This window comes from Gilliamella sp. B3464 (assembly GCF_026536145.1).
Classification (GTDB): Bacteria; Pseudomonadota; Gammaproteobacteria; order Enterobacterales; family Orbaceae; genus Gilliamella.
The window spans coordinates 230,686-288,356 of the sequence record NZ_JAFNOQ010000003.1; the positions used below are offsets into that span (position 1 = coordinate 230,686).

Consider the following 57,671-nt stretch of genomic DNA (forward strand, 5'->3'; position numbering starts at 1 on the left):
ATATAATTGCCTTTAATATATTTTTCCATTTTTTTGAAATAAGGGGTTACAGATGGACAAGGAAAAAGCAAGCGCACCATCGTTTCAAGATGTTTTAGAGTACATTCGTCTATCACGTCGATTAAATAAATTAAAACGTGAAATAGCAGACAACGAGAAAAAGATTCGTGACAACCAAAAACGCGTTCTATTACTTGAAAACTTAAGTGAATATATTAAGCCTGATATGACTTACGAAGAGCTTCAAGCGATTATTGCTAACATGAAAAGTGACTATGATGATCGTGTTGATGATTATATTATTAAAAATGCTGAAATTTCTAAAGAACGCCGTGATATTAGCAAAAAAATGCGGACATATCGCTCAAATTAATTGCAATTAAATAACTCCCACAATGGGAGTTATTTTTTTAGCTAATAACGTTAACCACCTGCTAGTTTTACCTTAAAACCTTTTTCTTCTAACAATGTTTTCAGTAAATCTCGTTTATCACCTTGAATCTCGATGGTTTCATCTTTGATAGACCCGCCACAACCACAGCGTTTTTTAAGTTCTGCTGCTAACTTTGATAATTGGGCATCATCCAAATCAAAACCCGAAATCACACAAACACCCTTGCCTTTACGCCCCGAAGTTTGCCGTTGAATACGAATAATACCATCACCTTTATCACGAGATAATTGTGTCTCTTTCGGTTTTATTCGACCTTTATCGGTTGAATATACAACTAGATTATCAGACATGCTTTGCTTAGCTCTTAGTTAAATCAAGTGTAGTTAAAATAGACTGTAATGCCTTAGCAGGATCTTCAGCTTGAGTAATTGGTCGACCAATGACAAGATAATCAGCACCTGCAGCTTGAGCTCGTTGAGGCGTCATGATACGACGTTGATCATCTGGCGTCGAACCGGCTGGACGAATACCTGGAGTAACTAATTTAAAATCACTGCCAAGCCGAGTTCTAAAACTTTGAACTTCTTTCGCCGAACATACAACACCATCAAGGCCACAATTCTTAGCTAGTATAGCTAATTTTGTCGCCTGTTCTAAAGGTGAAACATGAATACCAATTTCTTGAAGATCAGAAGACTCCATACTCGTCAATACTGTCACTGCAATTAATATTGGTGCTTGTTTACCATAAGGATAAAGTGCATCTTTTGCTGCTTGCATCATGCGAGCACCACCACTTGCGTGTACATTAGTCATCCAAACCCCTAAATCGGCAGCGGCAGAGACGGCTTTAGCTACCGTATTTGGAATATCATGAAATTTAAGATCTAAAAAAATATCAAAGCCTTTATTCATAATTTGTTTAATAAATTCAGGCCCGGCATGGGTAAATAACTCTTTGCCAATTTTAAGACGGCAATCTTTTGGATCAACACGATCAATAAAATTCCATGCTGATTTAACATCAGCAAAATCAACAGCAACAATAATTGGAGATGACATAACTTAGTTATTCCTTTTTAGTCTTAAATTTTGTCTATTTTTTTTGTACAAAGTCATTCAAATCAGCATAAAACATTCGAGCACTCTCTTTATAACCTTGTAATGTTTGATGAACTAAATCTGCACGAGCCAGTCCCCGCTGTCGCCACTCTTTAACTGCAAATTTACCCCCCATTGCCAGTTGCCAATCCCAAAATAATGTCTTTTCGGATTTAGCGACTTGTCTTTGAATATTTTTAATTGTTGAAAAAGATTTCGGGGTATCTTTTTCATTCGCCATGGTATCTGGAGGTGACATTAATAAAATCGTTGCATCAGGCAAAGATTTACGAATTTGTCTTATACTATTCACTAAATTTTTGCGATAAGCAGTAGGATCTAACGTTTCATCAAAACTCTCATTTGTTCCATATTCAAGAATCACTAAATCAGTTTTTGATAAAGCTAATTCTTTAAACCAATTAGGGCTCCATTTTTGCCATATGGTTTGCTTAGCGCCATTAGTGGCTATAGCCGATACAACTACCCCAGGTTGTTGATAACGCGTTAACCATATTCCACCGAGTTCAACATCATTTTGCCCTTTTATCATTAAAGGCATTTTCGACACAATAGAAGCCGTTTGCCACACATTCGCTTGAGGCACATAATTAAAATTAATCTTTTTATTATTAACATCATAAATTCCAAATACATTAGGCGTATTTTTTGATGTTTTAAAAGTGAATTTTACTTGCCAATCTTTATTGGCTAATGATTTTGGTGAAATTTGTATTACAGCAGAATCCTTCAACGGTTTGGCAATAAACCCCCCCATAGGAAAATCTAAATTGCTTAGTGTTCTACTACTTAATACATCCCAATTTTTATTTTTCCAGGTAACCGCTGCATGGCTTTGTCCTTTAATTGCAACAGGCGTTATCCAGCCAATACCCGCATCACCATATTTTCCTTGCATTAACGTTCTAAATTCACCAGTGAAAAAATCTGCTGCGGTATGCGAATCACCAAATTGGGTTATATTAACAACATCATCGCTATTTCTGTTCGCTGCTAACGATTTTAACCTTGTTGCAAATTGTTTAGCGTTGGGATCGCCAAAATCAATAATCCCCGATACAGTTGTTGTGGTCGTACTTTCTGCTACACTACATCCAACAGTGAATGTCACCGCAATAATAGCTAGAATATACTTTAAAAACTTAATCACTATGGGTACCCTCTAATTCTTTAAAAATTATTTTTTCCATAATGGCCTTTGCCAGAATTTTTTGGCCAGTTGGTGTAAAATGAACCCCATCATCCACCCTTACTTTTATTTTTTCATTATTTGTTTCAATAAAACTATTGAATTTTTCGTATGTACAACCGAGTAACTCATTGGTTGTTAAAAAATGCTGTTGCGTTTTGTCAATCTCAGATTTATATAATGTATTAAGGTAAACCATGCCATCATTTAATTTAGGTTTACGCATACATGGTGCAGCTAGCCAAAGCACTTGTATATGATGTTCACGAGCATTACTCAAAATATTGGCTATACGTAAACGGTATTGTTCTTCCCATAATTCAGATTTGAATTTCGCGTATTTAGCGTATCCTTTAACGGGAAAATCCCAAGGGTCATTAGGCCCTAAAAAAACCACAAGCAGCTTTATTGTAGGATCGTCGGCTAGTGTATCACTAATAGTTTTTGGCCAATCAAAAGCATTGGGATAAGCAAGTCCGGTGCTTTGTTTACTCAAATCTATACTTTCTATTTTATACTGTTTGAATAACATTTTTTTAACATATGGTGCAACACCTTGCATTAATGAGTCACCCGCAAAAAAAACCTTATCATTTTCAGTTAAAACAATTGGCAACGGTTGATGAATCAACGGGACATCATGTATTTGAACTTTTGGTAATTCATCTTTTTCTTTTGCTGGTAATAACGTTGGCGCTTTGTTAGATTTTTCAAGTGGTTTTTTAATACTACTTTCAACCTGTTTATTTTTATCTGATAATGATTTATCTTTTGGTAAGATTTCATCTTTAATCTTATCTTTACTTAATCGTTTAATCGCATCAGGTTGAATAATTATAGGTTTAACAGTATGGCTTTGCTCTATTGGATTTACATTTTTATTAACTTGTGGTTCATGTTTACTATCTTTTGTTATAGTTGAATCTTGGGTTTGAGCTATAGCATCTTCACTCGATTCTTCACCTTGTTCTTCTGGAAAAGAGTCTTGTATTAAAGTATTAGAATGAAATAGATCAGAATGGTAAGTTTGCTGCCAATAAATCAGTATTGATTTATAATAAAGCACCATTAAAGCTATTCCAGTTACAAACAATAAAATAAAAATATATCTTGCTGATAAACAAGTATTGATATTTACCGCAACATCTCTCTTTTTATAAGACTTATTAGCTACTTCTTTTTTATTGATCGTATTATGACGTCGCCGTTTCACATTCGATCTGTTTTTTTTCTTATTTTTAGAAAACGATTTCTTATATAGCATAATGAATTAACATCATAATTAAAAGTTAGCATAAATAAAGTTTGGCACACCTGATGGTGCAATATATATAGTTACCCACAATATCAAAATAAAAATGAAAGGCAAATACCATGGTTTTATTTTACCTAATTGCAAAGTAAACCAATCAGGAATATTTTTAAACAATGGATAAGTAAAAAATATAATACATATAAATAAAAAAGCACCAATATAATTGGGTTCAATAAAGAAGTTATGTGTTAATGCAGTTAAATAATCGATGGCATCAGGCAAACTTTCACTATTAAAAAATAGCCATGTAAAGCAGACATAATGCCAAGTAATTAACCTTGCTATTATTGGTGAACGTGCAGTTATCCAATTTCGACCGAAATAACGATCACCAATATTAAGGACAATAATACCTATGCCATGACACGCACCCCAAATGATAAAGTTAATGCCTGCTCCATGCCATAACCCAGATAATAACATCGCTAACAAGACATTTATTTGTGTGCGAATAAATCCTTTTCGACTACCACCTAGTGGTATATAAATATAATCACGAATCCAATGTGATAAACTGATGTGCCAACGATCCCAAAATTCACGTAAATTCAGAGCTAAATAAGGAAAGTTGAAGTTGATTGGTAAACGAAAACCTAATAATAAAGCTATTGCTGTCACTAAATCGGTATAACCAGAAAAATTCAAATAGATTTGCATTGCATAACCATAAAGGCCCACTAACAAATCAATAACATTAAATTCCAATGGATTAGCAAAAATTGGTTTTACCCAGTTTTCACTAACTAAACCACCTAAACAATACACTTTAATCACGGCTAAAATTATTAAAGTAAAAGCTCGAAACGGTTGTAATATTTCACGAGGTTGACTCACCGCAATTTGAGGCAGGAAATCTTTAGCACGATTAATTGGACCGGCAATAATACTAGGAAAAAAAGACAAAAACAGAGCAAAATCCCAAAATTTAGCTACAGGTAACGCTTTTTTTTGCACCGATACTAAGTAACTTACAGAATGAAAAGTATAAAATGAAATTCCGATTGGAATCAGTACGGTGATAACGGGTAATAAAATAGGTAAATGGCAAAAATTCAGTAATGCTTGTAATTCATATCGGAAAAAATCAAAATATTTAAATAAAGCTAAATTAATTATCGATACACACAAAGCCAAAATTAGCCATCGCTTTGCATGACGTTGTGATGAGGCAATAGCAAGTGAAAATAGATAAATAATGCAGGTGTAAACAAGCAAAATTAGCGCGAACTGCCAACTATAACTAGCAACAATCAAATAGCTTGCTATTAATAGTAATTTATTTTGTAAATTAGGTGAAAAACAGCATCCCCAATACAAAGCAAAGAAAGCAATAAAAAGTAGGCCAAATTCAATAGATAAATAACTCACAGTTATCCTTTTTACTTAAACATACATCAAACTAAAATGTAGTTACAAAATATAATTAGCTTATCATTGACTAATTAATTCCGATTGAGCAAGCACATTATAAACCATTAATTCTTTATTCAAACCTGTAACCGATAATAATAATATTCTTGCCTGCAACCATAAATCATAAAGAGCTAGAATTTTTTCATTATCCATTCTCGCCAATAACCTTACCAATGGCACCTGATCGCGATTAATAATAAAACGTCCCGCTTTTTGCTGTGCTTTTAAAGCATCACTTAACAAACTTGAAAACCAGATTATATATTCAATCACTTGCTCATTATTAAGTGTTTTGGCCAATTGCCAATAATCATTTTGGGGTAAAACGTTTAATAACTGCTCACAAAAAAGTTTTCGTTGTTGCCATTTTTCAGGCGCTAATAACGCTTCAGCTGTTATTGGTGCATTTTCGCTCAATAACAATGCACAGGCAAGTTCATTATCATTATACGGCTGAATGTGTTGTTTTTTTAACCACAAAACAGATTGTTCTAATTCAGGAACAGGTAAAAAATAACGAAAACACCGACTATGTATAGTCGGTAATAAATGACTATTATGCTCACTACTTAAAATAAAATAAGTATTTTCAGGGGGTTCTTCTAGCGTTTTTAATAATGCATTTGCTGCGGCCTCTGTCATTAATGCCGCATTCTCAATCCAAATAACTTTATTACCACCCTGTTGCGATTTTTCATAAATTTTAGTGGTAAGCGTTCGTATTTGATCGATACCGATGGATTGCTTACCTTGCTCATTAGTGACTATATAAAAATCAGGATGATGCTGCGATAAAAATAATCGACAACTGTGACAGTTTAAACATGGTTCTAACTGATGTGACGATTGACACAACAAACGATTAGCAAGCAAACTAACAAACTTATCTTCGCCACTGCCTTGTACATAATTGATTAACCAAGCATGATGAGCTCGCTGATGTAAAATACTATCAGCTAATTGTTGATAAGGTAAAGAAAGCCAAGGATAATCATTAAAAATCATATATATATCAAACCTGTGTTGACAACCATTGAGTTAATACTGTTTCAATCTGTTTAGTCACTACTTCAATTGATTGTGAAGCATCAATTGTTACAATAGTATTATCTTGTGCCGCAAGTGTTAAATAACGCTCGCGTATTCTATCAAAAAAAGATAAAGACTGTTGTTCAATCCGATCGAGTTCACCTCTTGATCTTGCGCGTAATAAACCAATTTTAGGTTCAATATCCAAATATAGCGTCAAATCCGGTTTAAAATTGCCAAGCACCTGATCTTTTAATGTTTTAATAAAAACATCATCTAATTGACGACCACCACCTTGATAGGCTTGCGTCGACAAATCATGTCGATCACCTATCACCCAATTCCCCAATTTAAGTGCAGGCTTAATCACATTTTCAATAAGTTGAATGCGTGCAGCATATAACATCAATAATTCGGCTTTATCTGTCAAAGGTTCATTATCTAAACCATTTTTAATAATATTACGTAGTGCTTCTGCAATTGGCGTTCCACCAGGTTCACGAGTAAATTGAATATCGCCAACGTTATGCTGACTTAAAATATGAGCAACAGTATCAATTGCAGTGGTTTTACCTGCCCCTTCCAGCCCCTCGATGACAATAAATTTACCTGTCATATTCATTTCCTACTATATTAATGAACGTTTATTGAATAATGACTATTGTACGCTATTTTTTAATTTTCGTTGAATTCAATTATGATCGGTATCGGGTATGGCATCAGCAATATCCTGATCAGTTGTAATTCCCAACTGTGATTGCTCAATAAGTTGTTTTAACGTTTCACAGTCTGATTCATACTCGTTAGCAATCATTGGCACAAATTCAACTAATGTTAATGTTGGATCGATATCAAACATTTCAGCATCAGAGGTAAATTTCATTTTAATAAAAGAGTAAATAGCCAGCATTGGGCGATTGATAAAATTGACATCAACATTTCGTAATGTACGTTCAACAATAACGTATAAACTATCTCCTCGTTGATCTTTTATTGAAGGATAGCGTGATGACAAATTAACTAAATTTTGTTGCTCCATTCTAGTTGCAATTAATTGTACATATTGTTCAACGTGCATGTCGACTTTAAAACCAATATTTAAATCGATACGAAAAACTTTATATGGCACTAAAACTTCAACTTGATACTCAAATTTATAGGGTTCATCCATGCGATTAATTGAAACAAACCAATATGTATCAGCGCGTTTAGGTTTCCGTTCAAATAACGAGTAAGTGATTTTACTTTCAACTGCATGTAACCCTTGTGCTCGGGTTAAGTAAAAAAGATGGGTTGCGGTTTTATCAATAGTTTTATCATGGCTAATTGCTACAATTTTAGCTAAATATTCAGCATCTAATTTGACAAATGAATTATGCTCACGTTTCAAACGACGCCCGGTAAACCATGAGTACATAATAATAAATATAAAACCAGCAATTAAAATAGAGGCAAACCCACCATGGAAGAATTTTTGGATATTAGCGACAAAAAAACCAATTTCAATTACCATAAAAAATAATGTCAATGGGACACTATACCAAAGTGGCTTATTATTTTTCATAAAATAGAAGAATAACAATACAGTGGTCATCAACATGCTAAGAGTAATGGCTAATCCATAAGCCGCTTCTAAATTAATTGAGGATTGGAAGCTTATTACCATCAATGCAGAAAGGGTAAACAATATATAATTAATTGATCTTATATACATCTGGCCTTTAATCAAAGTTGGATATTTTACCCGCACATTTGGCCATAAATCCAATGAAATAGCTTCGCTAATTATGGTAAAGGCACCGCTGATTAAAGCTTGACACGCAATAAACGCAGCCAATGCCGACATAATAATTCCCGTTAATCTAAACCACTCTGGCATCATCATAAAAAATGGATTGACTTCAGGACCAATTATTTGCGGATGAGAAATCACCCACGCCGCTTGCCCCAAATAATTGATAATCAAGCAGCTCTTTACATATCCCCAAGAAATACGAATGTTTTTCAGTCCGCAATGCCCTAAATCAGAATAAAGTGCTTCAGCCCCTGTTGTGCACATAAAAATAGCACCTAAGATAACTAGTGCATCGGGCGCTTCAATAATAAATCTTACCGCATACATAGGATTAAAAGCGGCTAATACATTCAAATGCGGCAATAATCGATACAGTCCTAAAATACCCAATGTTGAAAACCAAATCAGCATGCCAACGCCAAAAAATCGTCCTAAGGAGCCCGTGCCAAAAGGTTGGATAAAAAATAGTACTGCAATTAAAAGTAAGGTGACTGGAATGATTGGAATACTAGAATAAATAACATTTAGTCCTTCAATTGCAGTGATAATGGTAATAGCAGGTGTGATAGCGCCATCGGCTAGTAACGCTGCTGCCCCAATAATTGCAATAATAAATGTCCACTGGTAACGCCGCCGAATTAAAGCATATAAGGATAAAATTCCTCCTTCACCTTTATTATCGGCTCGCAATGTGATAATCACATATTTTAAGGTAGTTTGAATAGTCAATGTCCAAATTACACAAGACACGGCGCCCAAAATATAGAAAGGGTTTGCCCATTGATTATTAGGTAAACCATGAATGATAGACTTTAGCACATATAGCGGCGATGTACCGATATCCCCATAGACAATACCAATGGCACTAATAATACCCACAATTCCGACCGGAATTTTATGACTTGAGTTGTTCATTTTCGTTTAAATCAAAACATCCTTGTTATAACTAGCATAATATCGAGGATGCAAATAATATCGCGTTAGTAAGTTTTGTTGCTATATTATTCAATTATCCAAAAAATACAAATAATAATTAACCGTTGCATAAAATTTGTGACAGTTAATACTAAATTACATCTTTCCTTAAAATAATTAACTATATCTTTATGAAAATAATGGATATTTTCTAAATTATTAATTCTAATAATCATCATTAATACAGATATTTTATTGGTGCAACTATATGAATAATAATGGTTGTTGTTTTTTTACTTCCATTATATCTTTTTAGGAAAAAATTAAGTAAATCGAAATAGTTTAGTATTCTGCTCTGTGTCATCTGACAAGATGTTTTCCATCTAGCTTTTATCAAATGAATAAAAGAATCTGTGTTTTTAATAACACAAGGTAAACGCACGATTCAATAACTTGTATTTGCGGCACGATATGCAAAGCCTAATCATAGTGAAAATCGCTATGATAAATAAGCTTAAATTAACGACATGAATTGGATTTACGATTATAATGAATAATCCAACTTCAAATTACACCAACATAATAAATTACCTAATTTAAAATAGGCAATGTAAAGAAATTTATGAATAAAAAAAATAACAATCAATATCCTATAGAAAATTATCTTAATAATCTATCACCAAAACCGAATTGGCTATTATCTATCATACAAAAATTGGTCCCCTTTTCTATGATTTGGGTAAGTCTTGTATTAATGTACGGGGTCATTTGTATGTACACCAATATGATGGGGCAAGATGAGTTTTATCGTTTTATCTTTTTTTTACAAAGTCCTTTTGTGATTGTACTTAATTGTATTGCCTTGCTAGGAGCAATTTACCATTCAATACACTGGTTTAATTTAGCCCCAAATGTAGTTTTTTCGGCTAATTCAACTAAAACAACCAAGTGTTACCTACTTACAGCAGGTTTATGGTTCGTTTCGATCATCATTTCAATTTGCTTACTGTTATTTATTTTAAGATAAACGGTCTTTACATAATGAAAAATCAACAAATCCAAACACAGCACTTAGAACAAAAAAAGCAAGGAAAAGTAGCAAAAGGATTGTTTGCTTTAGGAGGAATATGGGCAGCAATTTTTTCGCCAGTGATTATTATCATAATGGTTTATATTATTCCTTTTGGTGATGCAACAACGCGTTCTTATATCTTAAAAATAGCAAATACAGAAGTAGGGAAACTATTCTTATTTTTGATGATATCTCTACCTATTTGGTGTGGATTACAACAGATATTAACGATATTACATCAATTTAATATTTACCCAAAACGTGAAAAAATACTAACTTATGGGCTAGCTCTTGCCTGGACTTTACATGCAATTTATATTCTTTTTATACGAATATAAATCAAATAAAATTTTTATAATTAATAAAAAGGGTTATTTAATAAATAACCCTCAGTTAGAACGGTAAAGATCAGTAATAACTAATTTGCCTACTAATTTGAGTTTGTTTATCACTTTGATCGACTTTCACTTTACTGGCTGTAAGCCAATCGTTTTTATCATTAAACGTTAAAAAATGAGTCATATAATTTGCAACATTCTTACCACTTGACCAATAAGAAGTTTGTATTGAGCTTAAACGGTGATTATTATCAAACTGATATAAAAAATCATTTTCATTTTTCATATTGTTACTAAATTGATACAAAACTTTAGCCAATTGCTGTTGCTGGTAAGCAAAAGTATAAGATGAACCACCATTTTGATCTACACCAGTAAATTTTCCTTTTTCATCAACACCTTTAACTTTCCATTGTACATTTTTACTAATTAGACAATTATTCGCATCATACTGATAGCTGTCAGTTTCAATAAAGATAAAATCAACTGCTTTTTTGGCTTGTTGCGATTCAACAATTTTACCTTGGCTATCGGTTTTAAATTGAATGATACTATTTGTTCTATCTTCCACATCTTCAATAATATTTTCCCATCCAACATTGGTTTTTTGCAGATGTTCTGAATAAACGCGTTGATTTTCGTTTGAAAACAGCTCATATTGACTCTGTGTTATCAGTCCATTCGAGTCATAATCTAAGGTATGCTTAGCAGTAGAACTGATACTATTTCCCTTATCAAGTTTAGTTGCTATAGTGCGTATTTCTTGCTTAATACCTTTGGTTGGCAAATCAATATAATCTAAAATTTGAAAAATATAGTTATTGGCTGAAACCAAATTCTCAGCAGGATTATCGTTACAAGTCAAAGCGGTGGCATTTAACGAAATCAACGATAAGCATGGTGTGAATAAAAAAGGTAAAATATATTTATGCATGATTATCCTATAAAATGAATTAATTTATTAATCGTGTTATCAACTTGAAGTAATTTAATTATCGACATAGCGATGACTTTTTCCCATTAATAAAGCATCGGTCCAATCGACTTGTTCTTCTACTTTTGCCTCATTTTTATCTTTATTATTTACCATATCTGCATGAATAAATGTTTTATTTTTAGGTTTAAGTGGTTTATCTAAAAACGAAAGTAACGTTTTGGTATATTCATTTTGCGCAGAATAAAAGATCTTCTCTCGCGAGCCTTGCTCGACAATTTTACCCTCTTTCATCACAACCACTTGATGACACATTGAATAAACTAAGGCTAAATCATGACTAATAAATAGATAACTAAGCTGGTGCTTTTGCTGTAATGATTTGAGTAAATGAATTATTTGTTTTTGAATTGTATGATCTAAAGATGACGTAGGCTCATCTAGAATTAACAATTCAGGTTTTAAGATTAAAGCTCGCGCAATCGCTATTCGTTGACGTTGTCCCCCAGAAAACTCCGTTGGATAGCGGTATCGCATATTAGGATCAAGCCCGACTTCTTGCATTATATCGATTAATGCCTGCTCTTGTTCTGCTTTAGTCAATTTTTTATGAGTCGTTAAACCTTCACAAATAATCTGTTCTATATTAAAACGAGGATTGAGTGACGAAAATGGATCTTGGAATACCACTTGGATTCTGCTACGAAATGGCAGTAATTTTTTTCCCGTCAAATGTTGTATTGGATAACTATCAAATAAGATATCACCGTGTGATTTTATCAAACGCAACACCGCTAATGCGGTAGTTGTTTTACCCGAACCTGACTCCCCAACAATGCCAACTGTTTCACCTTGATGCACAGTAAAACCAACATTGTCGACAATTTTCTTTTTCTGGCTACTTAAAAGTCGTTTTTTAGTAGTCACTTCAACATCAAGATGATTAACATTCAATAATATTCCGGGTGTATCAGGTAATGGAACAGGATCGCCACTCGGTTCTGAATTAAGTAATGTTTGCGTATATGCATGTTCCGGCCGTAAAAAAATACGCTGCTTATTATTATATTCAACAATGTCACCTTGCTGCATAACAGCAACTTTATCGGCTAATTTTTTGACAATACCTAAATTATGAGAAATGAATAACATACTCATGTTTAACTCATTTTTTAGCTCTTTAAGTAACTGAATGATCTGTGCTTGTACTGATACATCTAATGCGGTTGTAGGTTCATCAGCAATCAATAATTTAGGATGAGTCAAAATTGCCATCGCAATCATCACTCGCTGCCGTTCGCCGCCAGACAATTGGTGGGGAAGAGCTGACAATTTATTTTTTGGATCTTTTATTCCAACTCGATCAAGGTATTGTAAAATTTCGCTTCGAGCAGCATTAGCGCGCATACCCCGGTGCAAAGATAACACTTCGTACAACTGTTTTTCTACCGTGTGTAGTGGGTTAAGCGATACCATGGGTTCTTGGAAAATCATACTGATTTGATTGCCGCGAATCTGACGAAGTACTTTATCAGGTGCATGTAGTAAAGATTGATCTTCAAACACAATATCACCGGTAGGGTAAGACACTAAGCTTTTAGGTAGCAAACGCAAAATAGACAAAGCGGTCACACTTTTACCCGAACCTGACTCACCGACTAATGCTAGCGTTTCTTGCTCGTGAATATCAAAACTTATATTATTTACCACTTGCAATAATGTGTTACTTTCATGTTTAAAAGCAATACTTAAATCCTCAACAGATAGTAAAGGAGAACTCATCGATACCCTCCTTTGTTAGGATCGAATGCATCTCTAACTGCTTCTCCAATAAAAATAAGCAGCGAAAGCAAAGTAGCAATAATCAAAAATGAACTAATACCAAGCCATGGAGCCTGCAAGTTATTTTTTCCTTGTAACAATAAACGCCCAAGTGAAGGGGAATCAATAGGCAAACCAAATCCCAAAAAATCAAGCGAGGTTAAAGTAGTAATTGAACCACATAAAATAAAAGGTAAAAATGTCAATGTTGCTACCATTGCATTCGGTAGAATATGACGAAACATAATTTTAACATCACCGACTCCCATGGCTTTAGCTGCACGTACATAGTCAAAATTACGTGTTCGTAAAAATTCAGTTCGTACAATACCCGATAAAGCCATCCAACCAAATAGTACCGTGATGGCCAATAACCACCAAAAATCAAGGGGCAAAATACTGGCAAGTAAAATAATGACAAACAACTCTGGTAATCCACACCAAATTTCAATAAAGCGTTGTCCGATTAAATCAATTTTACCACCGTAATAACCTTGTATAGCCCCAATAATTACCGCAATAATTGTGGTAAAAACGGTCAGTAAAATGGCAAAAAACATCGAAATACGAAAACCATATAAAATATTAGCAAGCACATCAAAACCTGCATCAGTTGTCCCTAACCAATGCGACGCTGAAGGTGGGGTTGGAAACGTCGTTGGCGTGTCATAAATTAACGTATTATAACTATAGCGAAAAGGTGCCCATAAAATCCAACCATTAGATTCTATTTTTTGTTGTACTTTTGGATCTAAATAATTTGTTTGAGTGCTAAATTGTCCACCAAATTCAGTTTCGGGATAAAAGTGAAAAATAGGCGAATAGTAGTTATCTTGGTATTTGATAAAAATCGGTCTATCATTGGCGATAAAATCAGAAAACAAGCTAATAACAAACAACAAAGAAAACAGCCAAAGCGAATAGTATCCACGTCGATTATGTTTAAATCGTTGCCAACGTTGCTGATTAATAGAATAATGGCTGTTCATCAGTTGCGTGCCTCAAAGTCAATACGTGGATCGATTATCATATAAGATAAATCAGATAACAGTTTGGCAATTAGCCCAATTAACGTAAATATATATAGTGATCCAAAAATGACTGGGTAATCACGTTGAATAATGGCTTCATAGCCTAATAGCCCAAGCCCATTGAGTGAAAAAATAATTTCGATCAATAACGAACCGGTAAATAAAATGCCAACAAAGGCAGCAGGAAAACCTGACACAATTAATAGTGTCGCATTACGAAACACATGTTTATATAAAATTTGTCGTTCACTTAAACCTTTTGCTCTTGCGGTAATCACATATTGTTTACGAATTTCATCTAAAAATGAATTCTTAGTTAGCATAGTCAGTGAAGCAAAACCACTAATAACCATCGCAATAGTCGGTAGGCAAATATGCCATGCGTAATCTTTTACTTTTCCCCAAAAATCGAGTTGCTCAAAATGCGTTGAAACTAACCCTCGCAATGGAAAAATATCCCAATAACTACCGCCCGCAAATAATATTATTAACAATACAGCGAGTAAAAAAGCAGGTATTGCATATCCTATAATGATTAATGTACTTGACCAAAAATCAAATGCCGAGCCATCTTTAACAGCTTTTTTAATACCTAAAGGAATTGAAATAAGGTAAACAATCAACGTGCTCCAAAGACCAAGCGAAATCGAAACCGGTAAACTTTTAGCAATTAAACCTAATACCGATTCACTTTTAAAAAAGCTGTCACCAAAATCAAACAACACGTATTTTTTTAAAGTATCAAAATAACGTTCAATAATGGGTTTATCAAAGCCATACTGTTTTTCAATCATTGCAACAATTTGTGGATCAAGCCCGCGTGCCCCGCGATAATTAGACTCATTTTTATGCTGTGATAATTTTACCGCTGCATTATCCCCCCCCGGTAATAATGCTTGACCAGAATCTGGACCATTTTCAATCATCGCTAGTGCTTGATCGACCGGACCACCAGGCGCAATTTGTACAATGAAAAAGTTGATCGTTAAAATCACAAACAATGTTGGAATAATCAATAATAAACGACGAATAAGATAATTGAGCATATTAATGTTTCCGATTCTTTGTCAGGTTAGCTGCTTTGTCAGCATCGTACCACCAACTATCGACACCAATAGCGTAAGTTGGCTGAATCGCTGGCTGCCCAAATTTGTTCCAATAAGCATAATAGGTTTTACTGTTATACCACATTGGAATCATAGGATACTCTTGCGTTAAGATGCGATCTAGCGCTCGACCAAGCGAAATTAACTCAGCTTGATTACCAACATTCTTAGTTATTTCATCAATAATACTATCGATTGCTTGGTTATGTAGTCCTGAACCATTCCATGATGAATTGAGATACTCACTACCCCATAAAATCATCAAATCTGATGTTGGATAATTAAACGCATTATAAGTCCGTGGCATCATATCGTAATCGCGTTCACGTAAGCGACGAGTCACTTGAGTGTAATCAAGTGAAACAATCTTCATGGTAATACCTAAACGGGCTAAATTTTGCTGAAAAGGAATAGCATATTTAATATCATCGCCAAGATAGGTAACCAATTCAAACTCAAAAGGCTGATTGGTTGTTGTATTCACTAGTTGACCATTTTTGATAATCCATCCCGCTTGTTTTAATAATTCAGCTGCAGTTAATAAATTATTGCGATTAAAACCCTGACCATCACTTTTAGGCACATAATAAGCATCACCAAACACAGCATCGGGAATAATGTTTTTATACGGCATTAACCACTTTAATTCTTGTTCGCTTGGCTTACCAATCGCTGCATAAATGGTATTTTCGAAAAAACTATAAGGCCTTTTATAACTATCGTAATAAAAAGCGTGATTTAACCATTCAAAATCAAATGCCAGCGTAATGGCTTTACGTACATTAATGTCTTTAAACAGATCTTTTTGTAAGTTAAACGCTAACCATTTGCTATCGGTTGCTGTTTGTACAGATTTTTCTTGTTTGATAATATCCTTGGCATCAAAATACTGCCCCTGATATTGGGTAAACCAATTTTTGGGTTGGCCTTCTCCACGAAAATCATACTCACCGGCTTTAAATGCTTCTAACGAAACACTGCTATCCATATAATACTCAATACGTTTTTCATCAAAATTATTCATTCCCCTATTTACCGGTAAATCCACAGCCCAATAATTAGGGTTACGTTTATACACAACAAATTGCCCCATTTTATAATCGCTAATAAAATAAGGACCACTGCCAACTGGAGGAATAGTTAATGGTTCTGAAAAATTACGATCTTGCCAAAAATGTTTTGGAATAACCGGCAGATTACCAACGAAGGATAGCAATTTTTCACGATCGCTTGCTGGTAGCTCAACGCGCAAATGATAATTATCAATAGCGTTAACACTAATGCCCTGATTATATACTCGATACTGTGGAACACCTTCTGTCATAAATTTATGAAAGGTAAATTCAACATCTTGTGCGGTGATAGGTTTTCCATCTTGAAAACGTGCCTTGGGGTTAATTGAAACTTCAGCCCAACGATATTTGTCGGAATAAGTAATCGAGGTAGCAATAAGCGGATAAAAACTTGTAATATCATCAGCTAAATTTGTGAACAAAGTATCATATAATGATCCTGAGTTTTTTTCGGGGGCTCCTCGACTAGCATAACGATTAAAATTATCAAAAGTACCAATTTCTGCTAATTTAATTATGCCACCTTTTGGCGCATAAGGATTAACGTAATTAACATATTGAAAACCATCGTGATATTTAGGTTCACCTAATAGCGAAAAAACAGTTTGGTGATAAATTTTTTCAGTTACTGGCTTTGGACCAACAAAATCTATTAAGTTATTGTCATTAGATTCATTTATTGAAAGTACATTCGGTGCAGCGTTGCTTTGGGGTATATTTTGTTGATTTTCTTGAGCATTAACCGCTAACGAACACATGACCAACCCACTCATACAACTTGATACAAGTATTGTAGATAATTTTTGTTTGATTTGGTTGATCATCCTAATGCTATTCCTATTCAATTAGCTTAATAAATAGTTTTAAGCTTAACACTTTTATCAAAATTATAGAGTTAATAGACTATTGATAATAATGTTATCTATTTTGCCAAACTTCCATTAAATGAGCAAAATTAAATTATTCAATTTAATCATAAATGCCGACAATAACATCAATCAATTTTCGTTATCATGATAACGTCGCTATATTAAGTTTATTTAGTAAACACTAAAATTAAATAGGGTGTTATATCTTGTGCTATAGCAGTATTTAAATCTCATTATCCATGATCAACCGTAATAATTGATAAAGTTAGCCATAGTACATAATAATTAAAATAACATTTGAAATTAAATAATATTATGGATACAGGTGAAAAGAGTATGTATTTGCCGGAGTCTATGTAGATTGTTAACAATATCAATTGAAATATGTTAATAAGAATAGACGAATCTTTAGTGCGCAAATAACAATAACATTTTGTGCAGTTATTTAACACTAATTTAGTGAGCAACCACAACAATGATAAAAATGATAAGATATTCTATGTAGCTAAATGCGTTATACAATTTAACAATATGATCAAATACTCAATATAAAAAATTTCGCGTAAGTTAATATAATTAAAGATTAAAAAATTAGATTTATTAAATTTTATCTACATTATATTAACTTAGCGACCAACCAATAAAATGAACCGGTAATATTATTAATAAAGACTTAAATCAGATTGCCAAAGAATATAAGGATCATAATCATCATCACCATTCGGTAAAGCACCTGTCAGTGGCGTTTGTAAAAAGTCAGTTTCATTTAATTGATTATTATCAATATATTCAATCTTCCATATCAGTAAATCTTTTCTATTTTCGGGTTTATCTAAATTACTTGTGATATGAGATAAAGCGTTGTGATAAATGATTTGCCGCCAACACTCATCAGTATTTTTAATACAATATTTAATACTAATTGGTTGGTATTTTTTACCCTCTTTGATTAAAACAGGAACCGCTTTTTGTTCTTGATCATCAACAAAAAAAGACAAAAATAAATCATTAGCTAATTGAGCTTTATATTCAGTAAACTTAGGATTACTGGAAGATGAAGGCTGTTTTTTAAAACTTTCTTGTAGTGAATCAGCATAACTATAACTAATACATGTCATAAACAAGAAAAATACTGATATGAATTTTTTCATAAGATATTCCTTTTGTTAGATTAGTAAAATAATTGAATATTAATAGACGGAGTATCTGACAAAATTACAATATAGTTGCCGTTAAGCTATATAAAAATAGTAATTGAAATGGTAACTCACGAACTAAAATAATAATCAAAGAAAAGCAGTTATAAGCTTTGTAAGCTTTATATACCCAAAATCAATATTAAAATTTTATTAAATATTGAATTGGTGGAGCCAAGGGGGATCGAACCCCTGACCTCAACGCTGCCAGCGTTGCGCTCTCCCAGCTGAGCTATGGCCCCAAATAGAAAGGGATAAAAACTGGTGGTAATAATATGCAACTAGACCATAGGTGTCAATCTATTTGATGTTAATTGTTAAAAAAACAATCAAATAAAGCCCTTTCACTATGTGAAAGAGCTTTATATAACTAACGTAAAATCGATGGTTGATCTGCGCCTTCAACTTCCACTTTTGGTGGCATAAAATGTTCGCGTTTTATACCTAATTTAAGTGACATATAAGCAGCAACATAAATTGATGAAATTGTCCCTAAAATAATACCAACGCCTAATGTTTCAGAAAAACCTTTTAACATTGAACCGCCAAAAATATACAAGATAATCACAACTGCAAGCGTTGTTCCTGAAGTCATCAGAGTGCGGTGTAAAGTCTGGGTTAACGAAATATTAATGACATCATAAGGAGAAGCTCGACGAATTTTTCTAAAGTTTTCACGAATTCGGTCAAATACAACAATGGTATCGTTAAGAGAATAGCCAATGATGGATAACATTGCAGCAATAATCGTTAGATCTAATTCACGTTGAAATAACGATAAATAACCAGCAGTTATCACAACATCATGCGCTAATGCAACTACTGCACCCGTACCAAATCGCCATTCAAAACGAAACGCGATATAGATCAAGATACAAATTAACGCAGCGCAAATCGCTAAGATACCATCTTGTGCTAATTCAGCACCAACAGTCGGACCTACAAATTCAATACGTTTAATCTGCGCATCAGCATCAATATCTTTATGGATTAAATTAGAAATTTTACTGCCTAACGCATTATCAATAACAGATGATACCGTACCGTTTTCTTGTTTAGCCGCAGCCAATCGAATGATAATATCTTTACTGCTACCATAGTATTGCACGACGGGCTCATGATAACCGGCGTCCCGTAAACTATTACGCAGATCATCAAGATTAACTGCTTTTGTCACCGTAATTTCAACGGTTGTACCGCCGGTGAAATCTTGTCCAAGATTAAAACCCTTAACAAAGATAACGACAACTGATGCGACTACGAGTAGCATTGAAATCACAAAAGCGATAAAACCAAATTTTAAAAAGTCGAGCACTCTGCGTCCATGATTTAGTTCTCTAACATCATGATTTTCTTTTTTATCAACAGTCACAATAAACCTCTAAATTGATAACTTATTAACGCGACGACCGCCATAAATCAAATTAGCTAATGCACGAGTACCTACGATCGATGTAAACATCGATGTTACAATACCGATACCCAAGGTGATAGCAAATCCTTTAATCGAGCCAGTACCCACAGCATAAAGAATAACCGCGGTAATTAATGTGGTAATATTCGCATCGAAAATACTACTCCAAGCCCCAGCATAACCTTCATTAATGGCATGTTGGACACCGCGACCATTACTGAGCTCTTCTTTAATTCGTTCATTGATAAGAACGTTAGCATCAACGGCCATACCTACTGTTAATACAATCCCTGCAATACCTGGCATACTTAATGTTGCGCCTGGTAATAATGACATAGCGCCCACAATTAGTATTAAGTTGGCAACCAACGCAAGGCTAGCAAACACACCAAATAGACGATAAACAATGAGCATAAAGAAGACAGAAATGAGTAGTCCCCAAACACAAGACTCTAAACCTTGTGTGATATTCTCTTGTCCCATTGATGGTCCAACTGTACGCTCTTCGATAATTTGAATCGGTGCAATTAAGGCGCCAGCTCGTAATAGTAGGGATAGATTTTTAGCTTCATCAACACTACTTATCCCTGTCACCTGAAAACGATCACTAAAAATACCTTGAATTGTCGCAACATTGATCACCCGCTCTTGTTTTTCAAGAATAGGTTTATCATTTTCGTCACGTTTTCCTGTATCTTTATATTCGACAAATAACGTTGCCATCGATTTTTTGAGATTTTTCTGAGTAAAATCTAGCATCGTTTTACCACCAGAACTATCAAGCGTAATAGCAACTTCTGGTTGGCTATATTCATTGACTCGGAATGAAGAATCAGTAATGTGATCACCAGTTAGTACTACACGTTTATAGAGCAAAACAGGGCGCCCGTTTTCCATATATTTGATTTCAGAACCATATGGTACGCGCATATCGCCTTTGATAATAGCGGGTAAATTAGGGGTATTATCTTCATTTACTTGTCTAAACTCAAGGGTGGCTGTTGCCCCCAAAATACGTTTAGCTAAAGCAGTATCTTGAATACCTGGTAATTCCACCACAATGCGATCTGAACCTTGACGCTGCACAATAGGCTCAGCAACACCTAATTGATTTACACGATTACGTAAAATAGTGGTATTTTGTTGAACAGCATCATTTTTGGCTTGTTGTAAACGCTGTTCACTGATATTGATAGTAATACTATTTTCCGTTTGTGAGGTAAGTTTATAATCTGGTAAACCATTAATTTTAGTGATAGCTTTATTACGATCTTCAATATTCGCAAATTGCACAACAATTTGTTGATTGCCCTCTTTATTGATGGCTGCATAATTTAATTTGCTATTTGTTAACTCAAATTTTAAATTTTCAGTCGATTGTTCAATGAGCTTACTGAGTGCTGTTGTCATATCAACTTCCATTAAGAAGTGAACACCACCACGTAAATCAAGACCAAGTTTCATTGGTTCGGCACCTAAAGCCGTTAACCAAGCTGGAGTTGCTGGTGCTAAATTGAGTGCAACAATATAATCATTCCCTAACTCTTGTGATATTAACTCTTTGGCTTTGAGCTGAGTATCATTATCACCTACACGAATTAAAATAGATTTATTTTCAAAGACAAATGATTTAGGTTCTATATGATTATCAGTCAAGAGTTTTTTAATTTTATCTTGGGTAGCAACATTAATTTCAGCAGTATTTGAACCGGAAATTTGTATAGCGGGATCTTCACCATAAATATTTGGAAGTGCATAAAGTAGGCCGGCGAGAATAACGACGACCAACATAATGTACTTCCACAAAGGATAGCGATTTAACACGACATATTCTCTTGTGGAATTAGCTAATTAACACAATGAACTATAACAGCTTTTGCTATTATAGTGACTTCATTGTCCCTTTTGGTAAAACAGATGTGATAAAGTCACGTTTGATAACAACCTCTGTTGTATCATTTAACTCTAACGCAATATAACCATTGTCGTTAACTTTAGATACACGACCAATAAGTCCACCATTGGTTAACACTTCGTCACCTTTTGAAATCGAAGCCATAAGTTCACGATGGGCTTTAGCACGTTTTTGTTGTGGGCGCATAATCATAAAATAGAAAAACAGACCAAACACAACCAACATGATAGGTAAAAAATAAGGATTGCTTTCAGCCGCAGCCCCTTCAGTTGCATAAGCATTAGAAATTAAAAAGTCCATATAGGTCCTCTTGATTCAAATAAAATATTAAAGGTCGGAATTATAACACAATAACTAAATCTATTATTAACTATTTCTTGTCAAAATGTTTAAGGTAACAGATATTTTCTAATATAAAAAAGACCCAAGTACATTGTTCAAATCAATTTCAATCTAACTGTAAAAACTTTTTAAGGCGAAAAACGCTTATTAAGTCGTCAGATATTGCGCCATACTCACTAAATTAAATAGCCATTTAGGATAAATACCACAAATGAGAATTAATAAGGCAGACAACGCAATAATGAGTTCGCTTATTTTAATATCCTGCCATTTTAGTTTGATAATAGCACTATTTAATATCTGATCGTCTCGACAAGAAGGCCTAATATAAAGATTAATAATTAAGCGTGCATAAAAATATAAACCTAGAGCGCTACCAATTACCACTGCAGCAATTAACCACCATAATTCAGCAGTTACCCCCAACAGTACTAATAGAAAACGACCAACAAACCCTGCTGTAAGGGGGACTCCAGCTAACGATAATAATCCAACGGCCATCGTTAATGCTAAGATAGGTCTACGCCAGAATAATCCCGATAAATCCACTTCGTTTTCATGATCTTGCAATTCATCAGAATGTGATTCTAAACTAATCACGCCTAATATGCAGATATTGGCTAAAATATAGCTAATTAAGTATACCCCAATTGTTTCTAAAGCTAATACTTGATATTGCACAGCAATTAAGGCAATGAGTAAATAACCAAAATGTGCAATGGAGGAATACGCTAATAGCCGTTTTAGACTACTTTGCATTAAAGCAATTAAATTTCCCCATAGTATTGATAATAGTGCCATGATAACAAGTATCATTCGAATGGTTTCATTATTAACAATCGGTGCCAATAAAAACAACCTTGCAATAGCACAAAATAGTGCGACCTTTCCTACTGTTGATAATAATAGAGCAACAACTGTCGGTGCACCTTGATAAACATCGGGCAACCATAACTGAAAAGGCACTAATGAAAGTTTAAAACCAATCCCAACTAACATTAAACAAACGCCCATTAGTAATAAATTACTTGGGTAAGACATAGTTGAAAGTTGGTAACTTAACCCGCTAAAAGTTAGCTCGCCAGTTGTTGCATAATAAAAGGCAATGCCCATCAATAAAAACACACTAGCCACAGCGGATAAAATCATATATTTAACGGCAGCTTCTAAGGAGTGAGTTTGTATATATTGATAGCCAATTAACCCAACAAATGGAATTGAAAGTAATTCAATGCCAACAAAAAAAGAGATCAAATGGCTAGCATAGACTAGTGTAACGCCGCCTAATGTCATAAAGAGTAAAATAACATAAAACAAACCATGAGCAATTCTTTCATGGACAAACCAACGATAGGCTAAGCAAGATACTGTAATTGCAATGATTAAAATTAAACTGGTATAAAGCAATCCATAACCATCACAAGTAAATAAGGCAGTAATTTGATGCGCTTTCCATTCTTCCATTGATGGATCTGTGTTCGATTTATCTTCAATATTTCCATTATTAGTATCTAAGGTTGTGTTGGAATTAACATCAGTTTGATTGTTTTGTTGAGCGTTATCATCAGCCTTTGTTTCGGGCTCAGTGGGCACAGCATCAACAGCAATCGTTTCCTCATTATTTGGTACAGAGTCTGCTTTGGTTGTTACATCCGAATTTAAAGATATTTGCATATTATCGCTGCTTATATCTGTTATCATCTGAGTATTGAACGATATTTTGTAACCAATCATGGAAGAACATAGCAATGCACAAACTAAACCACACACGGTTAAAAAAGCACACCCTTTTGTGTTCATTTTCAGAAAAAATAGGGCAATAAGCAAAACAATGATAGTAAAGCTTAAAACAAATATCGGCGATAAGGCTATCATAAGTTATTACTCTCCCGCGCGCTCTGCTGTAATGTATTGTTGGGTTTGGTTGACAACAGAATATGACATATCCAACACTATTTGTGGGTATAAGCCAATAAAAACTAATACCATTAATACACTAGTTAATAATGAAATATCTTTTCTACTAAGGTGATATTTAGCTGAATGATTTCTTTCTACAACACCATAAAAAATTGGTTGCATGCGAATAATCAATGAAATTGACAACAAGAGTAAACCAATTACTAACAAAATAGTGTAATAAGAGAATGATGTATAGCTACCAAGTAACATCATATAGTTGCCAACAAAATTAGCAGTACCTGGAATACCTAAAATAGCCAAAATAAAAAATAAGGTAAATGTAGAAAGATAACGAACTTTCTGTTTAAGACCTGTAAATTGATTAATATTACGCGTTGAGTAACATTCAACTAACAGTCCACTAATTATAAACATGCCAACGATAACTAAATTAATGGCAATCATTTGTATCACAATACCTTGATAAGCAATCACTGAACCACTGTAGATAATTGCTGTCATATAGCCCATCAAAGCAATATGTACATAAGCAATTAACTTTTTGATATCAGTTTGATTAAACGCTAATAGCGCTGCATAAACCAAAGTAAATAATGCTAATATTAAGATTAATGGCATAATCATAACTGAAGCATTTGGAAACAGAGGAATCACAATTCTAAATAGCCCAAAGGTAGCTGTTGTCAGAAGCAAACCACTAATCATCATTGATCCCGAAGTGGATGATTCAATATGGGCATCAATAAACCAGCGATGAAATGGTACAAAAGGGATGCGTACAATAAAAGCGGCTAAAAAACCGAGCATTAGTAAAAATTCAGTATAGCTAGAAATGGGGGTTTTGGTTAAAACTTGATAATCAAAAGTCCAATGACCCGTTAAATTCCAATTAATTAACGCTAATGACACAATGGATATTAACATTAACAAACTACTAATTTGAGTATAAATCAAAAATTTGCTCGCACCATTAAAACGCAATTGGGAACTTGAGTCGCGACGCCCCCATAAAGAAATGATAAAATAAATAGGAATTGCTACCGCTTCCCAAAAAAAGAACATCAAAAACAGATCGGTGATAACAAATAACATCATAATAGCTGATGTCATAAATAAAATGCATAAATAAAACAAACCAAAATTATTCAAACTTTCTTTACTGGAATAAACAATTGTCAGTAATACAATAAAAAGTGTGGAAGCAATTATCACCAACGATAAGCCATCTAATACCAAATGGAAATGAATATTTAGCAAAGGAATCCATTCAATATTCACTTCTTCAAGCCAGTTATTACCTTGTTGTAATACCGTTAATCCATCTAACCATAAGATTAAAGCAAGCATTAACGTAATTAAAATTGTCAGAAATGCAATGACCATTGGTAACTTATACCAACGCGATGGTAGATAAGAAGTTCTAACAATTCGCAATAAAAAAACATGGCATAACCAACTAATAAATCCGCCTATTACAGGTAAGAATACAAGCGATAACAACATGAAAGATTACACCTTTATTAAATAAAAACGAGTAACATTAATATAATAATGCTTCCCATGACAATTGAAACCATATACCACCTTATATGCCCATTTTCTAAGCTGACAATATATGAGTTAACTTTCTTTATCCCTAACATTATCCAATTATCCCATAATGCTAAAGGATCTTGTTTAAGTAGGTTAGCTAAAAATAGATAAGGTTTAACAAATAAGTAACTGACAACATAATCAAAGCGCCAATCGCCATTACATAATCGCGCAAAGAATTTAATCATTGGTGTATTAAGTATTTCTTGCACTTCACTATTCGGATGTGCGTACAAAATATAGGCGATAAGAAAACTCAATAATGTTACAGCAGCGAGTAGTAATTGAAACGATAACTGACCGTTAGTATCAAGTTCAGCAATAGGAATAAGCCCTTGAACAGGTAGCGGGAAATAGATAAAAATTGCTGTTGTAAAAATCAATAGGATAAAGGCTGGACAATAACTTATCCACATTGTTCTATTAAAGTCAAAAATCTTTGGTTTATGATAAAATGCGGTAAAAATTAGTCGCCAAATACTTAAGCTTGATAACAAAATACCTAATAAACCGATAGTACCAGCCATGAGATGATCTTTAGCCATTAGCCCCCAAATAATATCACCTTTGATATAAAAAGAGGCGGAGATCCAAGGCATGGCACTTAATGACAACATAACAAGCAAAAATATGGCATACAACATTGGGAATGATTTGACTAATCCACCAAGCTTGTTGATATCACGCTCACCATGACATTTTTTAATTAAAATCGCAGAGGCAAAAATGAGTAAAGAGCTGGTTACCGCATAATTGATTAAACAATTGAGTGATAAATTCCAACTTTGTGTGGAAAACGCATAAAATAAGTAACTAAGCTGAGCAAGGTTAGTAAAAGTGATTATACGCTTAATATCACTTTGAACTAGAGCAATTGAACTAGCAAATAATACGGTTAATGAAGAAATAATTGTCATAATGGCTAACGTATCACTCGACATCATAAACAAATTACTTAAACGTAGAACCAAATATACCCCTGCTAAAATAACCGTAGATGATTGCAGCAAAGCCACTGCTGGCATAGGTGCTAATGTTGTTTCAACAAACCATGAGTGCATAGGGAATAGTGCAGATTTACTTATTGCCCCTAAAAATAACATCAATGTTATCCAAAAAATAACATCTGAATCGATAGCTAGATTATCATGAGCTTGAGTTAAAATGTCACGAATATTTAACGTATCTAAAGTTTGATACAGTAAAAAAATACCAATAATAAGAAAGATATCGGTTAAATGCATGATAACAAAGGCTTTAACAGCAGCATAACCATTACGCACCTGCTTATAATAAATACCAATAAGTAAGTAAGTACTTAAACTTACACCCTCCCAACCAATTAACATAACTAAGAGATTATCAACAAGTACAATAGTTAGCATACTAGCAATTAATAAATTACTATACGCATAAAAATTATAAATATCTTTTTTTGAGGTTAAATAACAGGCTGCAAAAAAATAAATTAACAGACCAAAAAAGGCAATTAACACCAGAAAAGTAAGCGATAAACCATCTAGCGTTAAAGATAAAGGAACAACAAAATCACCGACTGAAAACCAATTCCAAAGTGGTCGGCTATAGACTAACGTCATATCAGGTACAGTATTTTTACTAAAATCAATACATGAAAATAGCGTAATAAGAGCAACAATTAGCATTGTGCTAAAGCCAATAATCATGACATTAATTGACCGAATATGTCTCCCTAGACAAACTAATAATAAAAAAGAGACTAAAGGAACAATAATAGTTAAATAAAGTAAGTTCATCCTTTCATTTCACTCAATGAGTCAATATTAAATATTTTACGGCGGTATATTAATTTCATCAGCAACGCAAGCCCAACACACGCTTGCGCTAATACAGTAATGACAGCTAAAATAGCCAGAATTTGTCCTTCTGGCTGTTGCCAATAACTACTAGCAGCAACCACAGCGACGATAGCGCCATTATTCATAATCATAAGGCTTAATAGTAGAAAGTAAAAATTACGTCGAATCATCACCCCTAATAAGCCAATTACAAATAATACAGACGCAAGAATAAGACAATGCATTAAAGGAATCATATTATTTCTCCGACAATAGCCGATGCATAAAATGATAAGCAATAACAACTGCACCTAACAACAAAAAAACAGCCAATTCAGACATTAAAATGTAAGCATATACTGACATTTCATGCATTAACTCATGTGACTCTTTAATCTGAGAATAGTCAGTACTCACTACTCCATAAATCAGTACGACTAATAAAATAAAAGCTAAAACTAATGGGCCTAGCCAAATTTTAGGACTGATGCCTCGCTTTTTATTCTCAACATTGTCGACACGAATTCGTAGAATAGTTGCAACAGATAAAAATAACATCACTGTGCCACCAATAAATAAAATAATGTATAAAACAGCAGAAAAATACGTATCGAGTAAAATAAATATTAAAGCTGAAGCGAAAAGCGCAATAATAAGGTATAAAATGGCTTTATCAACACGTAAGCAACTAATCACTTTTATACTGGCAATAACAGTAATAATCGACGCAATATAGAAAACAATAAGCATCAAATAACAATCCAATATACATTAATCATTGCCTTAGTATATACCCAAATCCTATTAAGATACAGTTTACAGACAATCTGTTAACAGAAAACAAGCATTTAAAAACATAATCTGACTAAAAAATACGCTTAATTAATTTTTTTATCTATTTAGATAATGATGAGAATATAATTAAAACAATTAAAACAATAAAGAATATAAAATTTTATGATTTAAATTCAATGTGGTATTGTTATAAAGTATATATCTTAAACAAATTAGCAATGACTTATATCTTAGCCTTTAAATTGTAATAATCGTTTTACAGTTTAAAGTTTAGTTAGCCATAATTATGAAAATGAGAACAGAATGAACAGTGAATATTCCTCAATGAGAAGCAACGTCAATATGCTAGGGACTTTACTCGGTGATGCAATTAAACGCGCCACTGGTAATGAAACATTTGATTTAGTGGAAGAAATAAGACAATTATCGAAATCAGCACAGCAAGGTAATAAACAAGCCCATAATGAATTACTTAAATTGATTGAAAATTTAAATGATGAAGATTTGTTACATGTTGCTCGAGCATTTAATCAATTTTTAAATTTGGTTAATACTGCCGCCGAATATTATGGTATTTCTCCTCATGGCGAAGCATCGAGCAGCCCTAAAAAAATGACGGAATTATTTAGTACATTAAAAAAACTCAATTTTTCAAATCAAACCATAACACAAGCTATTAATGATCTATCGATTGAACTCGTATTAACAGCTCATCCAACCGAAATTAACCGCAGAACAATGATCAATACCTATACGGCTATTAATAATTGTTTATCTCAATTAGATCATAGTGATTTAGCTGATTACGAAATAGAACGGATCATGCGCCGTCTTAAACAACTTGTCTGCCAAGCATGGTACACCGATGAAATCCGTAAAAAACGCCCTACACCGCTTGATGAAGCAAAATGGGGATTTTCAGTCATTGAAGATAGTTTATGGGAAGGGGTGCCACTGTTTTTACGTGAATTTAATGATCAATTAGTTGATGCATTTAACGAACAATTATCGGTTGATCATGTTCCAATTAAATTTACCTCATGGATGGGGGGCGACCGTGATGGCAACCCAAATGTAACAGCTAAAGTGACAGAAAAGGTCATGTTACAAGCTAGGTTAAAAGCAATTGAGTTATTTTTAGCTGACATTCAAATACTGGTTCGTGAATTATCGATGAGTGAATGTAGCCAAGCGGTTATCAACTTGTTAGATGAAAATAATAAATCTGCCTCTGAACCTTATCGAGCAGTGATGAAACAGTTACGAGCTCGACTAGTGAAAACCCATAGTTATATTGTTTCATTACTGAATAATGAACAAGTCATCCCCCCTACAGATATCTTAATTAAAAATGAACAACTGTGGACACCACTTTATACCTGCTATGAATCATTAATTGAAAATGGCATGTCAACAATAGCACATGGTCCACTACTTGATACGTTACGACGTATAAAAAGCTTCGGTTTACAATTAGTCAGGTTAGATATTCGCCAAGATAGCGCTGTCCATACTGAAGCACTAGATGCATTAACTAAAGAGCTGAACCTAGGCAGTTATGCCCAGTGGTCTGAAGATGAAAAACAGGCATTTTTATTAACAGAATTGCAATCAAATCGCCCTTTATTACCTTACCGCTGGCAACCACCAGAAATGGTACAAGAAGTTTTAGACACTTGCCGTGTTATCAAAAAGGCAGGACAAGAATCGATTGCATCTTATGTTATATCAATGGCCAAAGCGCCTTCAGATATTTTAGCGGTTTACCTACTCTTAAAAATGGTCGACTGTCAAAAAAATATCCCTGTTGCTCCATTATTTGAAACCTTAGATGATTTAAATAATGCCAAATCTGTCATGCAAAAACTTCTGGATATTCCTTGGTACCGTGAAAAGATTCAAGGTAAACAGATGGTCATGATTGGTTATTCTGACTCTGCTAAAGATGCAGGTACGCTCGCTGCATCGTGGGCACAATATCGTTCACAAGAAGAGTTGGTTCACCTATTTGAAAAATATAATATCAATCTTGTGCTCTTTCATGGGCGAGGTGGATCGATAGGTCGAGGCGGTGCACCCGCACATGCGGCATTACTTTCACAACCACCAGGATCGTTAAAAGGTGGTCTTCGCGTGACAGAACAAGGTGAAATGATCCGCTTTAAACTGGGTTTACCGGAAGTAGCACTAAGCAGTTTGATGTTATACGCATCAGCCATTTTACAAGCTAACTTATTACCTCCACCAGAGCCTAAACAAGCATGGCGTGATATTATGGATGAAATGTCTGATATATCATGTCGTTGCTATCGAAGTTATGTACGTGAACGTGCCGAATTTGTCGATTATTTTAGAGCAGTAACGCCAGAAGCAGAGCTTGGACGATTACCACTTGGTTCTCGTCCACAAAAACGACGAACAGGTGGCGGTATTGAAAGTTTACGCGCCATTCCGTGGATTTTTGCTTGGACACAAAACCGTTTGATGGTGCCTTCTTGGTTAGGTGCCGGTAGTGCACTTAAACAAGTGATTGAAGAAGGAAAAAAAGATTTACTTAAAGACATGTATCATAATTGGCCGTTTTTTAATGCACGTTTAGGTATGTTAGAAATGGTTTACGCTAAAGCAGCACCAAATATTCATGAATATTACGAGCAAAGACTTGTCGATCCGATTTTATGGCCGTTAGGTGAAGAATTAAGAAATTTATTAACTCAAGACATTAACACCGTACTAACTATCACCGATGATATTAGCTTAATGGCTGACTTGCCTTGGATTGCTGAATCGGTTGCATTACGTAATACATATATCGAACCGTTAAACTTATTACAAGCTGAATTATTGAGACGTTCGCGTAATCGCAGTGAAGAAGAAAATACAACGGTTGAACAAGGATTAATGATTACTATATCCGGAATTGCTGCTGGTATGCGTAATTCAGGGTAACGGATCATCAAAAAATAAAAAGAGCAATTTGCTCTTTTTATTTTCCCGATAATAACTGATCTAAATAAGCTTTAGCATCTTTGTCACCTTGCTCGCTTGCTTTAGTAAACCAATAAATCGCCCGATTGGTATTTTTTTCAGTCCCTTCGCCTTCAAGGTACTTTATACCTAAATTATATTGCGCATCAACACTACCTTGTTCTGCGGCTTTAATGTACCATTCTACAGCCTTCTTGGCATCTTTTGGTACGCCGCCACCAACTTCATACATCACGCCAATATTGTATTGTGCATCAGCATTACCCGCTTCAGCCGCTTTAGTAAACCAGTATGCAGCTTTGGAATTATCAGATTTTGTGCCAGTTCCTGTTGCATACATAATGCCCAAGTTATACATCGCTAGTACATGCCCTCGTTCTGCGGCTTGAGTATAAAAATAAGTAGCAGCGACATAATCTTTAGTTAAACCATCACCATGTTCTGACATCAAACCTAAATAGTATTGCGCTTCTGGATTATTATTTTTAGCGGCCTTACTAAACCAATCTGCCGCAACCATTTTATCTTCTTTTACACCATCGCCAAAAAAATACATGATACCTAAATTAAGGTAAGCATCTAAAACGCCTTGCTCGCCAGCTTGAGTAAAATAATCAATTGCACTTAACGTATTTTTAGTTGTCCCTTCACCATTTTTATACATTAACGCCAAATTATATTTAGCTAAGGCATAATTTTGGTCTGCTGCGCGTTTATAATATTGAAATGCCTGCACAAGATCAGCTGTGGTACCCAAACCATTTTGATACATATAAGCCAGATTATTTTGCGCTTTAGCTAATCCTTGATCCGCTGCTTTTTTATACCAAAAAAAAGCTCGAATATCACTAACATCAACGCCTAAGCCTTGCTTGTAAATAGTTCCCAATGAGAATTGAGCTTGGGCATCACCTTTTTCAGCTGAAACCCGTAAAGAAGGGATTAATGAACCAGGATCTGCAACCTTCAGTTCAGTATCTGCCTGAGTTTTCGTTTCACTTGCCAAGACACCATAAGAAAACCAAAACATAAGCGCCAATAAAATTCGAAATTTTTTCATAATTATTTAATTGCCATAACATGGGTAATAATTATACATAAATGCATAAAAAGGTGATAGTTTTTGTTTATTTTAAGTAAATTTATGTAAAAGATATTGTTTATCAAACATTGTTATCAACTGGCTACACGCCAAGTTTATCCCAAATCTCATCAATATAAGCAACGACCTGAGGATCTTTTTTAATTATTTTGCCCCACTCTCGGTTAGTTTCTCCTGGCCATTTATTTGTGGCATCCAATCCCATTTTAGATCCTAAGCCCGAAACCGGAGAAGCAAAATCTAAATAATCAATCGGAGTATTATCAATGAATGTGGTGTCTCGATGAGGATCCATACGTGTTGAAATCGCCCACATAACATCTTTCCAATCGCGTGCATTAATATCATCATCACAAACAATGACAAACTTGGTATACATAAACTGTCGTAAGTAGGACCAAACCCCCATCATGATACGTTTAGCATGCCCAGGGTACTGCTTTTTGATAGTCACAACAGCTATTCGATATGAACATCCTTCTGGCGGTAAATAAAAGTCTACAATCTCGGGAAACTGCTTTTGTAAAATAGGAATAAATACCTCATTTAACGCGAGTCCCATAATAGCCGGTTCATCGGGTGGCCGTCCAGTATAAGTTGAATGATAAATAGCATCTTTGCGATGAGTTAAATGGGTCACAGTAAAAACAGCAAAATGTTCAACTTCGTTATAATAACCGGTATGATCACCATAAGGTCCTTCCGGTACCACTTCATTCGGATCAATATAACCTTCTAAAATAATTTCTGCTGTGGCTGGTAAATCTAAGTCATTAGACAATGCTTTAACTACCTCGGTTCGACCTTGCCTTAATAACCCTGCAAATGCGTATTCTGGTAAAGTATCGGGTACGGGTGTAACTGCGGCTAAAATTGTTGCAGGATCTGCACCAATAGCCACTGCCACTGGAAATTTTTCGTGAGGATGAGCTTGTTGCCATTCGGCAAAATCAAGCGCACCACCTCGATGTGATAACCAGCGCATCACTAATTTATTTTTAGCTAATAATTGCAATCGATAAATACCCACATTTTGCCTTTCTTTATAAGGACCTTTAGTAATAGTTAATCCCCAAGAAAGTAACGGAGCTACATCCTCTGGCCAGCAATGCATAATAGGCAATTGTGTTAAATCAACGTGTTCATCTTTTAATACTACTTCTTGACAAGGGGCCGATGATCGGCGCTTGACCGGCATATTCAATATCTGCTTATATTTCGGTAAAACATTAAAAAATTGTCGAATACCTTTTGGCGGTTCAGGTTCACGTAAAAAAGCTAAAAGCTGCCCGATTTCACGTAATGCCGAGGGATCGTCTTGCCCCATTGCCATTGCAACTCGTTTTGTTGTACCAAATAAATTACAAAGTACAGGCATCGTATAACCAATAGGGTTTTCAAATAATAATGCGGGACCTTGTGCACGTAAAACTCTATCGGCAATTTCGGTCATTTCAAGATAAGGACTAACAGGATAAGTAATGCGTTTTAATTCACCTTGTTGCTCAAGATAAGTTAAAAAATCACGAAAATTAGAAAAATTCATTCACTATTACTCCCTGTTACTTTGATACCCAATCCAAAGGGGTTTTGTTTATTAAATGAGGTTTGGCTTCTGTCTTGGATTAATCTTCATCAAAATTTTCACTATAAATGGGCGTTTGTTTATTCTGATTGCATTCAATAATTTTAGGTAATAAGGTTTGAAATTGTTTTTGATCAACTTCTATAAACTTTTCTGGTTCAACTTGAAAGAATAAATATTGCGTCGTGTTATCGTCAAATTGAAAAGAAGCTAACCAGTAATTTCGATTTTCACTATTATCATTAGCAAATATTTTAATAATACTACTTGCTCGTTTTTCAGGTTGATCATGTAATTTATAATCAATTATCTTCTCTGCAATTTGAGTATCATATTCATCAAAAATCATGTATTGATTTTGGTTAATCTGACACTTTGGTATGTTTATTTCAGCATAACTGTTTAGGGTAAAAAAAGATAAACAAATTGACATAATATAACGATTTAATTTCATGCCTGACCTCTTAACTGAATTTTAATAATTTACAATCTTCTTGATTGCCTCTCGATTATTAGGCGATAAGGTCAAATTAGCCGCATCTTGAATTGACATCCATTGATAGGCTAAATGTTCACTCAACATAGGTTTTACCTCTGTGGTCAGAGGCAGATAAAACCAATGTTCTTTATTTATCTTAACCTGTGGTGCATATCGATGTCTAAACTGTGGAAAAATTTCAAATTCAACAACATGTTTAGCATCGACTAACGACAAATTACTACCAACAATATCAATACCTGTTTCTTCATACACTTCACGAATTGCCGTTTCAATTGGCAATTCGTTATTCTCTAAACTGCCTGTTACTGACTGCCAAAAATTAGGATCATCTTTGCGTTGCATCATCAAACAACGCAAAGTGGTTTGGCAGTAAATAACAACTAACACCGATTCAGGTTTTTTAAATGTTTGCATTTAACATTTCGCTATTTTTTGCAAACTTCGATTCCTAGTTCTACTAATGCTGCTGGATTTGCTGGGCTCGGTGCATCAGTCAATAAACAGGTTGCAGCTGTGGTTTTCGGAAATGCAATCACATCTCGAATATTATCCGTGCCTGTTAATAGCATAGTTAAGCGATCTAATCCGAATGCCAGTCCAGCATGAGGCGGGGTTCCATATTTTAAGGCATCAAGTAAAAAACCAAATTTTTCACGTTGATCATGTTCATTAATACCTAAAATTGAAAATACCGCTTGTTGCATTTCACTGCGATGAATACGCACTGAGCCGCCCCCTACTTCATAACCATTAATGACCATATCATAGGCATTAGCAACCGCTGTTTCAGGACTGTCCATTAGCTGCTGAGGGGTAAAATCTTTTGGAGAGGTGAATGGATGGTGCATGGCACTAAGTCCTTCATCTGTTTCTTCAAACATTGGAAAATCCACAACCCAAAGAACAGCCCATCTATTTTCATCGGTTAAGGCTAAATCCTTACCAACTTTTAAGCGTAATGCACCTAGCGCATCACTAACAACTTTGTAGCTATCAGCACCAAATAATAATATATCGCCATCTTTAGCATTAGCTCGATTAAGTAATGCTTCCATTTGTGCCTGATTAAAGAATTTTGCAACAGGGCTTTGTACACCATCTAGTCCTTTGCTACGTTCATTAACTTTGATCCAAGCCATACCCTTGGCACCATAAACTGAAATAAATTGCGTATAATCATCGAGCTGTTTTCGGGTTAATTGCGCGCCATTAGGCACACAAAGTAATGCAACACGCCCTTTTGGATCATTAGCAGGCGTTGAAAATACTTTGAAATCGACATCTTTAACCAAATCCGCTACATCAATAATTTCAAGCGGATTACGTAAATCCGGCTTATCACTACCAAAACGTCGCATTGCTTCTGCAAAGGTCATAACAGGGAACTTGCCTAAATCAACATTTTTAACATGCAACCAAAGTTCACGAATCATTTGCTCCATGATTTCACGCACTTGCTCTGCTGTCATAAATGAAGTTTCAACATCAATTTGGGTAAATTCAGGTTGGCGATCTGCGCGTAAATCCTCATCACGAAAGCATTTAACAATTTGATAGTATCGGTCAAATCCTGACATCATTAAGAGTTGTTTAAATAGTTGTGGAGACTGAGGTAAAGCATAAAATTCACCGTTATGAATTCGGCTAGGCACTAAATAATCACGCGCACCTTCTGGTGTGGCTTTAGTTAACATAGGTGTTTCGATGTCTAAAAAACCATGTTCATTCATAAACGAACGCACAAAAGCAGTCACTTTAGCGCGTGTTTTGAAAATTGCCGTCATCTCCTGACGACGAAGATCAATGTATCGATATTTTAAACGCTGCTCTTCACTATTATTTTGATTAAAGTCTAATGGTAAAACATCACTTCGATTAAAAATAACAAGTTCAGTTGCTAAAACTTCAACTTCACCAGTTGCCATATCTTTATTGATTTGGCCTTCTGGTCTAGCCCTTACTTTACCTTTAATTTGAATACAAAACTCATTGCGTAGTTCACCCGCTAACTGATACGCCTGCAAATAATCAGGATCAAAAAAGACCTGTACAATTCCTTCGCGATCACGCATATCAATAAAAATCATACCACCTAAATCTCGGCGTTTATTAACCCAACCACATAAGGTAACTTCTTGATTAATATGAGATGAGTTTAACTGACCACAATAAATCGAACGCATAAAATATCCTGTTAAAATTTCAAGCTATAAAAATTGTCTGTATTATAAATCAAATAAAGGGCTTATAAAGGCATTTATTGATATTTATTATTGAATTGTTTTAATCAGCTCATCAAAAAGGCAATCTTGAGTATGATTTCAAATTAACAACAGTTGTTTATTGACGGTAATAATCAAGGTTATGTATATTAAATATGCAATGCAAATACTGACTATGATTCTAGATATCATGGATAGTGATTATTGATAAAAACTATTAGAGGTTTATAAGGATGGAAATTATTAAAGACTATAGAGTGCATTTGTTAGCACTGATAGTCGTTCTGATCTGTGAGTTTATTGGTAAACAATCTATTTGGATTATTACTTTATACCCCATGCTATATGCTATGATTATTGGCGGAATCATAAGCCTTCCTAAGCTCAAAATATTAAACATAAAAAATATGAATCATGCAAGTGCCGTTATGATTGTCACCTTAATGCTACTTGTTGCCAAATTGGGCGTTGCCGTTGGTCCTAAAATCGATATGATTTTAAAAGATGCAAAATTGGCACTCATTTTTCAAGAACTCGGTCACTTTGCCGGTACCATTTTATTAGGATTACCTTTAGCAATGATGTTAGGTATGAAACGTGAAGCGGTTGGCGCCACTTACTCAGTTGCACGAGAACCTAATATTGCCATTGTTGCAGATAAATACGGTTTAGATTCAGCCGAAGGACGCGGCGTGATGGCTATGTACGTTTGCGGCACACTTTATGGTGCGATTTGGATGAGCATCTTAGCGAGTATTATGGCTAAATTAGATATTCTTCACCCCTATGCTTTAGCGATGGGCGCGGGTGTTGGTAGCGGAAGTATGATGGCTGCGTCACTAGCACCAATTAGCGATCTGTATCCAGATCTGGCAAGTGAAATTAAAGCCTATGCAACAACAGCAAATCTAATGTCCAGTATAGTTGGTATCTACATTTATACACTATTTTCATTACCTTTTGCTTCTTTTTTATATAACACTTTTGCTCGTTTTCGTCGTAATTAAGGAAGGATTGTTGTAATGAAAAGTTTAGAAACGCTATTTTTACTCATTTTAGTCGCTATCATTATGGCAGCAGGTAACACTGTCGGCTATAAAGTTGATTTTATGTTATCGTTACAAGCATTAGCCATTTTAGTGGTTATATCAATTGTTGGATACTTTGTTGGCAAAGTACCTTTACTCAATAAATTTCCAGTAATTTTATGGGTGTCAGTAGTTGCAGCCGTTGCCTCATCTCCTATATTTCCTTTCCACGAACAAGTTGTTTCAATTACGGACAATGTATCATTACTTGCAGTTTGTACACCGGTACTTGCCTACGCAGGGCTTGCTATTGGCAAAGATTTAGCATTATTTAAAAGTATCTCTTGGCGAATTATCCCTGTTTCGCTAGCGGTGTTTTCAGGTACGTTTATTTTTGCCGCAATCATTGCACAAATTACGTTACATTGGGAAGGTGTTATTTAACTGGATTAGGAATTAACTCATGAATAAAGAAGAACTTAAACAACAGGTTTGCCTTGCTATTGCAAACCGAAAAGCGGACATAAAAGCCATTGCTGAAGCTATTTGGGCTGAACCCGAACTTGGTTACAAAGAACACAAAACCGCAAAAAAAGTAGAGCAAACATTTGAAAAATTGGGCGTACCCTATAAAAATAAATTAGCGTTAACCGGTGTTAAAGGCCGGTTAAAAGGCGGAAAAGGCAGTAAATATAGCATCGCAGTTATTGGTGAACTTGATGCCATAATTTGTGCAGATCACCCTGCTGCTGATGAAACCTCTGGCGCAGCTCATTGCTGTGGACATAATGCACAAATTGCGAATATGATGGCTGTGACGATGGGACTAATCGATTCTGGCGCAATGCAATATTTAGCGGGTGATGTGGTTCCTTTTGCAGTACCAGCTGAAGAATATGTGGAAATCACTTATCGAAATCGGCTTATTGAAGAAGGTAAAATCAAATACATCGGGGGTAAGCCTGAACTCATTTCCCGAGGTGAATTTGATGATGTCGATATGGCGCTGCAAATCCACTTAACTAGTGTACCAAATGAACGTAAAGACGGTTTTATTGAAATATCAACAACCAGCAATGGATTTATTGGAAAACTAATCAAATATAAAGGTGAAGCAGCTCACGCAGCAGCAGCCCCACATGCAGGCGTTAACGCATTAAATGCAGCGATGATGGGATTGATGGGTGTTAATGCAATTCGTGATACATTTCAAGAAAAAGATTATATCCGATTCCACCCAATAATTACTCAAGGTGGCGATTTGGTCAACGTCGTACCCAGTGATGTAAGAATGGAAAGTTATGTGCGCGCAGGTAACGTTCCTGCAATGATTAAAGCCAATGAACGGATTAATCAAGCCTTACAAGCGGGGGCGATGGCTGTTGGGGCTAGTTGTGAAATCAAAGATTTACCAGGTTATCTACCTTTACATAATAATGCCACGTTAAATGAACTTTTGAAGCATAACGCTGAAAAATTAATTGGTGAAGAAAATGTTTCAGTTGCGCCACATATGACTGGTAGTACTGATACAGGTGATTTGTCGCACATTATACCAGTAAGTCACCCATGGATCGGATCTGTGAGAGGCGTGTTGCATGGAAAAGATTATGTCGTATTTGATGAAGAAATGGCTTATATTCGCCCTGCACAAATGATGGCGTGTACAATTATCGATTTACTTTTTGATGACGCAAAATCAGCACAAACCCTCATATCAAATTACAAACCACTCATGACCAAAGAAGAATATCTCACCTTTTTATCTGGTTTTGACAAATAATCTTAACAGCTTGGCGCCGTAAGGCGTCAAGTGTCTGCTATAATATAGCAATTTACGATGAACAATTATCTATTATGCAAGCGCTAACTGATCAAGAATTATTTCGTTACGATAGGCAAATAACTTTGCATGGTTTTGATATTGAAAAACAGCAAGTGTTAAAAAATAGTGCGGCACTAATTATTGGTTTAGGCGGACTTGGCTGTGCAGCTTCGCTTTACCTCACAGCGGCTGGCGTTGGAAAGTTAACCTTAGTTGATTTTGATACCGTGACAAAATCAAATTTAAACCGGCAAATTTTATATACAGAAAAAACAATCAATCAATATAAAGTTGAAGTTGCAAAACACACGCTAAGTAAACGCAATGCAGATACCATCATTAATACAGTGAATCAAAAACTGGATGATAGTCGCTTACTTTCACTTATCAAACATCATCAAATTGTGATTGATTGTAGCGACAATCTAACCACTCGAGAACAAATTAATCGTTGCTGTTTTCAAACTAAAACACCACTAGTCTCTGGTGCAGCCATTCGTATGGAAGGTTTATTAACTGTATTTACTTATCAGCATGATGAACCTTGTTACCATTGCCTGAGTCGTTTATTTGGCGACGATCAATTGAGTTGCGTTGAAACTGGGGTAATGGCCCCTTTAGTGGGAATGTTTGGCTCAATGCAAGCATTAGAAGCAATAAAAGTGCTTACTCATTATGGCACACCGTTATCGGGTCGACTACTAATGGTTGATACAATGAGCATGCAATTTAATCAAGTTAAGCTGACAAAACAACCTAACTGCTCAATCTGTGGTAATGAACAAAATAAGCAGGCACGACAATGAAATTCAATCGTATCATCTTAGCACCGATGGAAGGCGTGTTAGATTATAATGTGAGAAAAATCTTAACTCAAATTAATCAATTTGATTATTGTGTGACAGAATTTGTCAGAGTGACTCATCATAAATTATCTAACCGAACATTTTACCGTCTATGCCCTGAACTTTACCATGATGGAAAAACAGCGTCCGGTACGCCTGTGCGTGTGCAAATTTTAGGGCAATCACCACAATGGATGGCAGAAAATGCGGTTAAAGCTATTGAGTTGGGTTCGTATGGAATAGATATCAATTTTGGTTGTCCTGCTAAAACAGTCGTGGGCAGCCACGGCGGCGCTTACTTATTACAATACCCAGAACAAATATTTAATATTGTTGAACAAACAAGACTCGCTATTGGCACAACGGCAAAACTATCAGCCAAAATTCGTTTAGGATGGACAGACAAATCTTACTGTTTAGACATTGCTAACGCGATTGAACAGGCAGGAGCAAATGAAATTGTCATTCATGGAAGAACAAAAACTGACGGTTATCAAGCTGACAAAATCGATTGGCAAACAATAGGAAAAATTAAACAAAAATTAAATATTCCAGTTATTGCTAACGGCGAGATTTTTTCCGTTAAAGATGCGCAAAACTGTCTTATCCAAAGTCAAAGCCAAGACATTATGCTTGGACGTGGTATTTTAACGATCCCAAACTTAGCCAATATGATTCGTTTTAATGATGCAGAGTTACAGTGGCAACAAATTTTAGAAATTTTAATCAATTACGCTACAACAACTATCGAAGAGGTTAAACCGCTTTATCATTCAGCGCGCATCAAACAATGGCTAGCTTACTTAAAATCGCACTATTTTCAAGCGGCACAAGTATTACAAAATATTCGAACATTAAAAACACAACAGCACATTGCCGATTCACTTAAGCAACAACAAACAACACTATTATAACGTTAAGCTATACCCAGTGTTTCGATAAAAATAGTACTGGGTAACTTTACGCACAATCAAACAAGATAAAATAAACGAGATAGTTGCTAGTGCTATTTTTAATACCAACGCAGTGTAATCATGTAAAGTGATTTGGCTAACAGTCAAGTCAAATAAGCTTTCAGCAATGCTAAAAAGAGTAAAATTAAACACAAAAATAAACAGATTCGAATAAACCACACTTTTCACAATTCTATCAATCTGTAATACCATAAATACTTGAGTAAACATGTTTTTGCAAACAACTATAACAACACAGAAAGTCAACACATAACAGATAAAAGGGAAAGCAATATGGCGGCCAATCGAAATAAGATAATGATCTTGTTGGATCAAAATATCTAAAATAAAAGACGGGAAACCAATCAAAGTAAAAAAGAAAAAGACTAAAAATAAAATAAAATGAATTTTACAGCTATTAAGCGTATTAAGTTCAAAAACTAACGCACTCTTTTCAAACTGATTATTTAATCCCCTAATGCAATAATAAGTCAGTAAACCTGCACACAAATAAAATAGACTATCAGGGATAATACTTAGCACTAAAATAAATAACCATGAATCAACATCGATATAATTGATGAATATTTCATCAAACATTAAATCGGCTATAACACTTAATAAATAACCAATAGTACAAACAATCAACACATTTATTATAATAAGAACAATATTTTTTAAGGTCACTAAATGAACATTAATTCGATAAAATGCAATTGCAGATACCCCAAATAACAATAGACATTCGGGAATTGAACGTAGCAATTGATAAGGGGTAAGTTTATACAGTGAAGACCATAAATTTTTATAGTCATGAAAAGTAGCAAGAAAAGTTATACCAAATCTAATGTTGAAAATAAAAGCACTTGAAATAAGAAATAGTGTTATAAAAATAAAGGGCAACTTAAAAAAGGATAATTTGTACATTAGTCTATCTAAAACCTGTTAATTCTCTATTTTTTTATAAAAATTTTAATGATAACAAATAGATGGTAAGTTAATTTAACAGATTAATTTGCACGTTAAACAAGCAATGATATCAAATTTGCAAAATCACCAAAATATTTGCACAAAATACCACAAGGTGGCGCTATTACCAACTAGAATATCATTCATCACAAGGTGAATCACAAAAATAAAATGAGAAAAGTGATTAAACCATAATTTAATATAGTTTCATTTTTTCAATAGGTTATATTTTTAAAAATTCCTCATCACCCAAAAGGTGATGAGTTAAACATAAAATATCAATAGCGTTTTGATTTTAATCAAGTGAAGAAAAAAGCGGGAAATTAGCCTGCTGAGCAATAGCTTTTAATCGTTGCTGAGTTAGGATGATATTATCTTTCCAATGATCATCATTAGCCCACATTTCGATAACCAGTGGCGCACAATAATTCATTAATTTCAATGTGTTAAATACTGCAGCAAAATCAACTTCTCCTTCACCAATAACTAAATCCCTAAATTGCCCGGCATAATTGGGTTTAACTTTATAGGTATCTTTTAGGTGTATTTGAACAATATGATTGCGACTGAGTAAAAGCTCAGTACTAATATCAAAGTTCCATCCCGATATATTACCCACATCAGGATAAGCCATAAAATAAGGTGAGTTGATTTCTGCCTTTAGGATTTCAAATTTACTTAACGAGTTAAGATAATTAGTATCCATAATTTCTACAGCTAACATCACGCCTGCTTTTTCTGCTTGTTTCGCGCACCATTGCATACCCGCAATAAATCGTTGATGGGTTTGTAAGTCAGCAGGTTCATAATACACATCATAACCCGCTAATTGAATTACTCTTACACCTAATTTATAAGCAAATGAAATTGCTTTAAGCATAATCATTTTGGCTTGTTCGCGGATCGTTGGATCCGCTGATCCAAACGGATACTTACGATGTGCACTTAGGCATATCGAATGAAAAAAAATGCCATTTTTTTCACATAAATGTCGTAAGGCATAAATGTCATCGTCACACCAATCTAGCCTTGCTTGACGCTCTTGAGATTCATCAATAGACAGTTCAATAAAATCAAAACCTAAAGACTTTGCTTCAGTCATTTTTTGTTGCCATGAAAGTTGATTAGGCAACGCTTTTTCATAAATACCAATACCAGGCGCGTGTTTAACAAAATTTATTGTTTGTTCAGTCATAATTTATGATCCAATAACATGAGGAAAAACAAAAACAGTCGATTACTCGACTGCAATGTAAAATTACCAATATTTAGCAATTTGCTCCCTCAACGCTTGGGCTGTTTGCTGTCCATTTTCATTGGCTAACGCACGACCAGCAATAAAAGCTTTAGTTTTTATTCCAGCAAACAGATGAATATCTTCAGGAACAATGCCGCCAGTGATGGAAAGTTCTAAACCTAAATCAGAAAGTTGACGCATTTTAATCAAATCTTCTTCACCCCAACCAACTCCAGCTAATTCGGCATCACGAGAACGATGATAGATAGCTTGTTTAATACCTAATTTACGCCATGCTTTAGCATCATCGAAAGTCCAATGACCATATAGTTCAATTTGAATTTCACCCCCAAATTCATCAGCCACTTTTTTACACGCCTCAATGGTGGCAATATGCGCTGCTGCCGATACTGTCAGCCAATCGGCGCCTGCTGAAAACGCCATCTTAGCTAAAATTGCACCGCCATCAGTGGTTTTTAAATCACACACTAAGATATGATTTGGATGCTTCTCTCGTAAAGTTTTTACCCCGTTAATTCCGGCACCAAAAGCCAAGATGGTACCCACTTCAATGATATCAACAAATCCAGCAACATTATTGGCGACAGCTAAAGCGGGTTGCAATTCAGTTTGATCTAATGCGATTTGTAGTTTTGGTTTTGTCATTTTATTTTCCTCTTATAAGAACTATTTTTGCCCATAATAAGCATTTGCACCATGCTTACGGAAATAGTGTTTATCTGACAACGCTTGTTGAATTTTAATTGTTTTATTGAGTTGACGAGTGGCAATAGCCATCATGGCGACTTCTTCAAGGACAACCGCATTATGTACAGCATCAAAAGCATTTTTACCCCAACAAAATGGAGCATGACCTGAAATCACAGCACCAGGCATTGCCATTGGATCGAGTCCTCGACGTTTAAACTCTTCAATAATAACCAGACCGGTATTTTTTTCGTAATCAGAGGTAATTTCGCTATCAGTAAGTCGACGGGTACACGGAACATCACCATAAAAGTAATCAGCATGAGTGGTCCCTAACGCTGGCACATCTAACTCAGCTTGAGCCCAGACGGTGGCATAACGAGAATGGGTATGGACAATACCACCAATATGTTCAAACGCTTTGTAAAGCTCAATATGTGTTGCAGTATCACTAGAAGGATTTAACTTACCTTCCACTGTTTCACCGGTTAATGACACCACCACAATATCCTCAACTGTCATATTGTGATATTCAACCCCAGAAGGTTTAATAGCAATGACACCTTTTGCTCGATCAATTTCTGAAACATTACCCCAAGTAAAGGTCACCAAATGATATTTGGGTAATGCTAAATTGGCCTGTAATACTCTCTCTTTTAAAGCTTGATACATAGAATTAACCTCCCAATAAAGCTTTATCAATCACAGCATAAACATCTTCTTTATTGTTACATGCTCGTAACTTATCTAGATCGATGCCGGTTGGGCTATTTTCATCTTCTAAAATTTGGGTGACCTCCATTAAGCCTTGCATATGTTCATCAGAAGTACTGCCTGCTAAGGTCACTAATACATCGACAGGTTCTTCTTCCCCTTGAAAATAGACTGGTTTATTTAGTGTGACTAATGCAAAAGCAGTTCGGTTAACGCCATCTTCAGGCCTGGCATGAGGCATAGCAAAATTAGGGGCAATAATGATGTAAGGTCCCATAGTGTTCACACAGCGAATAATCGCATCATAATAAGAGGGTTGAATTGCTTTAGATGCGACCAACATATCAGTACCTAATTTAACAGCTTCTTGCCAGGTTGCGGCATTTGCGTTAAGTAAAATAGAGTTGTTTTCTATCAATGATTCTTTCAAAGCCATGTTGTACTCCCTTTTTATTCAATAAATTATTTAGCAAGCACTTTGTTAATCAGTTCAATAAGTTCATCACCAAATGTTTGCGGATTTAACATATTTTGTACCCCCAAAGCGTGCTGACCTTCATTAACCTCAATTTCATTAATTAAGTGTTTAGAAGCCACAATAATGTCAACATTCGGCAATCGTGATTTGTAATCAGTCACCGCACACGAATCCATAACATTAGCAATGCCTTTTTTATCAAGATAATTGGCAATTTTCATTTTCATCATCATCGATGAACCTTGACCACTACCACATACCGCAAGAATACGTATTGGACGTCCTTCGCTAATTGCTACCTCATCCATTTTTTCAACGACTTGTTCATTAAAATCTTGCTGGGTATCATTCGTGTCGGCTTGTATTTTTTGATTGGCTTCATCGCGTCGTAATTGTTTAGCGGCAAAGAACATATACACTAAAGCCAAAGCAATAATGAGATAGATAAATAAGTGAGAAATTGATAGACCTTGTAAAATAGGTGGGAATAAAATTGCCCAGTCAGCCATGCCCATCCAAGAATCGATTGGTGTGCCATTTTGTGCAAAAATATGAATAACCCAAGCTGAACCAAATACTTCAACCATGCCCATGGCAAAACAAATCTTCATTACCGCTTTCCAACCGCCAAAGTGGTTTGCAAACACCCCAATAGTGGCATTAGAAAAGAACATCGGAATAAAACCTGGAATAATCATAATCGGCGATTTAAATACCAGTAATAAAGCAATTGCTAAAAATTGCCCTAATGCACCCCAAATAAAACCAAACACCATTGCATTAGGTGAAAAAGCATAAATTGCTGCACAATCGATCGCTAATACTGCATTAGGAATAAGTTTTTCAGATATTCCTTTAAACGCTTCAGACAATTCAGCAACAAACATTCTTACGCCACCAACAATCACTTGGATTGCTACCGCGAATTTAAGCCCTGTTTCTAAAATATAGATTGTCCAATGCGTTGAACCGGCCATAGTTTGTAAGTTATATAAACCAAATGACAGTAAAATAATGCCAAAAAAGAAGGTCATCACAATAGCTGTAGCCGCGATACTATCGTGAAAAATATGTAACCATTTTGGTAATTTTAAATTATCAACAGAATCATTTTTATCCCCAAGCTTAGGGGCTAATTTAACGGCAATCCAAGAGCCTAACTGTTGCTGATGACCAATAGAAAACCCTGCCCCACCTGTTACTGCTTCGGTTGGCTTAAACATCATGTTGGAAAATATTCCCCAATATAAAGCGGTAATAATTGCGGAGTAGATGATGGTTTCCCACATACCGTAACCAAACAGAAAATAAAATAAGGTAATAAGTCCTACTTGTTGGAACATAATATGACCGGTTAACATAATGGTTCGAATACCGGTAATACGTCGAAAAATAACCAAAAGGATATTGATAGCCAGTGCCAGTAATACCGCATATCCGACCCAAGAGTAATGTTCTCCCATACCATTTTCAACAGCAACCATCGAAGCATAAGTATCAATAATCGATCCTTTAATGCCATGATATTCCGCTAACTTGGCAATAACGGGTTTAAATGTTGAAACCAATACACCCGAACCGACTTGCAATAACATAAAGCCGACAATTGTTTTGATGGTTCCTTTTAAAATTGTGGTAACGTCTTTACCTAATAGGCAGTACCCCAGCATCGTTACTAACCCTAGTAATAAAGGTGCTTTGGTCATGACTTGACTATAAAAAATATAAAATACGTTATAGATTACTTCCATATGCCCCTCTCATTGATTATGGGCATTTTTTAAATTGAAAGTTGATACTACGCTTACAATTTATAGATAAACTTTATCCTAATGCCCTTTATATGGTTGTTCACTATTAAGTGAATCTTTGAGCTTAATTAATACGGTACGTTGTTAATCAAATTTATTTAATTAACGCTTGCTATATTCCATAATCATAATGAATCACACAATGATTATTTATGATTATTTTGATTGAGATCACTTTTCCCAATAACCAACAGCAATATCTGTGATCAACTTCACATTACAATGAAAAATAATGACAATAAATTAAATCTATATCTATACTTATCAATATTAAATTTAGATTTAAACAAATAAATCAATGAAGATAATTGACAAGTTTTGCAATGATAATTATTATCAAAGTAATCAAATTTGATCAAATCATTAAGGAACATAAATGAATGAAATAACGCGACATAACGAAATCGTCGCTTTAGTTAATGAAAAAGGTGAAGTGAAAGTGACAGAATTAATTGATCACTTCGGTATATCACCGGCCACAGCTAGACGAGATATCACCAAGTTAGATCAGGAAGGTCGAGTTAAAAAAGTACGTAATGGTATTATGCGTTTAGAGGAGCAAAAGCCTATCTGGGCACCAATAGCCAACAACAATACTGATCATTATCACGAAAAAGCGCGAATTGCTATTCGAGCAGCCAAATTATGTGGTAACGATGAAAATGTCGTGATTAATTGTGGTTCAACCGCATTTTTATTAGGTCGGGAATTATGTGGAAAAAATGTCTCTATCATCACGAATTACTTTCCCCTCGCTTGTTACTTAATAGAACATGATCATGAAAATGTCATTATTATGGGCGGTTTATATAACAAAACCCAAAACATTATTCTTAATCCAATCGCAAGCATTACCGATTCTTATGCAGCTAAATGGATGTTTACTAGCGGTAAAACATTAACACCCACCGGTCTTTACAAAAATGAAATTTTAAGTGCAGTAGCCGAGCAACAAATATTAGAAAAAGCCGAAAAATTAGTGGTTGTCGTTGATAGTTCAAAAATCGATACCAAAGCAAACTCTGGCATGCTTTTTTGCCCAGTAAACAAGATTGATATTTTAATTACAGGCACACAAGCGAATAAGGAAGTGATTGAATGCATTAAGAAGCAAGGAGTTGAAGTGATATTAGTCTAACTATTAAATAAGGAACATAGTATGAGTAAAGTAAACGAAATTACCCGTGACTCTTGGATTTTAAATACCTTCCCTGAATGGGGAACTTGGCTCAATGAAGAGATCGAAGCGACCGAAGTTAAACCCAATACCTTTACCATGTGGTGGCTTGCCTGTACAGGAATTTGGTTAAAATCAGCAGGTAATACCAATATTTGTATCGATTTTTGGTGCGGTACGGGTAAAAAAACCCATGCTAATCCATTGATGAATAAGCAACATCAAATGATGCGAATGGGGGGAGTACGTGAATTACAACCTAACTTAAGAACCAGCCCATTTGTGTTGGATCCTTTTGCAATTAAAGAAATCGATGCAGTTATGGCAACGCATGATCATGCTGATCATATTGATGTTAATGTTGCAGCAGCCGTGATTCAAAATTGCTCACCTAAAGTTAAATTTATTGGGCCTAAAGCTTGTGTTGAGTTATGGAAAAGCTGGGGCGTGCCAGAAGATCGTTGTATTGTGGCTAAAGTTGGTGACACAATCACTGTAGGTGATATCACCATTAAAATACTAGATTCTTTTGATAGAACTTCACTTGTTACTCTTCCTAAGGGTGTTTCATCAACAGATAAAGCCATTTTAGATGGTATGAACGATCGCGCAGTTAACTACCTATTTGAAACATCAGGGGGCTCACTTTATCACTCTGGTGATTCACACTACTCTAACTATTATGCTAAACATGGTAATGATCATAAAATTGATGTTGCCTTACTCTCGTATGGTGAAAATCCTCGTGGTGTTACTGATAAGATGACATCTGCTGATATTTTACGTGCAGCAGAATCGCTTAACACCAAAGTTGTGATTCCTTTTCATCATGATATTTGGTCAAACTTCCAAAGTGATCCGCGAGAAATTGAAGTGCTTTGGCAAATGAAAAAAGATCGACTTGAATATCAATTTACACCATTCTTTTGGCAAGTTGGTGGTAAATATACTTACCCGACCGATAAAAATAAAATGCATTATCAACACTATCGTGGATTTAGGGATATCTTTACTGATGAACCAGAATTACCTTATCGTTCCTTCTTATAAGCAAGGTAATTTAAAATTATAGTTATTACGATTATAACTAAAAAAATTTTTAATTAGTTTTTAGGTTGGACGTTTAGTGATTTATAACTTCTGTTTTGCCACACTGACGTCCAAATTTTTTAAAATTGATTATTCATATTGCTCAAATAACTATTTAGCAAACAAATAAAATCGATATTTAATGCTGTGTATACCTGATTTGTTGTGGTTATTTACTACGTCTAAATTCGTAAAATCTATCCAGATAAAGCCAATTTAATTCCCAGCTTAATTTACTTTGTCAACCTACTGTATAAATAACAATCAAAAGTAAAATTGGCATAAATACGATTAAGAATTTAGCCCAAATCACAACATCATAGGCTAAATTCTAAATAATGATGATGAAAGTATAACGGCATTTAGCTAATGTTCACGCAATATTTAAAGCTAACTTCGCCGATAATAGTTTATGTTCAACGACTAATATAATTTAGTAAATTATCTTTTATTAATCAGTCAATACGTTTAATAAAATGCTTTAATTTAAAACCCATTGCAATAAGTGATGCAAAATAGACAAAAACGCCAACAATAACCAGTAAAAATAACCGTGCCACACGCAGTAGCATTGAACCCGTTGACCAATCTGGTAATAGTTGTGCGCCAAGCCATAATACTATAGACATAAAAATGACTGCGATAATAACTTTAGTTAAAAATTTATACCATCCTGGTTGTGGTTGATATAGTTGTTTTTTACGTAACTGCCAGAACAGTAATCCTGCATTAAAACATGCCGCTAAACCAATTGATAACGATAAACCAGCATGTTGTAGTGGACCAATAAACACTAAATTCATCAACTGCGTTAAGATAAGCGTAATAATGGCTATTTTAACTGGCGTTTTAATATCTTGTCTGGAATAGAATGCGGGGGCTAACACTTTAATTAAAATTAGACCAAGTAAACCAATGGAATAAGCAACTAATGCACGTTGTGTCATTAACGTATCATTTAAAGTAAATTGTCCATATTCAAAGAGTGTTGAAATCAACGGTCGTGAAATAACCCCAAGCGCCACAGTACTTGGCAATGCCAATAAAAAACATAATCTTAATCCCCAATCCAACAATTCTGAATATTGTTGATGATGACCTTTCGAAAAGCTTTTAGCTAATGAAGGTAACAAAATTGTACCAAGAGCAACGCCAAGTACACCTGCTGGAAATTCCATTAAGCGGTCAGCATAATACATCCAAGAAACCGAACCAGAAATTAAAAATGAGGCGAAAATAGTATTAATAATTAACGAAATTTGTCCAACAGAAACCCCTAAAATTGCCGGCCCCATTTGTTTTAATACACGCCAAACACCGCTATCTTTAAAATTAATACGCGGTAAAACTAGCATGCCAATTTTTTTTAAAGCAGGAAGTTGATAAAGTAATTGTAAGATGCCACCAACGACTACCGATACAGCTAATGCTAACACCGGTGGATTAAAATAAGGCGTTAAAAATAGCGTAAATATGATCATGCTAACATTGAGTAAAGTTGGCACAAAAGCGGGGACAGAAAAGCGATTCCAAGTATTAAGTATTGCACCAACAAGTGACGCAAGCGAAATAAAAAAGATATAAGGGAAAGTAATTTGTAATAAGCTGGTGGCCAGTTCAAATTTTTCGGTAGATTCTTGCATAAAACCAGGTGCGGTTAACATAATGACAAAAGGTGCAGTTACTATGCCGATTAATGTCACTATAGCTAATACTAATGTTAGTAATCCTGCAACATAAGCAACAAATGTACGAGTAGCGTCAACACCTTGTTGGTTTTTATATTCAGCTAAAATTGGTACAAAAGCTTGTGAAAAGGCACCTTCAGCAAAAATACGTCGAAGTAAATTAGGCAATTTGAAAGCAACAAAAAACGCATCGGTTGCCATTCCTGCCCCAAAATAACGGGCAATAATAGCATCACGTACAAATCCTAATACACGCGATACCATTGTCATAGAGCTTACGGCAGCTAAAGATTTTAAAAGATTCATATTCGATTTATATACAAAGTATATAACTTAACACTGGCAATGAAACATAGTCTACAAACTATTCGTTTAAAGCACCATGCTTTTTTCAATAAACTTAGTTTTGAAGAAAATGCTATTTTTGCAAACAATGACGAAGTTAATTTATAAAAAAGTCGAAGTAACATCATACTTATGTAAAAGTGATTAAGGTTAACATAATGTTTAAGTATAAAAACCATACGTTTTTGCTTATTTGCCTGCACTATAAATATGTGATAAATTGACGCCCCGAACAACATTTACACTAATTTTTTTATGAATCAAACAACAAATCCGTCACCTATAAAAACGGGCGGCTTTTTAAATACTATTGAACGAATAGGCAACAAAATCCCCGATGTAACAACACTTTTCTTTTATGCTTTAATTATCTGCTTTATTGCCTCTTTATTACTTTCTTTTGTCAGTTTCGATTACATCAACCCTGTTACCAAAGAAAAACTAGTTGTCGCTAATATGCTAGCACCCGATCATTTAGTAACTTTTTTTACTAAAATGGTCCCAAATTTTGTTAGCTTTCCACCTCTTGGTATTACTATCGTTGCCACATTAGGTATTGGTATTGCTGAAAGTAGCGGCTATATTCATGTGTTACTCAAAAAGTTATTGGCAGTTACACCTAAAAAATTGGTCACTCCATCAGTCATTTTTGTTAGCATGGTTTGTCATATTGCGTCAGACTCAGCTTATGTTATTTTAATGCCGGTATCAGCCATGATGTTTTATGCCACTGGTCGTCATCCTCTTGCGGGCATTGCTGCCGCTTTTGCAGGATTAGCCGGTGGTTTTAGCTCTAGTTATACACCCTCAATTATCGATCCTATCATGCAAGGCTTTACCCAAAGTGCTGCACAGATCATCGATCCATCTTATCAAGTTAATGTGCTTTGTAACTATTTTTTAAGTTTTGGCGGTACTTTTTTTGTTCTACTAGCTTGTTGGTTTGTTACCGATAAAATCGTTGAGCCCCGCTTAAAGGCCAATATGCCTATAAATACTGATTTACAGTTAGATAACCTTGCTGATTCACCAGCAATCACCCCTATTGAAAATCGAGCATTTAAAGTTGCATCAATCGTATTTTTAGTCATCGCTGCTGGTTTGGTACTTTTATTATTACCACAAGACTCTTTATTACGTGCACCTGATGGCAGCTTAACAAGTAATAAAGCACCAATTATGCAAATTATTGTGCCATTATTATTTGTGTTTTTTGCAATTCCGGGCTTGATTCACGGCTTTATTACTGGGGCATTTAAGTCTTCTCGCGATATTGTTAAATCGATGGAAAATATCACTAAATCACTTATTCCTTTTATTGTTTTTGCTTTCTTTTGTGCGCAATTTTTATATGTGTTTTCCAATTCTCAAATAGGCACATTGATTGCAATTGGTGGCGCTGAGTTTTTGAAAGCGTTACATTTACCTTCGGTGGTAACAATATTTGGTGTGATCATTTTAACCAGTATGTTAAATGTGTTAATTACCTCTGCTTCATCTAAATGGGCTATTTTGGCACCAATTTTTGTTCCTATGTTAATGTCTGTGGGTATTTCGCCTGAATTAACGCAAGCCGCTTACCGTATCAGTTCGGCAGTGAACGTAAGCACACCTATGTTTGCGTTTTACCCGCTAATTATTGCCTATTGCCAGCAATACTGCAAAAACACAGGAGTGGGCACATTAAGTTCTATGATGATTCCTTATACTGCCGCGCTGCTTATTGCATTAACTGTAAACTTGTTACTCTTTTGGTTCTTAGGTCTACCAATTGGGTTTGATAGTGGTTACGTTTATCCACCCGTAAATAATTAGTACCAATAAGAGGTCATTTTATTATGAATATTACTGAACAATTAGTTGAACGTTTTTTGCGTTATGTTAGTGTTCCAAGTCAAAGTGTAGTTGGATCTGCGCAAGTACCTTCTACTCCTGGACAAACCGAATTAGCTAAATTACTTAAGCAAGAATTGATTGAACTGAATTTGCAAGATGTACATCTTGATGAGCACAGTATTGTTACGGCTAAATTACCGGGCAATAATCAACATGCCCCTAACATTGGTTATGTTGCTCATTTAGATACGGTGGATGTAGCCTTATCAGATAAAATTCACCCTCAACGCGTTACCTTTAATGGTGAGGATATTTTATTAAATAAAGATAAAGACATCTGGTTTAAAGTTAATGAACACCCTGAATTAAATAAATACCTTTATCAAGAGTTGATTGTCACTGATGGCACAAGTGTTCTAGGTGCAGATAACAAAGCCGCAATTGCAATAGTTATGACGATGTTAGATCAGTTACAAAAGCAAAATTGTACTCATGGTGATATCTATGTAGCTTTTGTACCTGATGAAGAAGTCGGTTTAAATGGCGCTAAAAAACTTGATTTGAACCGTTTCAAACCTGACTTTGCTTATACTATTGATTGTTGTGAGTTGGGTGAAGTGGTGTACGAAACATTTAATGCTGGTTCAGCAATCATTGATATTACAGGGATATCTGCCCACCCAATGTCAGCTAAAAATGTATTAATCAATCCTATACGCGTTGCAAATGATATTATTAATTGTTTTGATAGTTTCGAAACGCCTGAACACACAGAAGGTAAAGAAGGCTATTTTTGGTTTAATGATATCGTTGGTAACCAAAGTACTACGACACTAAAAATGAGTATTCGTGACTTTGATTTAGCAAAATATCAAGCTCGTAAAGCATATATTCAAGACGTAGTAGACTTTATTAGTCGTAAATATCCAAGAGCTAAAATTGAATGTAAAATTACAGATACTTACAGTAATATTGCCAACTATTTAGGTGATGATCGTCGCTGTATCGATTTAATTTATCAATCATTTGAACAATTGAATATTGAGCCTAATACTATTGCTATGCGTGGTGGTACTGATGGTTCGGCACTATCAGCAAGAGGATTAACCACACCTAATTATTTTACAGGTGCTCATAACTTTCACTCTTGCTTTGAATTTTTACCATTATCATCGTTCCTTAAATCATTTGAAGTAACAATGAAAATCATCGAATTAGCAAATAAAGTTTGATCATCTAATGAAAGAGGGAAATTATTCCCTCTATTTAAATTATACATTGTATCAATGAGTTACAGCTTTCTGCTTTCAACTTTAATTTGAATTGAAATCTATCATACATTTAGCAAGCTACGGCACTCTAGATTTATAACTTACCGTCATAACAAAGGTGCACGACTTACCAGACATACGACTTCACCGCCAATATTCTTTATATAACAAATTGGTTAAAGCAAACAAGGCTTATAAAAATTGCGATAAATAAATCTACCACTCTCATTTTACACTGTAAATCCAGAGCATTTAGATTGATTATTATCATTATTATTTATCAATCTTTATTATTAATTTCTAATTCTGTAAACCAATTTGCATGAGCTAGATAACAAATACCAAAGTAACCTCAATTTTTAGTGACATGAAATAAGTATTTATCTTTATTAATAGTTTTTTTATCGTTATAAAGATGAATTAAGATCATAGAAAAATAGGTCATGTGGTTTAGTTCGGTGATTACTCAAAAAATACTATTTTTAGTAATTTTTTAGCTTGCAGGATAATTTCATTAAATAAAAATGTTTGCTTTAGCTATTCAAGTCTAATACTAAGTAAAGTTGAAATCTATTCTAAACTAATTAATATCGAACTAACTCACTTGAGTTTAATATCTTTTAAATTGGTCTGTTTTGATATTTGAAATATGAAGAGAAGGATGGTGGGTCGTGAGCGATTCGAACGCTCGACAAACGGATTAAAAGTCCGCTGCTCTACCGACTGAGCTAACAACCCATTTTAGATAAGAATTGCAATGTCCTTAAGAATTAAAGTTACAAGCAATTTCGGGTTGCTATATTACTTACTATTATCAAGCAGTGCAACCCTTTTCTTGCTTTTTGCATCCAATAGCTGGTTATTTATACATTTTACTAAAGTGATGCTAATTTTTTATTAGCAAGATCAACGGTATTTTTATCTTTAGGATATTTACTGACAACTTGTTGAAAAACGGTTTTAGCAGTTTTTTTATCGCCTTTGTCCAATAAGATTATACCAACCTTATAAAGGCTGTCTGCTGCTTTAGGAGAAGCTGAAAAATCTTTTACGACTGTCGCATAATAAAACGATGCTTTATCTTTTTTCCCTTCTTTATAGTAAAGTTGACCTAGCCAATAATTTGCATTAGCTAGGTAACTTGACTTTGGGTAAGCTTCAATGAACTTTTGAAAAGCAGCGATAGAATCACTGTTTTGTTTACCCTCAGAGACATGCTGCATGATAAAGTTATAATCTGCTTTATCGTTACCTGATGTTGTCCAACTTGATAAGTCTGAAGATGGCGTAGCTGATTGAGAATCAGTAGATGGAGCAGGTGCAGGTGAAGACGAATTATCTTGTGAAGAATTAGTATTTGATGAGAATCCTGAACCACCAACCATTTGTTGAAGAATCATCTTTTGACGTTCTATAGTTTGGTTGAGTTGGTATTTAGTTTCTTCCAATTGACCACGAAGTGTATCCAAATCTGATTGTAAATCACTAATTTGTTGCTGATTTTGTATTAATAATTGACCTTGAGCTTGAACTGTTCTATCGAGCTCAGAACTACCAGCGGCACAACCATAACCGGTAAACAAAAGAAATAAGAACAATATGAGTGTTTTTTTATACATATTATATACTCGGCGTGAACTTTAAAATAAAACGGCTGAATTATCAGCCGTTATCACAAGCTATTAATAACCAGGGTAGGTTACTACAGCACGACGGTTTTTAGCATAAGCTGCTTCGTCATGACCTAATACAGCTGGTTTTTCTTTACCATATGATACTACTTGTACTTGTGAGCCAGAAACACCATTACCTTGTAGGTATGATTTAACTGCGTCAGCACGACGTTCACCTAAAGCGATATTGTATTCTGGTGTACCACGTTCATCGGCATGACCTTCAACAACTACGTTTACAGAAGAATTTGCACGCATAAATTCTGCATGTGCATTTAATAATGTAGTATATTCAGATTTAACATTATATTTATCAAAATCAAAATATACAGTATTAGTTTGTTGTAATCTGTGAAGTTGTTCTAAAGCTTCTTTTGACAAAGAACCGTTTGCACTACCGCCAGCATTGCTGCTTTTGCTTGATGAACATGCAGTAAGTGCGATTAATGGTAAAGCAACCGCAGCTACTTTAAGAAATTTAGAAAATTGCATTGTATTAACTCCTTTGTGTTTGAATAAATTATTATTTATATTTTATTTATCTGACTACTCAGTAACAATTATTACTAATTAGTCAGATTAGCGCTATATATTATAACGACCTAACATTTTGTACAATTTTAATATTCATAATATCGATTAAATTTTAATCTCTTCTTATAAATAAGGTGACCAAGCAGGGAATTTCACCTGTCCGTCAGTCGCTGGTAATTTAGCTTTGAAGTTACCATCAGTTGAAACTAAATTCAAAATTGTACCTAATCCTTGTGTTGAACTATAGATGATCATAGTACCATTTGGTGCAATACTTGGTGTTTCATCTAAGAATGTATCGGTTAAACGTTGATAAGTACTTGTTGACATATCATAACGAGTAATATGTTGTTCACCATTGTTAGTTGAAATCATTGCAATGAAAGAACCATCTGGTGCAACGCGCGCATTTTGATTTTGGGTATTATCCCATGTTAAGCGTTGTGATGTTCCACCATTAATATTGATACTATAAAGTTGAGGTCTACCTGCCTGATCTGATGTATAAACAATAGTTTGGCTATCTGGCATCCATGATGGTTCAGTATCATTACTGCGACCTGATGTAATTTGTGTGATTTTTTTAGAGCCCAAATTCATAACATACAAATTCAAACTCCCATCTTTAGATAAGGCGAATGCTAATTTACTACCATCAGGAGAAAATGCAGGCGCACCGT

The 57,671-nt window shown here is 34.8% G+C and carries 49 protein-coding genes, 2 tRNA genes and 1 pseudogene (1 of these 52 running past the window's edge); 13 read left to right on the forward strand and 39 right to left on the reverse strand.

Features of this window, described 5'->3' with window-relative positions:
• Positions 1-52: 52 nt before the first annotated feature.
• Positions 53-373 carry a PTS system regulator TmaR gene (gene tmaR / locus J3U57_RS05030; protein ID WP_065634215.1) on the forward strand — a complete coding sequence of 107 codons (321 nt, stop codon included), beginning with the start codon at positions 53-55 and terminating at the stop codon, positions 371-373.
• A gap of 50 nt (positions 374-423) precedes the next feature.
• Here tmaR and yciH read toward each other — a convergent pair whose 3' ends face one another.
• The 8 genes from yciH to J3U57_RS05070 form a co-directional block, all read right to left on the reverse strand.
• Positions 424-744, reverse strand: coding sequence for a stress response translation initiation inhibitor YciH (yciH, locus tag J3U57_RS05035; RefSeq protein ID WP_267333626.1), 321 nt, complete (start codon positions 742-744; stop codon positions 424-426).
• A gap of 7 nt (positions 745-751) precedes the next feature.
• On the reverse strand, positions 752-1,456 hold the full coding sequence (gene pyrF / locus J3U57_RS05040) for an orotidine-5'-phosphate decarboxylase (protein ID WP_065634217.1): 705 nt from the start codon (positions 1,454-1,456) through the stop codon (positions 752-754).
• 34 nt (positions 1,457-1,490) lie between these two features.
• Entirely contained in the window at positions 1,491-2,666 is a 1,176-nt protein-coding gene (locus J3U57_RS05045) for a GDSL-type esterase/lipase family protein (protein WP_267333627.1), read from the reverse strand.
• Positions 2,659-3,918, reverse strand: coding sequence for a DUF459 domain-containing protein (locus J3U57_RS05050; protein ID WP_267343993.1), 1,260 nt, complete (start codon positions 3,916-3,918; stop codon positions 2,659-2,661). Before J3U57_RS05050 ends, J3U57_RS05045 begins: the two co-directional genes overlap by 8 nt.
• A 69-nt stretch (positions 3,919-3,987) precedes the next feature.
• The gene (locus J3U57_RS05055) at positions 3,988-5,388 is read right to left on the reverse strand and encodes an MBOAT family O-acyltransferase (protein ID WP_267343994.1); all 1,401 of its coding nucleotides are present in this window, start codon (positions 5,386-5,388) and stop codon (positions 3,988-3,990) included.
• 63 nt (positions 5,389-5,451) lie between these two features.
• On the reverse strand, positions 5,452-6,438 hold the full coding sequence (gene holB, locus J3U57_RS05060) for a DNA polymerase III subunit delta' (RefSeq protein ID WP_267343995.1): 987 nt from the start codon (positions 6,436-6,438) through the stop codon (positions 5,452-5,454).
• Positions 6,439-6,445: 7 nt separating this feature from the next.
• Positions 6,446-7,078 carry a dTMP kinase gene (tmk, locus tag J3U57_RS05065; protein ID WP_065634222.1) on the reverse strand — a complete coding sequence of 211 codons (633 nt, stop codon included), beginning with the start codon at positions 7,076-7,078 and terminating at the stop codon, positions 6,446-6,448.
• A 75-nt stretch (positions 7,079-7,153) separates the two neighbouring features.
• Positions 7,154-9,172, reverse strand: coding sequence for a KUP/HAK/KT family potassium transporter (locus tag J3U57_RS05070; RefSeq protein WP_267343996.1), 2,019 nt, complete (start codon positions 9,170-9,172; stop codon positions 7,154-7,156).
• A 622-nt stretch (positions 9,173-9,794) separates the two neighbouring features.
• Between J3U57_RS05070 and J3U57_RS05075 the strand changes: the two genes are divergently transcribed.
• Complete coding sequence (locus J3U57_RS05075) at positions 9,795-10,199, forward strand: hypothetical protein (protein ID WP_267343997.1); 405 nt, start codon at positions 9,795-9,797, stop codon at positions 10,197-10,199.
• 14 nt (positions 10,200-10,213) lie between these two features.
• The gene (gene frdD, locus J3U57_RS05080) at positions 10,214-10,582 is read left to right on the forward strand and encodes a fumarate reductase subunit FrdD (RefSeq protein WP_267343998.1); all 369 of its coding nucleotides are present in this window, start codon (positions 10,214-10,216) and stop codon (positions 10,580-10,582) included.
• 70 nt (positions 10,583-10,652) lie between these two features.
• Here frdD and J3U57_RS05085 read toward each other — a convergent pair whose 3' ends face one another.
• The 15 genes and pseudogenes from J3U57_RS05085 to J3U57_RS05155 all read right to left on the reverse strand — a co-directional run bounded on the left by J3U57_RS05085 (position 10,653) and on the right by J3U57_RS05155 (position 28,366).
• The gene (locus J3U57_RS05085) at positions 10,653-11,516 is read right to left on the reverse strand and encodes a hypothetical protein (RefSeq protein WP_267343999.1); all 864 of its coding nucleotides are present in this window, start codon (positions 11,514-11,516) and stop codon (positions 10,653-10,655) included.
• A gap of 207 nt (positions 11,517-11,723) precedes the next feature.
• A pseudogene (yejF, locus tag J3U57_RS05090) lies at positions 11,724-13,298 on the reverse strand (microcin C ABC transporter ATP-binding protein YejF); the annotation flags it as partial.
• Complete coding sequence (locus tag J3U57_RS05095; protein WP_267333636.1) at positions 13,295-14,326, reverse strand: ABC transporter permease; 1,032 nt, start codon at positions 14,324-14,326, stop codon at positions 13,295-13,297. The gene J3U57_RS05095 and the pseudogene yejF, both read right to left, overlap by 4 nt.
• On the reverse strand, positions 14,326-15,414 hold the full coding sequence (locus J3U57_RS05100; RefSeq protein ID WP_065634228.1) for a microcin C ABC transporter permease YejB: 1,089 nt from the start codon (positions 15,412-15,414) through the stop codon (positions 14,326-14,328). Before J3U57_RS05100 ends, J3U57_RS05095 begins: the two co-directional genes overlap by 1 nt.
• 1 nt (position 15,415) lies before the next feature.
• Positions 15,416-17,371 (reverse strand): extracellular solute-binding protein, encoded by a 1,956-nt coding sequence (locus tag J3U57_RS05105; RefSeq protein WP_267333638.1) that lies wholly within the window; start codon positions 17,369-17,371, stop codon positions 15,416-15,418.
• A gap of 707 nt (positions 17,372-18,078) precedes the next feature.
• Positions 18,079-18,567, reverse strand: coding sequence for a hypothetical protein (locus tag J3U57_RS05110; RefSeq protein ID WP_267344001.1), 489 nt, complete (start codon positions 18,565-18,567; stop codon positions 18,079-18,081).
• Positions 18,568-18,778: 211 nt separating this feature from the next.
• Positions 18,779-18,854: transfer RNA gene (locus J3U57_RS05115), tRNA-Ala, on the reverse strand.
• Between the two features lie 128 nt (positions 18,855-18,982).
• Positions 18,983-19,984, reverse strand: coding sequence for a protein translocase subunit SecF (gene secF, locus J3U57_RS05120; RefSeq protein ID WP_267334435.1), 1,002 nt, complete (start codon positions 19,982-19,984; stop codon positions 18,983-18,985).
• Between the two features lie 9 nt (positions 19,985-19,993).
• Positions 19,994-21,850 (reverse strand): protein translocase subunit SecD, encoded by a 1,857-nt coding sequence (secD, locus tag J3U57_RS05125; RefSeq protein ID WP_267334437.1) that lies wholly within the window; start codon positions 21,848-21,850, stop codon positions 19,994-19,996.
• 58 nt (positions 21,851-21,908) lie between these two features.
• Complete coding sequence (yajC, locus tag J3U57_RS05130; protein WP_267334439.1) at positions 21,909-22,241, reverse strand: preprotein translocase subunit YajC; 333 nt, start codon at positions 22,239-22,241, stop codon at positions 21,909-21,911.
• A gap of 189 nt (positions 22,242-22,430) precedes the next feature.
• The gene (locus tag J3U57_RS05135) at positions 22,431-23,957 is read right to left on the reverse strand and encodes an NADH-quinone oxidoreductase subunit N (protein WP_267344002.1); all 1,527 of its coding nucleotides are present in this window, start codon (positions 23,955-23,957) and stop codon (positions 22,431-22,433) included.
• A gap of 207 nt (positions 23,958-24,164) precedes the next feature.
• Positions 24,165-25,709, reverse strand: a complete 1,545-nt coding sequence (locus J3U57_RS05140) for a complex I subunit 4 family protein (RefSeq protein WP_267334443.1) — start codon at positions 25,707-25,709, stop codon at positions 24,165-24,167.
• Positions 25,710-25,726: 17 nt separating this feature from the next.
• Positions 25,727-27,574 (reverse strand): NADH-quinone oxidoreductase subunit L, encoded by a 1,848-nt coding sequence (locus J3U57_RS05145; protein WP_267334445.1) that lies wholly within the window; start codon positions 27,572-27,574, stop codon positions 25,727-25,729.
• Positions 27,571-27,873 (reverse strand): NADH-quinone oxidoreductase subunit NuoK, encoded by a 303-nt coding sequence (nuoK, locus tag J3U57_RS05150; RefSeq protein ID WP_267344003.1) that lies wholly within the window; start codon positions 27,871-27,873, stop codon positions 27,571-27,573. The genes J3U57_RS05145 and nuoK overlap by 4 nt, the downstream gene beginning before the upstream one ends.
• Position 27,874: 1 nt before the next feature.
• Complete coding sequence (locus J3U57_RS05155) at positions 27,875-28,366, reverse strand: NADH-quinone oxidoreductase subunit J (RefSeq protein ID WP_267334449.1); 492 nt, start codon at positions 28,364-28,366, stop codon at positions 27,875-27,877.
• Between the two features lie 348 nt (positions 28,367-28,714).
• On the opposite strand from J3U57_RS05155, the gene ppc reads away from it, so the two are divergent.
• Positions 28,715-31,360: a phosphoenolpyruvate carboxylase gene (gene ppc, locus J3U57_RS05160; protein WP_267344004.1), complete on the forward strand. Its 2,646-nt coding sequence runs from the start codon at positions 28,715-28,717 to the stop codon at positions 31,358-31,360.
• A 37-nt stretch (positions 31,361-31,397) separates the two neighbouring features.
• On the opposite strand, the gene J3U57_RS05165 is transcribed toward ppc, so the two are convergent.
• From J3U57_RS05165 to aspS, 5 genes are all read right to left on the reverse strand, one after another.
• The gene (locus tag J3U57_RS05165; RefSeq protein WP_267344005.1) at positions 31,398-32,459 is read right to left on the reverse strand and encodes an SEL1-like repeat protein; all 1,062 of its coding nucleotides are present in this window, start codon (positions 32,457-32,459) and stop codon (positions 31,398-31,400) included.
• A gap of 124 nt (positions 32,460-32,583) precedes the next feature.
• Positions 32,584-34,047 (reverse strand): 4-hydroxy-3-polyprenylbenzoate decarboxylase, encoded by a 1,464-nt coding sequence (gene ubiD / locus J3U57_RS05170; RefSeq protein ID WP_267344006.1) that lies wholly within the window; start codon positions 34,045-34,047, stop codon positions 32,584-32,586.
• A 79-nt stretch (positions 34,048-34,126) separates the two neighbouring features.
• Positions 34,127-34,540 (reverse strand): hypothetical protein, encoded by a 414-nt coding sequence (locus J3U57_RS05175; protein WP_267334457.1) that lies wholly within the window; start codon positions 34,538-34,540, stop codon positions 34,127-34,129.
• A gap of 21 nt (positions 34,541-34,561) precedes the next feature.
• On the reverse strand, positions 34,562-35,002 hold the full coding sequence (nudB, locus tag J3U57_RS05180; protein ID WP_267334459.1) for a dihydroneopterin triphosphate diphosphatase: 441 nt from the start codon (positions 35,000-35,002) through the stop codon (positions 34,562-34,564).
• A gap of 11 nt (positions 35,003-35,013) precedes the next feature.
• Positions 35,014-36,771 carry an aspartate--tRNA ligase gene (aspS, locus tag J3U57_RS05185; RefSeq protein WP_267344007.1) on the reverse strand — a complete coding sequence of 586 codons (1,758 nt, stop codon included), beginning with the start codon at positions 36,769-36,771 and terminating at the stop codon, positions 35,014-35,016.
• Positions 36,772-37,043: 272 nt separating this feature from the next.
• On the opposite strand from aspS, the gene J3U57_RS05190 reads away from it, so the two are divergent.
• The 5 genes from J3U57_RS05190 to dusC all read left to right on the forward strand — a co-directional run bounded on the left by J3U57_RS05190 (position 37,044) and on the right by dusC (position 41,422).
• Positions 37,044-37,817, forward strand: coding sequence for a DUF3100 domain-containing protein (locus J3U57_RS05190; RefSeq protein ID WP_267334463.1), 774 nt, complete (start codon positions 37,044-37,046; stop codon positions 37,815-37,817).
• Positions 37,818-37,832: 15 nt separating this feature from the next.
• Complete coding sequence (locus tag J3U57_RS05195) at positions 37,833-38,282, forward strand: hypothetical protein (protein WP_267334465.1); 450 nt, start codon at positions 37,833-37,835, stop codon at positions 38,280-38,282.
• Positions 38,283-38,301: 19 nt separating this feature from the next.
• Positions 38,302-39,621, forward strand: a complete 1,320-nt coding sequence (locus tag J3U57_RS05200; protein ID WP_267344008.1) for an amidohydrolase — start codon at positions 38,302-38,304, stop codon at positions 39,619-39,621.
• Between the two features lie 74 nt (positions 39,622-39,695).
• A complete protein-coding gene (locus J3U57_RS05205; RefSeq protein WP_267334469.1) occupies positions 39,696-40,469 on the forward strand; it encodes a molybdopterin-synthase adenylyltransferase MoeB in 774 nt (257 codons plus the stop codon).
• On the forward strand, positions 40,466-41,422 hold the full coding sequence (gene dusC / locus J3U57_RS05210) for a tRNA dihydrouridine(16) synthase DusC (RefSeq protein WP_267334471.1): 957 nt from the start codon (positions 40,466-40,468) through the stop codon (positions 41,420-41,422). The genes J3U57_RS05205 and dusC overlap by 4 nt, the downstream gene beginning before the upstream one ends.
• Here dusC and J3U57_RS05215 read toward each other — a convergent pair.
• From J3U57_RS05215 to J3U57_RS05240, 6 genes are all read right to left on the reverse strand, one after another.
• Entirely contained in the window at positions 41,417-42,388 is a 972-nt protein-coding gene (locus tag J3U57_RS05215; protein WP_267334473.1) for a hypothetical protein, read from the reverse strand. The genes dusC and J3U57_RS05215 overlap by 6 nt on opposite strands.
• Positions 42,389-42,725: 337 nt before the next feature.
• Positions 42,726-43,625: an L-ribulose-5-phosphate 3-epimerase gene (locus J3U57_RS05220; RefSeq protein WP_267344009.1), complete on the reverse strand. Its 900-nt coding sequence runs from the start codon at positions 43,623-43,625 to the stop codon at positions 42,726-42,728.
• A gap of 63 nt (positions 43,626-43,688) precedes the next feature.
• A complete protein-coding gene (locus J3U57_RS05225) occupies positions 43,689-44,333 on the reverse strand; it encodes a 3-keto-L-gulonate-6-phosphate decarboxylase UlaD (protein WP_267334477.1) in 645 nt (214 codons plus the stop codon).
• A 21-nt stretch (positions 44,334-44,354) separates the two neighbouring features.
• Complete coding sequence (locus J3U57_RS05230; protein WP_267334479.1) at positions 44,355-45,047, reverse strand: L-ribulose-5-phosphate 4-epimerase; 693 nt, start codon at positions 45,045-45,047, stop codon at positions 44,355-44,357.
• A gap of 4 nt (positions 45,048-45,051) precedes the next feature.
• On the reverse strand, positions 45,052-45,525 hold the full coding sequence (locus J3U57_RS05235) for a PTS sugar transporter subunit IIA (RefSeq protein WP_267334481.1): 474 nt from the start codon (positions 45,523-45,525) through the stop codon (positions 45,052-45,054).
• A 26-nt stretch (positions 45,526-45,551) separates the two neighbouring features.
• Entirely contained in the window at positions 45,552-47,318 is a 1,767-nt protein-coding gene (locus J3U57_RS05240; protein WP_267344010.1) for a PTS ascorbate-specific subunit IIBC, read from the reverse strand.
• 436 nt (positions 47,319-47,754) lie between these two features.
• On the opposite strand from J3U57_RS05240, the gene ulaR reads away from it, so the two are divergent.
• Together ulaR and ulaG are read left to right on the forward strand one after the other, a co-directional pair.
• The gene (gene ulaR / locus J3U57_RS05245; RefSeq protein WP_267334485.1) at positions 47,755-48,516 is read left to right on the forward strand and encodes an HTH-type transcriptional regulator UlaR; all 762 of its coding nucleotides are present in this window, start codon (positions 47,755-47,757) and stop codon (positions 48,514-48,516) included.
• A gap of 21 nt (positions 48,517-48,537) precedes the next feature.
• A complete protein-coding gene (gene ulaG, locus J3U57_RS05250) occupies positions 48,538-49,605 on the forward strand; it encodes an L-ascorbate 6-phosphate lactonase (RefSeq protein WP_065634263.1) in 1,068 nt (355 codons plus the stop codon).
• A 494-nt stretch (positions 49,606-50,099) separates the two neighbouring features.
• Here ulaG and murJ read toward each other — a convergent pair whose 3' ends face one another.
• Entirely contained in the window at positions 50,100-51,638 is a 1,539-nt protein-coding gene (gene murJ / locus J3U57_RS05255) for a murein biosynthesis integral membrane protein MurJ (protein WP_267344011.1), read from the reverse strand.
• 294 nt (positions 51,639-51,932) lie between these two features.
• On the opposite strand from murJ, the gene J3U57_RS05260 reads away from it, so the two are divergent.
• Together J3U57_RS05260 and pepT are read left to right on the forward strand one after the other, a co-directional pair.
• Entirely contained in the window at positions 51,933-53,492 is a 1,560-nt protein-coding gene (locus tag J3U57_RS05260; protein WP_267344012.1) for an AbgT family transporter, read from the forward strand.
• 23 nt (positions 53,493-53,515) lie between these two features.
• Positions 53,516-54,745 carry a peptidase T gene (gene pepT, locus J3U57_RS05265; protein WP_267344013.1) on the forward strand — a complete coding sequence of 410 codons (1,230 nt, stop codon included), beginning with the start codon at positions 53,516-53,518 and terminating at the stop codon, positions 54,743-54,745.
• 701 nt (positions 54,746-55,446) lie between these two features.
• Here the strand turns inward: pepT and J3U57_RS05270 are convergent.
• The 4 genes from J3U57_RS05270 to tolB all read right to left on the reverse strand — a co-directional run.
• Positions 55,447-55,522 (reverse strand) — tRNA-Lys (locus J3U57_RS05270).
• A gap of 137 nt (positions 55,523-55,659) precedes the next feature.
• Positions 55,660-56,403 carry a tol-pal system protein YbgF gene (gene ybgF / locus J3U57_RS05275; protein ID WP_267344014.1) on the reverse strand — a complete coding sequence of 248 codons (744 nt, stop codon included), beginning with the start codon at positions 56,401-56,403 and terminating at the stop codon, positions 55,660-55,662.
• A gap of 63 nt (positions 56,404-56,466) precedes the next feature.
• Positions 56,467-56,949 (reverse strand): peptidoglycan-associated lipoprotein Pal, encoded by a 483-nt coding sequence (gene pal / locus J3U57_RS05280; RefSeq protein WP_065634268.1) that lies wholly within the window; start codon positions 56,947-56,949, stop codon positions 56,467-56,469.
• 165 nt (positions 56,950-57,114) lie between these two features.
• Positions 57,115-57,671, reverse strand: the final stretch of a protein-coding gene (gene tolB / locus J3U57_RS05285) for a Tol-Pal system beta propeller repeat protein TolB (RefSeq protein WP_416379616.1). It continues 739 nt past the right edge of the window; 557 of the gene's 1,296 nt are visible here — the last part of the coding sequence; its start codon lies off the right edge, out of view; its stop codon occupies positions 57,115-57,117.

What these genes read in the sequence shown, in the direction of transcription:
- tmaR (WP_065634215.1), top strand. Translation starts at nt 53, where the DNA reads ATGGACAAGGAAAAAGCAAGCGCACCATCGTTTCAAGATGTTTTAGAG.
- yciH (WP_267333626.1), bottom strand. Translation starts at nt 744, where the DNA reads ATGTCTGATAATCTAGTTGTATATTCAACCGATAAAGGTCGAATAAAA.
- pyrF (WP_065634217.1), bottom strand. Translation starts at nt 1,456, where the DNA reads ATGTCATCTCCAATTATTGTTGCTGTTGATTTTGCTGATGTTAAATCA.
- holB (WP_267343995.1), bottom strand. Translation starts at nt 6,438, where the DNA reads ATGATTTTTAATGATTATCCTTGGCTTTCTTTACCTTATCAACAATTA.
- tmk (WP_065634222.1), bottom strand. Translation starts at nt 7,078, where the DNA reads ATGACAGGTAAATTTATTGTCATCGAGGGGCTGGAAGGGGCAGGTAAA.
- J3U57_RS05070 (WP_267343996.1), bottom strand. Translation starts at nt 9,172, where the DNA reads ATGAACAACTCAAGTCATAAAATTCCGGTCGGAATTGTGGGTATTATT.
- J3U57_RS05075 (WP_267343997.1), top strand. Translation starts at nt 9,795, where the DNA reads ATGAATAAAAAAAATAACAATCAATATCCTATAGAAAATTATCTTAAT.
- frdD (WP_267343998.1), top strand. Translation starts at nt 10,214, where the DNA reads ATGAAAAATCAACAAATCCAAACACAGCACTTAGAACAAAAAAAGCAA.
- J3U57_RS05085 (WP_267343999.1), bottom strand. Translation starts at nt 11,516, where the DNA reads ATGCATAAATATATTTTACCTTTTTTATTCACACCATGCTTATCGTTG.
- J3U57_RS05095 (WP_267333636.1), bottom strand. Translation starts at nt 14,326, where the DNA reads ATGAACAGCCATTATTCTATTAATCAGCAACGTTGGCAACGATTTAAA.
- J3U57_RS05100 (WP_065634228.1), bottom strand. Translation starts at nt 15,414, where the DNA reads ATGCTCAATTATCTTATTCGTCGTTTATTATTGATTATTCCAACATTG.
- J3U57_RS05105 (WP_267333638.1), bottom strand. Translation starts at nt 17,371, where the DNA reads ATGATCAACCAAATCAAACAAAAATTATCTACAATACTTGTATCAAGT.
- J3U57_RS05110 (WP_267344001.1), bottom strand. Translation starts at nt 18,567, where the DNA reads ATGAAAAAATTCATATCAGTATTTTTCTTGTTTATGACATGTATTAGT.
- yajC (WP_267334439.1), bottom strand. Translation starts at nt 22,241, where the DNA reads ATGGACTTTTTAATTTCTAATGCTTATGCAACTGAAGGGGCTGCGGCT.
- J3U57_RS05135 (WP_267344002.1), bottom strand. Translation starts at nt 23,957, where the DNA reads ATGCAAATATCTTTAAATTCGGATGTAACAACCAAAGCAGACTCTGTA.
- J3U57_RS05140 (WP_267334443.1), bottom strand. Translation starts at nt 25,709, where the DNA reads ATGTTGTTATCGCTTGTATTCTTACCTGTAATAGGCGGATTTATTAGT.
- J3U57_RS05145 (WP_267334445.1), bottom strand. Translation starts at nt 27,574, where the DNA reads ATGAACTTACTTTATTTAACTATTATTGTTCCTTTAGTCTCTTTTTTA.
- nuoK (WP_267344003.1), bottom strand. Translation starts at nt 27,873, where the DNA reads ATGATTCCTTTAATGCATTGTCTTATTCTTGCGTCTGTATTATTTGTA.
- J3U57_RS05155 (WP_267334449.1), bottom strand. Translation starts at nt 28,366, where the DNA reads ATGCTTATTGTTTTCTATATTGCGTCGATTATTACTGTTATTGCCAGT.
- ppc (WP_267344004.1), top strand. Translation starts at nt 28,715, where the DNA reads ATGAACAGTGAATATTCCTCAATGAGAAGCAACGTCAATATGCTAGGG.
- J3U57_RS05165 (WP_267344005.1), bottom strand. Translation starts at nt 32,459, where the DNA reads ATGAAAAAATTTCGAATTTTATTGGCGCTTATGTTTTGGTTTTCTTAT.
- ubiD (WP_267344006.1), bottom strand. Translation starts at nt 34,047, where the DNA reads ATGAATTTTTCTAATTTTCGTGATTTTTTAACTTATCTTGAGCAACAA.
- J3U57_RS05175 (WP_267334457.1), bottom strand. Translation starts at nt 34,540, where the DNA reads ATGAAATTAAATCGTTATATTATGTCAATTTGTTTATCTTTTTTTACC.
- nudB (WP_267334459.1), bottom strand. Translation starts at nt 35,002, where the DNA reads ATGCAAACATTTAAAAAACCTGAATCGGTGTTAGTTGTTATTTACTGC.
- aspS (WP_267344007.1), bottom strand. Translation starts at nt 36,771, where the DNA reads ATGCGTTCGATTTATTGTGGTCAGTTAAACTCATCTCATATTAATCAA.
- J3U57_RS05190 (WP_267334463.1), top strand. Translation starts at nt 37,044, where the DNA reads ATGGAAATTATTAAAGACTATAGAGTGCATTTGTTAGCACTGATAGTC.
- J3U57_RS05195 (WP_267334465.1), top strand. Translation starts at nt 37,833, where the DNA reads ATGAAAAGTTTAGAAACGCTATTTTTACTCATTTTAGTCGCTATCATT.
- J3U57_RS05200 (WP_267344008.1), top strand. Translation starts at nt 38,302, where the DNA reads ATGAATAAAGAAGAACTTAAACAACAGGTTTGCCTTGCTATTGCAAAC.
- J3U57_RS05205 (WP_267334469.1), top strand. Translation starts at nt 39,696, where the DNA reads ATGCAAGCGCTAACTGATCAAGAATTATTTCGTTACGATAGGCAAATA.
- dusC (WP_267334471.1), top strand. Translation starts at nt 40,466, where the DNA reads ATGAAATTCAATCGTATCATCTTAGCACCGATGGAAGGCGTGTTAGAT.
- J3U57_RS05215 (WP_267334473.1), bottom strand. Translation starts at nt 42,388, where the DNA reads ATGTACAAATTATCCTTTTTTAAGTTGCCCTTTATTTTTATAACACTA.
- J3U57_RS05220 (WP_267344009.1), bottom strand. Translation starts at nt 43,625, where the DNA reads ATGACTGAACAAACAATAAATTTTGTTAAACACGCGCCTGGTATTGGT.
- J3U57_RS05225 (WP_267334477.1), bottom strand. Translation starts at nt 44,333, where the DNA reads ATGACAAAACCAAAACTACAAATCGCATTAGATCAAACTGAATTGCAA.
- J3U57_RS05230 (WP_267334479.1), bottom strand. Translation starts at nt 45,047, where the DNA reads ATGTATCAAGCTTTAAAAGAGAGAGTATTACAGGCCAATTTAGCATTA.
- J3U57_RS05235 (WP_267334481.1), bottom strand. Translation starts at nt 45,525, where the DNA reads ATGGCTTTGAAAGAATCATTGATAGAAAACAACTCTATTTTACTTAAC.
- J3U57_RS05240 (WP_267344010.1), bottom strand. Translation starts at nt 47,318, where the DNA reads ATGGAAGTAATCTATAACGTATTTTATATTTTTTATAGTCAAGTCATG.
- ulaR (WP_267334485.1), top strand. Translation starts at nt 47,755, where the DNA reads ATGAATGAAATAACGCGACATAACGAAATCGTCGCTTTAGTTAATGAA.
- ulaG (WP_065634263.1), top strand. Translation starts at nt 48,538, where the DNA reads ATGAGTAAAGTAAACGAAATTACCCGTGACTCTTGGATTTTAAATACC.
- murJ (WP_267344011.1), bottom strand. Translation starts at nt 51,638, where the DNA reads ATGAATCTTTTAAAATCTTTAGCTGCCGTAAGCTCTATGACAATGGTA.
- J3U57_RS05260 (WP_267344012.1), top strand. Translation starts at nt 51,933, where the DNA reads ATGAATCAAACAACAAATCCGTCACCTATAAAAACGGGCGGCTTTTTA.
- pepT (WP_267344013.1), top strand. Translation starts at nt 53,516, where the DNA reads ATGAATATTACTGAACAATTAGTTGAACGTTTTTTGCGTTATGTTAGT.
- ybgF (WP_267344014.1), bottom strand. Translation starts at nt 56,403, where the DNA reads ATGTATAAAAAAACACTCATATTGTTCTTATTTCTTTTGTTTACCGGT.
- pal (WP_065634268.1), bottom strand. Translation starts at nt 56,949, where the DNA reads ATGCAATTTTCTAAATTTCTTAAAGTAGCTGCGGTTGCTTTACCATTA.